General features: G+C 55.9%; 53 protein-coding genes (2 of these 53 only partly in view). 24 read left to right on the forward strand and 29 right to left on the reverse strand.

The features are described from left to right. The 7 genes from ABIE61_RS02185 to ABIE61_RS02215 all read right to left on the reverse strand — a co-directional run. Positions 1–1,095, reverse strand: the 5' portion of a protein-coding gene (locus tag ABIE61_RS02185) for a malate dehydrogenase (protein WP_354406303.1). It extends 6 nt beyond the left edge of the window; only the first 1,095 of its 1,101 coding nucleotides appear in the window; the start codon lies at positions 1,093–1,095; its stop codon lies off the left edge, out of view. Between the two features lie 238 nt (positions 1,096–1,333). Continuing rightward, positions 1,334–3,223: a propionyl-CoA synthetase gene (locus ABIE61_RS02190; RefSeq protein WP_354406305.1), complete on the reverse strand. Its 1,890-nt coding sequence runs from the start codon at positions 3,221–3,223 to the stop codon at positions 1,334–1,336. A 94-nt stretch (positions 3,224–3,317) separates the two neighbouring features. Further along, positions 3,318–4,211 carry a 3-hydroxyisobutyrate dehydrogenase gene (gene mmsB / locus ABIE61_RS02195; protein ID WP_206841304.1) on the reverse strand — a complete coding sequence of 298 codons (894 nt, stop codon included), beginning with the start codon at positions 4,209–4,211 and terminating at the stop codon, positions 3,318–3,320. A gap of 53 nt (positions 4,212–4,264) precedes the next feature. After that, positions 4,265–5,362, reverse strand: a complete 1,098-nt coding sequence (locus tag ABIE61_RS02200) for an enoyl-CoA hydratase/isomerase family protein (RefSeq protein ID WP_354406307.1) — start codon at positions 5,360–5,362, stop codon at positions 4,265–4,267. Positions 5,363–5,385: 23 nt separating this feature from the next. Beyond that, positions 5,386–6,162 carry an enoyl-CoA hydratase gene (locus ABIE61_RS02205; protein ID WP_354406309.1) on the reverse strand — a complete coding sequence of 259 codons (777 nt, stop codon included), beginning with the start codon at positions 6,160–6,162 and terminating at the stop codon, positions 5,386–5,388. A gap of 37 nt (positions 6,163–6,199) precedes the next feature. Further along, positions 6,200–7,354 carry an acyl-CoA dehydrogenase family protein gene (locus tag ABIE61_RS02210; RefSeq protein ID WP_091827020.1) on the reverse strand — a complete coding sequence of 385 codons (1,155 nt, stop codon included), beginning with the start codon at positions 7,352–7,354 and terminating at the stop codon, positions 6,200–6,202. A gap of 110 nt (positions 7,355–7,464) precedes the next feature. Next, complete coding sequence (locus ABIE61_RS02215; RefSeq protein WP_354406311.1) at positions 7,465–8,958, reverse strand: CoA-acylating methylmalonate-semialdehyde dehydrogenase; 1,494 nt, start codon at positions 8,956–8,958, stop codon at positions 7,465–7,467. A 209-nt stretch (positions 8,959–9,167) separates the two neighbouring features. Here ABIE61_RS02215 and ABIE61_RS02220 point away from each other — a divergent pair, with 209 nt between their 5' ends. Beyond that, a complete protein-coding gene (locus ABIE61_RS02220) occupies positions 9,168–10,073 on the forward strand; it encodes an AraC family transcriptional regulator (protein WP_354406313.1) in 906 nt (301 codons plus the stop codon). On the opposite strand, the gene ABIE61_RS02225 is transcribed toward ABIE61_RS02220, so the two are convergent. The 7 genes from ABIE61_RS02225 to ABIE61_RS02255 form a co-directional block, all read right to left on the reverse strand. Then, positions 10,056–11,348: a sensor domain-containing diguanylate cyclase gene (locus ABIE61_RS02225; RefSeq protein ID WP_354406315.1), complete on the reverse strand. Its 1,293-nt coding sequence runs from the start codon at positions 11,346–11,348 to the stop codon at positions 10,056–10,058. The two genes, ABIE61_RS02220 and ABIE61_RS02225, sit on opposite strands and share 18 nt — an antisense overlap. A gap of 94 nt (positions 11,349–11,442) precedes the next feature. Then, complete coding sequence (hemH, locus tag ABIE61_RS02230; protein ID WP_206841289.1) at positions 11,443–12,528, reverse strand: ferrochelatase; 1,086 nt, start codon at positions 12,526–12,528, stop codon at positions 11,443–11,445. Positions 12,529–12,709: 181 nt separating this feature from the next. Further along, a complete protein-coding gene (locus ABIE61_RS02235) occupies positions 12,710–13,636 on the reverse strand; it encodes a branched-chain amino acid ABC transporter permease (protein WP_091827039.1) in 927 nt (308 codons plus the stop codon). A 10-nt stretch (positions 13,637–13,646) separates the two neighbouring features. After that, positions 13,647–14,534, reverse strand: a complete 888-nt coding sequence (locus tag ABIE61_RS02240) for a branched-chain amino acid ABC transporter permease (RefSeq protein WP_206841287.1) — start codon at positions 14,532–14,534, stop codon at positions 13,647–13,649. 114 nt (positions 14,535–14,648) lie between these two features. Next, a complete protein-coding gene (locus ABIE61_RS02245; protein ID WP_206841284.1) occupies positions 14,649–15,848 on the reverse strand; it encodes an ABC transporter substrate-binding protein in 1,200 nt (399 codons plus the stop codon). A 48-nt stretch (positions 15,849–15,896) separates the two neighbouring features. Then, positions 15,897–16,607, reverse strand: coding sequence for an ABC transporter ATP-binding protein (locus tag ABIE61_RS02250; protein WP_206841281.1), 711 nt, complete (start codon positions 16,605–16,607; stop codon positions 15,897–15,899). After that, a complete protein-coding gene (locus ABIE61_RS02255; RefSeq protein ID WP_354406317.1) occupies positions 16,604–17,425 on the reverse strand; it encodes an ABC transporter ATP-binding protein in 822 nt (273 codons plus the stop codon). Before ABIE61_RS02255 ends, ABIE61_RS02250 begins: the two co-directional genes overlap by 4 nt. A gap of 299 nt (positions 17,426–17,724) precedes the next feature. On the opposite strand from ABIE61_RS02255, the gene ABIE61_RS02260 reads away from it, so the two are divergent. From ABIE61_RS02260 to ABIE61_RS02305, 10 genes are all read left to right on the forward strand, one after another. Next, positions 17,725–18,126: a MerR family transcriptional regulator gene (locus ABIE61_RS02260; protein WP_206841274.1), complete on the forward strand. Its 402-nt coding sequence runs from the start codon at positions 17,725–17,727 to the stop codon at positions 18,124–18,126. 34 nt (positions 18,127–18,160) lie between these two features. Further along, positions 18,161–19,327, forward strand: a complete 1,167-nt coding sequence (locus tag ABIE61_RS02265) for an isovaleryl-CoA dehydrogenase (RefSeq protein WP_091827010.1) — start codon at positions 18,161–18,163, stop codon at positions 19,325–19,327. A gap of 74 nt (positions 19,328–19,401) precedes the next feature. Further along, on the forward strand, positions 19,402–21,012 hold the full coding sequence (locus ABIE61_RS02270) for a carboxyl transferase domain-containing protein (protein ID WP_354406319.1): 1,611 nt from the start codon (positions 19,402–19,404) through the stop codon (positions 21,010–21,012). A gap of 28 nt (positions 21,013–21,040) precedes the next feature. Further along, on the forward strand, positions 21,041–21,841 hold the full coding sequence (locus ABIE61_RS02275) for an enoyl-CoA hydratase/isomerase family protein (protein ID WP_354406320.1): 801 nt from the start codon (positions 21,041–21,043) through the stop codon (positions 21,839–21,841). Positions 21,842–21,847: 6 nt separating this feature from the next. Next, positions 21,848–21,976 (forward strand): hypothetical protein, encoded by a 129-nt coding sequence (locus ABIE61_RS02280; RefSeq protein ID WP_354406322.1) that lies wholly within the window; start codon positions 21,848–21,850, stop codon positions 21,974–21,976. Continuing rightward, complete coding sequence (locus tag ABIE61_RS02285; RefSeq protein ID WP_354406324.1) at positions 21,969–23,963, forward strand: acetyl/propionyl/methylcrotonyl-CoA carboxylase subunit alpha; 1,995 nt, start codon at positions 21,969–21,971, stop codon at positions 23,961–23,963. Before ABIE61_RS02280 ends, ABIE61_RS02285 begins: the two co-directional genes overlap by 8 nt. After that, entirely contained in the window at positions 23,963–24,889 is a 927-nt protein-coding gene (locus ABIE61_RS02290) for a hydroxymethylglutaryl-CoA lyase (protein WP_354406326.1), read from the forward strand. The genes ABIE61_RS02285 and ABIE61_RS02290 overlap by 1 nt, the downstream gene beginning before the upstream one ends. A 16-nt stretch (positions 24,890–24,905) precedes the next feature. Then, a complete protein-coding gene (locus ABIE61_RS02295; RefSeq protein ID WP_354406327.1) occupies positions 24,906–25,484 on the forward strand; it encodes a peroxidase-related enzyme in 579 nt (192 codons plus the stop codon). Positions 25,485–25,537: 53 nt separating this feature from the next. Next, complete coding sequence (locus ABIE61_RS02300; protein WP_206841263.1) at positions 25,538–27,226, forward strand: AMP-binding protein; 1,689 nt, start codon at positions 25,538–25,540, stop codon at positions 27,224–27,226. Between the two features lie 52 nt (positions 27,227–27,278). Then, positions 27,279–28,094, forward strand: coding sequence for a class I SAM-dependent methyltransferase (locus tag ABIE61_RS02305; RefSeq protein WP_354406329.1), 816 nt, complete (start codon positions 27,279–27,281; stop codon positions 28,092–28,094). Between the two features lie 78 nt (positions 28,095–28,172). On the opposite strand, the gene katG is transcribed toward ABIE61_RS02305, so the two are convergent. From katG to ABIE61_RS02320, 3 genes are all read right to left on the reverse strand, one after another. After that, a complete protein-coding gene (gene katG, locus ABIE61_RS02310; RefSeq protein WP_354406331.1) occupies positions 28,173–30,359 on the reverse strand; it encodes a catalase/peroxidase HPI in 2,187 nt (728 codons plus the stop codon). A gap of 292 nt (positions 30,360–30,651) precedes the next feature. After that, the gene (gene fabV / locus ABIE61_RS02315; protein WP_206841257.1) at positions 30,652–31,848 is read right to left on the reverse strand and encodes an enoyl-ACP reductase FabV; all 1,197 of its coding nucleotides are present in this window, start codon (positions 31,846–31,848) and stop codon (positions 30,652–30,654) included. Positions 31,849–31,948: 100 nt separating this feature from the next. Next, complete coding sequence (locus ABIE61_RS02320) at positions 31,949–32,602, reverse strand: TetR/AcrR family transcriptional regulator (RefSeq protein WP_175527657.1); 654 nt, start codon at positions 32,600–32,602, stop codon at positions 31,949–31,951. A 200-nt stretch (positions 32,603–32,802) separates the two neighbouring features. On the opposite strand from ABIE61_RS02320, the gene ABIE61_RS02325 reads away from it, so the two are divergent. Continuing rightward, a complete protein-coding gene (locus tag ABIE61_RS02325) occupies positions 32,803–34,005 on the forward strand; it encodes a multidrug effflux MFS transporter (protein WP_354406334.1) in 1,203 nt (400 codons plus the stop codon). Between the two features lies 1 nt (position 34,006). Here the strand turns inward: ABIE61_RS02325 and ABIE61_RS02330 are convergent, their stop codons facing one another. Both ABIE61_RS02330 and ABIE61_RS02335 read right to left on the reverse strand, forming a co-directional pair. After that, entirely contained in the window at positions 34,007–35,215 is a 1,209-nt protein-coding gene (locus ABIE61_RS02330; RefSeq protein ID WP_206841254.1) for a YbfB/YjiJ family MFS transporter, read from the reverse strand. Positions 35,216–35,303: 88 nt separating this feature from the next. Then, positions 35,304–37,082: an acyl-CoA dehydrogenase C-terminal domain-containing protein gene (locus ABIE61_RS02335; RefSeq protein ID WP_354406335.1), complete on the reverse strand. Its 1,779-nt coding sequence runs from the start codon at positions 37,080–37,082 to the stop codon at positions 35,304–35,306. Positions 37,083–37,285: 203 nt separating this feature from the next. Here ABIE61_RS02335 and ABIE61_RS02340 point away from each other — a divergent pair, with 203 nt between their 5' ends. Then, positions 37,286–37,717, forward strand: coding sequence for a MaoC family dehydratase (locus ABIE61_RS02340; protein WP_091826986.1), 432 nt, complete (start codon positions 37,286–37,288; stop codon positions 37,715–37,717). A gap of 37 nt (positions 37,718–37,754) precedes the next feature. Here ABIE61_RS02340 and ABIE61_RS02345 read toward each other — a convergent pair whose 3' ends face one another. Next, on the reverse strand, positions 37,755–38,114 hold the full coding sequence (locus ABIE61_RS02345; RefSeq protein ID WP_091826985.1) for a hypothetical protein: 360 nt from the start codon (positions 38,112–38,114) through the stop codon (positions 37,755–37,757). Positions 38,115–38,250: 136 nt separating this feature from the next. Next, positions 38,251–39,888 (reverse strand): acyl-CoA synthetase, encoded by a 1,638-nt coding sequence (locus ABIE61_RS02350; RefSeq protein WP_354406337.1) that lies wholly within the window; start codon positions 39,886–39,888, stop codon positions 38,251–38,253. 155 nt (positions 39,889–40,043) lie between these two features. Here ABIE61_RS02350 and ABIE61_RS02355 point away from each other — a divergent pair, with 155 nt between their 5' ends. Together ABIE61_RS02355 and ABIE61_RS02360 are read left to right on the forward strand one after the other, a co-directional pair. Then, on the forward strand, positions 40,044–41,561 hold the full coding sequence (locus tag ABIE61_RS02355; protein WP_354406339.1) for a PAS domain-containing sensor histidine kinase: 1,518 nt from the start codon (positions 40,044–40,046) through the stop codon (positions 41,559–41,561). Continuing rightward, entirely contained in the window at positions 41,558–42,166 is a 609-nt protein-coding gene (locus ABIE61_RS02360; RefSeq protein ID WP_206841245.1) for a response regulator transcription factor, read from the forward strand. The genes ABIE61_RS02355 and ABIE61_RS02360 overlap by 4 nt, the downstream gene beginning before the upstream one ends. 3 nt (positions 42,167–42,169) lie before the next feature. Here ABIE61_RS02360 and ABIE61_RS02365 read toward each other — a convergent pair whose 3' ends face one another. Genes ABIE61_RS02365 through ABIE61_RS02375 form a run of 3 tightly spaced genes read right to left on the reverse strand, consistent with a single transcriptional unit; the run spans position 42,170 to position 45,058 of the window. Beyond that, positions 42,170–42,973: an alpha/beta fold hydrolase gene (locus tag ABIE61_RS02365; RefSeq protein WP_206841243.1), complete on the reverse strand. Its 804-nt coding sequence runs from the start codon at positions 42,971–42,973 to the stop codon at positions 42,170–42,172. Further along, positions 42,970–43,389: a PaaI family thioesterase gene (locus ABIE61_RS02370; protein ID WP_091826981.1), complete on the reverse strand. Its 420-nt coding sequence runs from the start codon at positions 43,387–43,389 to the stop codon at positions 42,970–42,972. Before ABIE61_RS02370 ends, ABIE61_RS02365 begins: the two co-directional genes overlap by 4 nt. A 22-nt stretch (positions 43,390–43,411) precedes the next feature. Continuing rightward, complete coding sequence (locus ABIE61_RS02375) at positions 43,412–45,058, reverse strand: AMP-binding protein (protein WP_354406342.1); 1,647 nt, start codon at positions 45,056–45,058, stop codon at positions 43,412–43,414. A 265-nt stretch (positions 45,059–45,323) separates the two neighbouring features. Here ABIE61_RS02375 and ABIE61_RS02380 point away from each other — a divergent pair, with 265 nt between their 5' ends. The 4 genes from ABIE61_RS02380 to dmeF all read left to right on the forward strand — a co-directional run bounded on the left by ABIE61_RS02380 (position 45,324) and on the right by dmeF (position 50,327). Continuing rightward, complete coding sequence (locus tag ABIE61_RS02380; protein WP_354406344.1) at positions 45,324–46,880, forward strand: methyl-accepting chemotaxis protein; 1,557 nt, start codon at positions 45,324–45,326, stop codon at positions 46,878–46,880. Positions 46,881–46,964: 84 nt separating this feature from the next. Continuing rightward, positions 46,965–47,441, forward strand: a complete 477-nt coding sequence (locus ABIE61_RS02385) for a 2-thiouracil desulfurase family protein (RefSeq protein ID WP_354406345.1) — start codon at positions 46,965–46,967, stop codon at positions 47,439–47,441. A gap of 76 nt (positions 47,442–47,517) precedes the next feature. Next, positions 47,518–49,230 carry a proline--tRNA ligase gene (locus ABIE61_RS02390; protein WP_354406347.1) on the forward strand — a complete coding sequence of 571 codons (1,713 nt, stop codon included), beginning with the start codon at positions 47,518–47,520 and terminating at the stop codon, positions 49,228–49,230. A 122-nt stretch (positions 49,231–49,352) separates the two neighbouring features. Beyond that, positions 49,353–50,327 carry a CDF family Co(II)/Ni(II) efflux transporter DmeF gene (dmeF, locus tag ABIE61_RS02395; protein ID WP_354406349.1) on the forward strand — a complete coding sequence of 325 codons (975 nt, stop codon included), beginning with the start codon at positions 49,353–49,355 and terminating at the stop codon, positions 50,325–50,327. Positions 50,328–50,379: 52 nt separating this feature from the next. On the opposite strand, the gene ABIE61_RS02400 is transcribed toward dmeF, so the two are convergent. Beyond that, positions 50,380–50,931: a TetR/AcrR family transcriptional regulator gene (locus ABIE61_RS02400; protein WP_354406350.1), complete on the reverse strand. Its 552-nt coding sequence runs from the start codon at positions 50,929–50,931 to the stop codon at positions 50,380–50,382. 114 nt (positions 50,932–51,045) lie between these two features. Between ABIE61_RS02400 and ABIE61_RS02405 the strand changes: the two genes are divergently transcribed. After that, positions 51,046–51,687 (forward strand): glutathione S-transferase family protein, encoded by a 642-nt coding sequence (locus tag ABIE61_RS02405; protein ID WP_354406352.1) that lies wholly within the window; start codon positions 51,046–51,048, stop codon positions 51,685–51,687. 69 nt (positions 51,688–51,756) lie between these two features. Here the strand turns inward: ABIE61_RS02405 and trpA are convergent, their stop codons facing one another. Continuing rightward, positions 51,757–52,584 carry a tryptophan synthase subunit alpha gene (trpA, locus tag ABIE61_RS02410; protein ID WP_354406354.1) on the reverse strand — a complete coding sequence of 276 codons (828 nt, stop codon included), beginning with the start codon at positions 52,582–52,584 and terminating at the stop codon, positions 51,757–51,759. Between the two features lie 10 nt (positions 52,585–52,594). Next, complete coding sequence (trpB, locus tag ABIE61_RS02415; protein ID WP_354406356.1) at positions 52,595–53,809, reverse strand: tryptophan synthase subunit beta; 1,215 nt, start codon at positions 53,807–53,809, stop codon at positions 52,595–52,597. Positions 53,810–53,915: 106 nt separating this feature from the next. Between trpB and ABIE61_RS02420 the strand changes: the two genes are divergently transcribed. After that, positions 53,916–54,803 (forward strand): LysR family transcriptional regulator, encoded by an 888-nt coding sequence (locus ABIE61_RS02420; RefSeq protein ID WP_354406358.1) that lies wholly within the window; start codon positions 53,916–53,918, stop codon positions 54,801–54,803. Here ABIE61_RS02420 and ABIE61_RS02425 read toward each other — a convergent pair. Together ABIE61_RS02425 and ABIE61_RS02430 are read right to left on the reverse strand one after the other, a co-directional pair. Next, on the reverse strand, positions 54,793–55,071 hold the full coding sequence (locus ABIE61_RS02425) for an acylphosphatase (RefSeq protein WP_354406360.1): 279 nt from the start codon (positions 55,069–55,071) through the stop codon (positions 54,793–54,795). The two genes, ABIE61_RS02420 and ABIE61_RS02425, sit on opposite strands and share 11 nt — an antisense overlap. Positions 55,072–55,073: 2 nt before the next feature. Further along, positions 55,074–56,315, reverse strand: a complete 1,242-nt coding sequence (locus tag ABIE61_RS02430; RefSeq protein ID WP_354406362.1) for a YihY family inner membrane protein — start codon at positions 56,313–56,315, stop codon at positions 55,074–55,076. A gap of 82 nt (positions 56,316–56,397) precedes the next feature. Between ABIE61_RS02430 and arsC the strand changes: the two genes are divergently transcribed. The 3 genes in view from arsC to ABIE61_RS02445 are tightly spaced (each overlapping or abutting the next) and all read left to right on the forward strand, a layout consistent with a single transcriptional unit that may run on beyond the window. Next, positions 56,398–56,748: an arsenate reductase (glutaredoxin) gene (gene arsC / locus ABIE61_RS02435; RefSeq protein ID WP_091826967.1), complete on the forward strand. Its 351-nt coding sequence runs from the start codon at positions 56,398–56,400 to the stop codon at positions 56,746–56,748. Continuing rightward, a complete protein-coding gene (gene wrbA / locus ABIE61_RS02440) occupies positions 56,745–57,347 on the forward strand; it encodes an NAD(P)H:quinone oxidoreductase (RefSeq protein ID WP_354406365.1) in 603 nt (200 codons plus the stop codon). Before arsC ends, wrbA begins: the two co-directional genes overlap by 4 nt. Beyond that, positions 57,347–57,671, forward strand: the 5' portion of a protein-coding gene (locus tag ABIE61_RS02445) for a DUF2069 domain-containing protein (protein ID WP_206841204.1). 62 nt of this gene lie beyond the right edge of the window; the window shows 325 of its 387 coding nt (coding positions 1–325); the start codon lies at positions 57,347–57,349; the stop codon falls past the right edge of the window. The genes wrbA and ABIE61_RS02445 overlap by 1 nt, the downstream gene beginning before the upstream one ends.

Below are 57,671 nucleotides of genomic sequence, written 5' to 3' on the forward strand. Positions count from 1 at the left end.
CACCCGATTGGTGGTCAGGTACTTGGAAGCAGCGTCCGGGCCTGTGCCATCGGCATAGAGGGTAACGCCCGAGCGCAGGCAGATCGACAGGTTTTGATGTGATGCCTCGGTTTCAGGAGGCAGCAGATGGTTGACCGCAGCCTTCTCTTCAAGCAGCTCTGCTTCCGTGACCTTCATCATCTCGCGGCTCCAGTCTGATATGTCCAGACCACGTACGATCTGATACCGCCCGTAGTCACAACGCACCGGGAAAGAGTAGAAAATGCCCTTTTCGATGCCGTAACTGCCATCGCTCAAAATCCCCATACTGACGATTTCACCCGGTTGTGTTCCCAGCATCCAGTCATGCATGTGATCCACCACCGCCTGAGCAGCGGAGGCGGCACTGGACACGCCACGGGCCGCAATAATCTCGCCACCTCGTGTCTGGATCTTGGGGATGAACACTTCGCGATACCACCGCTCGTCAATCTGCGCCATCACCGGCTCATCCAGTACAGTAGCCTGATGCAGATCAGGAAACTGGGTGGTGGAATGGTTGCCCCAGATCACCACACGGCTGATGTTGCGCGGGTTGGCACCGGTATGGTTGGCCAGTATTCCCTTGGCACGATTGTGGTCCAGTCGCGTCAGCGCCGTGAACTGGGATGGACTCAGCTTGGGCGCATTGCGACTGGCGATCAATGCATTGGTATTGGCCGGATTCCCCACGACCAGGACCTTGACGTCGCGGTTGGCATGATTATTCAACGCCTGACCCTGACGCGTGAAAATTTCTGCATTGGACTCCAGCAAGTCACTGCGCTCCATGCCTGGTCCCCTTGGACGGGCGCCGATCAGCAGTGCGTAGTGCACATTATCGAAACCGTCTTCCACGTTGTCATGCAGAGTGATGGTATGCAGCAACGGGTAGGCACAGTCCTCCAGCTCCATTGCAAGACCACGCAAGGCTTCCATACGATCAGGCATTTCAATCAGCTGGAGAATCACCGGCTGGTCCTTACCGAACATCTCGCCGCTGGCGATTTTGAATAACAAGTTGTTACTGATAGCACCGGCAGCGCCGGTAACGGCTATTCGGACAGGTCTGCGCATGATGACTCCCTCAAGTTGGTCTGCGAAGCGAAACGAATACGACTAAAGTCGTACCATTCAACGAATCGGCACACAACATGGCAAGTGAATCAGGCGGAATCAGGCAATCCCGAAATTGAACAAGCAACAAAAAAGAGGGAATCACTTCCCTCAAGCCCGAGAGACCATCCATGGCTTGGGTATGCAAGCATGGGGTCGGAGAAACAGAGTGATGGGCCCCACGACGGGGGCCCGGAGGTCAGGCAATACCTACCGCTTTGATCTTTTCTTCGATCTCCGGCAGGATGCTTTCGTCATCGATCGTCGATGGCATTTTGTACTCTTCGCTGGCCGCAATTTTGCGCAAAATGGCACGCAGGATCTTGCCTGAGCGTGTTTTCGGCAGTCGCTGCACCACGACCGCACGGCGGAAACAGGCCAGTGCACCCACCTGTTCGCGCACCATCGCAACCAACTCACTTTCTAGCTGGTCTTCATCGATTTCGACGCCAGCCTTGAGCACAATCAGCCCCACTGGAACCTGCCCTTTGAGTTCATCCGCCATGCCAATAACGGCACACTCAGCAACCGCGGCATGAGCGGAGACCACCTCTTCCATCTCACCGGTTGACAGGCGATGACCTGACACGTTGATCACATCATCTGTCCGGCCGGTGATATAAACGTAGTTATCTTCATCCTTATAGCCACCATCACCGGTGTGGTAGTAACCCGGAAATGCAGTCAGGTACGAGCTGACAAATCGATCATTGTTGTTCCAGATGCTCCAGGCAACGCCCGGCGGCAGCGGCAGCTTAATGCAGATGTTACCGGCTTCCATCGCCCCAACAGGCTCACCGTCGCCATCCAGTACCTGAATATCGTAGCCAGGAATCGGTTTGTTGGTAGATCCAAGACGGGGCTCTGAGGGGGAATCCCAACCCATCATTGGCGCGGTCACCGGCCAACCGGTTTCAGTCTGCCACCAGTGGTCAACGACCGGCACTTTTAACAGATCATCCAGCCAGTAGTAGGTTGAGGAATCCAGTTTTTCGCCGGCCACAAAGATCCAGCGCAGACTGCTCAGATCGTATTTTTTGGCCAGATCACCTTGCGCATCTTCCTTGCGCACCGCACGGAAAGCCGTTGGCGCACAAAACATGGAGTTGACCTTGTACTCTTCAATGATGCGCCAAAAGGCACCGGCATCCGGTGTCTTGATCGGCTTGCCTTCATAGAAAATCGCACTGCAGCCACCCATCAGCGGGCCGTAGACGATGAACGAGTGTCCCACCACCCAGCCAATGTCCGAAGCACCCCACCAGACATCACCGGCTTCCATGCCATAGACGTTGTTCAACGCGTAGCGCAATGCAACGGCATAGCCACCATTGTCGCGAACGATCCCCTTGGGCTGACCGGTAGTACCGGATGTATAGAGAATATAGAGCGGATCGGAACCCTTGACCGGAACGCATTCGGCCGGTTCTACACCTTCCTGCGCCTGATACCAGTCCAGATCACGACTGGGATCCATCTCGGCCTTCAGCATTGGACGCTGGCAGACCAGCGTGTGCGGAGGCCTATGGCTGGCCAGTTCAATTGCCTTATCGACTAACGGCTTGTATGCGATTTTTTTATCGAATTCAACACCGCAGGAGGCGGTCAGAATCACCTTGGGTTTGGCATCGTCAATGCGAATTGCCAGTTCATGCGGCGCAAAGCCGCCAAACACCACTGAGTGAACCGCTCCCAGACGAGCACATGCCAGCATGGCAACAGCGGCTTCAGGGATCATCGGCATGTAGATGACGACGGTATCACCCTTTTCAACACCCAAGTTTCGCAGGGTGCCAGCAAAACGACTGACACGTCCCTTCAGGTCGTTGAAGGTGATCGCTTCCTTGGTATCGGTGACAGGCGAGTCGTAGTAAAGCGCCACCTGATCCCCACGCCCCTGCTCCACTTGATGGTCAACCGCCAGATAGCAGGTGTTCAGCTCGCCATCGGCGTACCAGCTGTGCGTACCCCAGTCGGTGGTGGTCAAAGTGGTTTGCGGTGCCTTGTACCAGGCAATATTTTTGGCCTGCTCTGCCCAGTAGGCCTCGGGGTTGGCGATAGACGCGCGGTATTGTTCGTTGTAATCCATGCTCCACCTCATTTTATTCTTGTTATCGTGCGCGGCCCTTAACTTCAGAACCGAGTCAAGAGCCGCGCCGCAGACCGGAACCGGTCCGTCCGGCTTATTCGGCGTCCTGATAGAGTCGAATCAGGCTGGAGAAATCCAGCGCACCGTTACCGGCTGACTTGTGAAGGTTAAACAGTGCACGGGCTGCCGACCCCATCGGGGTAGCCGATGCACTCTGTTGACTAACTTCCATCGCCAGCCCCAAATCCTTGAACATCAAATCCACCATGAAGCCACCCTGGTAGTCACGCGAAGCTGGCACGCCATCCATCACACCCGGAACCGGGTTGTATACCTGAAGCGCCCAGTTGTTGCCGGAGCTCTGCTTCATGATGTCAGACAGCACCTTCGGATCCAGGCCGTTTTTCATGCCCATGTTCAAGGCTTCACACGTGCCGGCCATCAGAATGCCCAACAGCATGTTGTTACATACCTTGGCCACCTGGCCTGCGCCATGATCGCCGGCATGGAAGATGTTCTTGCCCATGCACTCAAGCACCGGTTTTGCCTGTGCAAACTGGGATTCGGACCCACCAACGATAAAGGTCAGCGTACCGGCCTGGGCACCGCCCACCCCACCGGAAACCGGTGCATCGATAAAGCCAATACCCTTGGCGGCACCGGCCGCGGCCACACGACGTGCCGTATCGGCATCGATGGTTGAGCTATCGATCACCAGCGTATTGCTGTCGATCAGATCAAACAGAGGTTGGTCGCCTGTTACAAAAAGCCCTTCAACATGCTTGCCGGCAGGCAGCATGGAAACGACAAAATCCACGCCTTTTACTGCGTCCTGAGCAGACCCGGCAGTCTGACAGCCCGCTTCCGCAGCCTGTGCCAGTGCCTGAGCGGACAGGTCAAACGCCTTGACGCTGTGACCCGCCTTGGCGAGATTGGCAGCCATTGGGCCGCCCATGTTACCCAGACCAATAAATGCGATTGTTGCCATAATGCTATTCCTTGTTTTTATTCTAAAAAGTCAAAGATGTGGATGATCGGTAATTACAGGTCTGCCAGTGGATGCTGCTGCCAGGGCGACTGAAACATACCCTCCAGAAACCGTGACTCAACCTCTTCAATGGAGGCAAAAGTCCAGTTGGGCTGACCGTCCTTGTCGATCAGCAGCGCACGCACGCCCTCCTGCAGTTCACGATGGCGGCAGCACTGTACGGATAGAATAAGCTCGTGCTGGAACACTTCCTTGAGTGACAGATGACGGCAGAGGTGCAGCTGCTCATGGATCATTTTGATCGAGAGCGGACTGCCGTGACTGATCGCCTTCTGTGCCCGCTTGATCCACTTGTCGTCGGACTCAAGCGCCAGCAGTGATTCAACCATCTCCTCAACGGAGTCATGGTCGGTCACTTCACGGATCAGGGCTTCATGGGCACGTATCGGCGCTGGCATCGCTTCAAAGATTTCACTGCATTCCTCTTCCAGTTCACGCAGCACTCGGCTGACAACGCCTCCGGCATCTTCACCCCAGTGCTCGCTCTGCAACCGCTCAAGCATGCCGTCACGCATATCTGCACTCAGGGCACGGTCGGCCAACCCCAGAAACAGCGCATCGGCCGCGTTGATCGGGTTGCCAGTGAGGCCGAGGAAGAGGCCAGTCCTCCCGGGCATGCGGTTGAGAAACCAGCTGCCACCGACATCCGGATAGAGACCGATGGTCACTTCCGGCATTGCCAGGTGCGAGGTTTCGGTCACGACGCGGTGACTGCAGCCGTTCATCAGGCCCATGCCCCCCCCCATGACAATGCCGCTGCCCCAGCAAATCACAGGCTTCGGGTAAGTGTGCAGGGTATAGTCAAGGCGATACTCACGGGTAAAGAACTGCTCCGGGAAGTCGGTATCCTCGGCCACCATTGCCTTGTAGAGATTGACGATATCACCGCCGGCACAGAACGCCTTGTCGCCGGCACTGTCCAGCAGCACCGCGACCACATTGGCATCATCACGCCACTCGTCAAGTTTCGGCTGGATCAGATCGATCATGTCCAGCGTCAGTGCGTTCAGTGATTTCTCCGCATTGAGGCGAATCTCTCCGATGATCTGGCCATCTTTTGTCGCGTGTTCAGTAAAGAGTACACAGCTCATACTTGGGCTCCCTTGACACCGACTCAGCGGTTTTTCCATTCGGCCTTGCGTTTTTCAAGAAACGCGTTGACCCCTTCACGTTGATCTTCGGTATGGAACAGGTCCACGAAGAGTTCACGCTCGATGATGTAGCCCTGATCCAGCGGACGACTGCGACCGGACTGAATCAGCGTCTTGCAGGCCGCTACTGCGGACGGGCTCTGCTCGCCTACCTGCTCGGCCAGCTGCAAGGCACGCTCCAGTGCCTGCCCCTGCTCGACCACCTCTTCGACCAGCCCGATCTCAAGCGCCTTGTCAGCCTTCAGTCGCTCGCCGCAGAGGATCATGCGCTTGGCCCAGCCTTCACCCACCAGCCAGGTCAGGTTTTGGGTGCCGCCAGCACAGGGCAACAGACCGACTTTTGCTTCGGGCAGAGCCATCTGGGCCTGAGTTTCGGCAATGCGAATATCACAGGCCAGCGCCACTTCCAGACCACCGCCCATGGCAAAGCCGTTGATCGCTGCGATGGATACGCCACGGAAACGGCTCAGGGTTTCAAAGGCCTCACCAAACAGTCGCGCCATATCACGAGCCACGCTGCGATCGCCATCGGCGAACAGCTTAAGATCGGCGCCAGCTGAGAAGAATTTTTCACCCTCTCCGGTCAACACCAGACTCCAGATATCACGGTCTTCATTCAGCTCGCCAACAATGCGCACTAGCGCCTGCAGACTATCGGCGGTCCAGGTATTGGCCGGCGGATTGTTCATGGTCAGCAGCGCAACATGGCCACGCTTTTCAACTCGAATCAGTTCAGACATTACCCTGTTCTCCTTATGCTGGACTTGTCAGTAGGGCTTAGAGCTCGGCAGCACCTTCCGCCAGTACGCGGCGGGAGATGATCAGACGCATCACTTCGTTAGTACCTTCCAGGATACGGTGCACACGGGTATCACGCAGATAACGCTCCAGCGGATACTCCTTGATGTAACCGTTGCCGCCATACAACTGCAGCGCTTCATCACAGATGTTGTAACACACATCCGTGGCGAAACGCTTGGCCATGGCACAATAGGTCGTAGCATCAGGATGCCCCTTATCCAGCTTACTGGCCGCCAGACGCACCATTTGACGTGCGGCGATCAGCTCGGTCTGCATATCGGCAATGCGGAACTGCAGCGCTTGAAAGTCAGCCAAACGCTTGCCAAACTGCTTGCGCTCCAGCATGTATTCGGTGGCCTTGTTCAGCGCCTGCTGAGCGGTACCGACGGAGCAGGTCGCGATGTTGATACGACCACCGTCCAGTCCCTTCATGGCGATCTTGAAGCCGTCACCTTCCTTGCTGAGCAGGTTCTCGGCCGGAACACGCACGTCTTCGAAGGTGATCATGCGGGTTGGCTGGCAATTCCAGCCCATCTTGTCTTCCTTGCGCCCGTAGCTGATACCGTCGCTTTTGGCATCAACCGCGAAAGCGGAAATACCGGAGGCACCCTCGCCTCCGGTACGCGCCATCACCACCAGCACATCCGTGCTGCCGGCACCGGAGATGAAAATTTTGCTGCCATTGAGTACATAGTGATCGCCGTCAAGGCGGGCCGTGGTTTTCAGGGACGCCGCATCGGAGCCGGCATTGGGTTCGGTCAAACAATAGGAACCCAACATCTGGCCAGTCGCCAGCCCCTCGCCCCACTGTTCGATCACGGCAGGACCACCGAAACTGGCGACCATCCAGCTCACCATGTTATGGATCGTGATGTAAGCGGTGGTGGAGGTGCACCCCATGGCCAGCTGTTCGAAAATGATACTGGCATCCAGCCGGCTAAGGCCCAGGCCACCCACCTCTTCGGGGGTATAGAGAGAGCAGAAACCCAACTCGCCAGCCTTTTGCAGCACCTCGATCGGAAAAATCGCCTCCTGATCCCACTCGGCTGCGTTGGGTTCCAGTTCATTCTGTGCGAACGCCCGCGCCATGTCGGCAAAGGCGATCTGGTCTTCATTCAGTTCAAAATCCATTCCATACCTCGGACGCACTCTGTTTATTGTTATGGTCACGGCGACCGGATCAATGATGCCTGCGCCGCCATGACTCGGTTATTGCAACAGCGTGTTCTGTTAGCCTCGCATTATTTCAACTGGATCGTCATGTTCGGGCCTGACGCGATGTCATCCTCGAACCAGCGAGCGGTCACTGTCTTGGTTTCGGTGTAGAACTTCACTGCCTGCTTGCCGTAAGCATGCTGATCACCGTAGAACGACTTGCGCCAGCCGGTGAAGGAGAACATCGGCAGCGGCACGGGTACCGGTACGTTGATGCCCACCTGACCCACCTTGATCTCGTGCTGGTACTTGCGAGCCGCCGCGCCGGACGACGTGAAGATAGAGGTGCCGTTGCCATACGGGTTTTCGTTGATCAGTGCGATCGCTTCCTCAATCGTATCCACTTCCAGTGCGATCAGTACCGGACCAAAGATCTCTTCCTGGTAGATCGACATGTCACGGCTCACGTTGCGGAACATGGTAGGACCAACCCAGTTGCCATCAGGATAGCCTTCCACCACACACTCGCTGCCATCCAGAATGCAGTCCGCGCCAGCATCCTTGCCTTCCTGAATCAGTCGCAACACACGCTCACGCGCCTGCGGATTGATCAATGGGCCATAACCGGCTTCGGGATCATTCCAGGCACCCGGGCGCACTTTTGCCAGCGCATCACGCACTTCCGGAATCCATTCACGAGCTTCACCCACGAATACCGCTACGGAGATGGCCATGCAACGCTGACCACCGGCACCGACGGACGCGCCCGCGATGTTATTGATCACCTGGTTCTTGGAGGCGTCGGGCATTACTACCATGTGGTTCTTGGCACCGGCGAAGGCCTGTACACGCTTCATGTGGTCGGTACCGGTGCGGTAGATGTGCTCACCCACGGTCACGGAGCCAACAAAGGAGATCGCCGGGGTATCCTTGTGGGTGAGAAGTTGATTCACCACATCCTTGGTACCGTGTACGATCTGCAGCAGGCCTTCAGGGGCACCCGCCTGTTGGAACAGCTCAGCAAGGCGCATCGGCGTCAGCGGGTCTTGCTCGGAAGGTTTGAGCACGAACGTGTTGCCGCAGGCGATTGCCATCGGGAACATCCACAGCGGAATCATCGCCGGGAAGTTGAACGGCGTAATGCCGACACATACGCCCAGCGGCTGGGTGATGCTGTAGCAATCGATCTTGCGAGCAACGTTTTCGACAGTCTCACCCATGCTCAGAGACGCGATGTTGCACGCGTGCTCAACTACCTCGATACCGCGCCACACATCACCCTTGGCGTCTTCAAAGGTCTTGCCGGTTTCTTGAGCCAGCAGTTCAGCCAGTTCATCGTGATGCTCTTTCAGCAGATGCTGGTAGCGCAGCATAAGACGGGCACGGTCACCAACGGAGGTTTCTTTCCAGGCCTCGAATGCAGTCTTGGCGGCTTCGATGGCGCGCTCAACCTCTTCGGGAGTCGCACAGGGAACCTGCGCCAGCACTTCCTGAGTCGCGGGATTGGTGACCGGCAGCCACTGGCTGGTTTCACTCTGGACAAATTCGCCACCGATCAGGAGTGGTACATGCTGAGTCATTCGTTTCACCTTCACTGTCAGATTTATTGTTGTTATCTGTTCAGAAAGCAGCCAAACCACCTTCTGTTTACGTTAACGTTAATTCCTTGTCCATTTTGTAACACAGCCCGAAGGTCCTCAGGATTGATAATGTTGCTCACATGATGGACTATATTGCTGTCAAGTAAGGGTTTTCACTAAAGCATATAAAACCAAAGACTAAGGATTTCATGAGTACCCCATCCAGCTGGCCTCTGCCCCCGGAAAGCATCCGTTTCGTCCTGCCCCGGCAGATGGTTTCGAAACTGGCAACACACCCACTCAGCGAGCAGCTGTATCCGCTTGGGATCGGTTACTACCAGCTCGCACGGGGACACGAAATGCGCCGTGAACAGCATGATGACTTTCTGCTGATCTACTGTCTTGAGGGCAGCGGACGCGTCGAGTACGGCACCGACCGCAAACGCCGAATCATTCGTGCCGGGGACCTGCTGGTGCTGCCACGTGGCACGCCTCATCATTACTGGACCGACCAGCGCGACCCCTGGAGTATCTACTGGATCCATTTCGATGGCGCGCTCTCCCAGGCGTTCATTGATCAACTGGCGCTGGACCCCGGCTCCCCCTTGCTGCCACTGGGGATCCATTCACGATTGGTATCGGATTTTGAAGCCTTGCTGGACACACGCCAGGCACGTCACCATCTGGCGTCTTACCTGCACAGCGCCAATCAAATGCGCCAGCTAATGACACATATTGCGCTGTTACGCCCTCTGGCGCGGCAACAGCAGGAGGAGTCGCTTGATCTGGAGAAAATTCACAGCTTGATGCAGGCGCGGCTGCATGAACAGATCGATGTAGATACCCTGGCAGCCGCCGTCAGCTTGTCCAAATATCACTTCATCAAGAAGTACAAGGCATTGACCGGTACGACTCCGATTAACCATTTCATTCAGCTCAAGATTGAACGAGCCTGCCACTTGCTGGATGTAACCAACAAGGGCATCAAAGAGATTGCATGGGCGGTAGGGTATGAAGATGCCTATTATTTCTCACGCATTTTCAGAAAAATGATGGGGATTTCTCCCAGCCAGTACCGTGCGATACGACTGGGGCGTTCATCGTACGTCAGCTGAACAGCCTTCACAGCATCGAGGGTCGTCATAAAGCACAACCTGATTCTTGCCTCCATGCTTTGCCGCGTAGAGGGCCGAGTCAGCACGAGCGACCAGGTCCACAAGACTGGTCGCATCTCGCGGATAGAGGGAGACACCAATACTGGCTGTCAGATCCAGTGTTTTCAGCGCGTCGGGCAAACTTACGCGAGCAATGCCGTGACAAAGCTTCTGCATCAGGCTTTTCATGCCATCGGCATCAGTATCAGGACACACCAGCACAAATTCCTCCCCGCCCCAGCGGAACAGAACATCCGAGCGTCGGGTAAACTCATCGATATAGGCAGCAACATGCTGGAGCACTTGATCACCGGCCAAATGCCCATGCAGATCATTGATCTGTTTGAAGTCATCCAGATCGACCAGAGCCAATCCCAGTGGCCGACGCTGACGCCGCATTAGTGCTATCTGCTGCTCGGCCAAACCTTCACCACGACGCCGATTGAACAGCCCCGTCAAGACATCGTAGTCGGCCTGCTTCTGCAGCTCCAGTTCCTGCATTTTGAGATCGGTCAGATTGAACACCATTCCGATCACACGGACAGGTTTGCCCTGCTCGTCACGCTCGCGTACCTGGCCACAGTCTCGCACCCACAAGTAGTGTCCGTTGCGGTTCTTGAGCCTGTATTCCGCCTCAAACAGATGACGCCGTCCCTGCAGGTGTTCTTCAAGAATGCTCAGCACAAGGGGGGCATCTTCCGGGTGGATGTTACTTTTCCAGCTTTCCAGCCGCGGCTGCATCTCATCCGGGCCATAGCCCAGCAAACGCTTGAGATTGGGGCTGAAATACAGCTGCCCACTGTCCACCTGCCAGTCCCACACGCCATCTGCCACATCATGCAGGCCCTGCCACACATTTTGCGGCGCCTGTTGTACCAGACAGAACTGCTGCATCCGATTGCTGATATCGCGCGCAACAGAAATAAACACTTCACGTCCATCGACCTGATCAATCGAAACACGAATTTCAACCGGCAATTCATAGCCATCAGAACAGATATGATGGCCTATAAACACAAACGAGCCATGCTCCCGTGCACTTGCAACAATCTTGTGCCAGTGATCCATACCTGTCACATCTCGCTGCAGGGTCAGTACCGAATGGCCCAGCACCTGCTCCCGGCTATAACCCAGATCAGTACAGGCCGCACGGTTGCAGCCGATGATCTCCGAGGTTTCGGAATCGACAATATAGACGGCGTCGGGAAGGTGTTCGTACAGTTGTGCCAAATCCATAAAAGGCTCCTGGCTCCGGATCATCCTCTCATACCGGAGCGGTCAATCAATCCATAATATTGAGACCATTCCTGTTGTGAAGCATTGCCTGCGCCTATCGCTCCGCCCCCTGATCCTGCGCAAGTTTCTGACACTTTTTGCCTTCATCGGCAGGTGACAAATCCCAGCCCTGCAGATGCTTCAGGATCAGTTTTTCCAATGCGTCGATGTGAGTCGGTTCTGCATTCAACGCAGGGATGTATTCATAGCGCTCGCCACCAGACTCCATGAAGTACTCCCGGTTCTCCTGTCCGATCTCTTCGATGGTTTCCAGACAATCGGCCGAGAAGCCGGGGCAGATCACCTGTACCGATTTGACTCCCTGTTGTGGAAAGCCCTTCAACGTTTCATCCGTATAGGGTTTGAGCCACTCTTCTCGACCAAAACGTGACTGAAACGTGGTCATCCAACTGCCGGGCTCCAGCCCAAGCCGCTCGGCAAGCAAACGACTGGTCTTGTGGCACTCGCAGAAGTAGGGATCGCCCTGCAGAAGATAGCGCTTGGGTATACCGTGGTAGGACATTAACAGACGGTCAGCCCGACCATGACGCTTCCAGTGCGCCTCAACCGAAGCCGCCAACGCATCGATATAGGCTGCTTCATCATGATAGTGATTCACCATCCTCAATTCCGGTAACCATCGACGGGTACGAAAATCCTCGGCAACAGCATCAAAGGTTGAAGCTGTAGTGGCACCGGAGTACTGCGGGTAAAGAGGTAACACCAGCAGACGCCTCACACCGGCCTGTTGCATGCGCTCTATCACGCTGGTAATGGAAGGATTTCCATACCGCATGGCGAATTCAATCATGACATTTTCGCCAAAACGATGGTGCATTCGTTCCTGCAGTGCTGCCGTCTGCGCCTGTGTATGCAGCAGCAGCGGAGACCCCTGGTCGGTCCAGACCTCTTTATAGGCTGCGGCCGAACGGCGCGGTCTGATGTTCAGAATGACGCCATTGAGAATACACCACCAGATCGGTCGTGGCACTTCAACCACACGAGGGTCCCAGAGAAACTCTTTCAGATATCGCCTCAAGGCCTTGGGTGTAGGCTCATCCGGTGTCCCCAGGTTGGTGACCAGCACCCCGGTCAATTCTTTCTGGTCGTGACTGAAGCCCTTTACTCCGCGATAGCCCATTACAGCTCCCTGAATAACAAAAGCCCTGATGCTTTGCGATCAGGGCAAATAGACGAGACTTGATGTCACGTGATCCTAGTTGATACGTTGCCTCACGCCAAGCGGATCACCGCTGAAGAGTGGCAACAAAAAACGCCCGCCGGGGGCATCTCCGACGGGCGAATCGCTCGACACTCTCGACTTAGCCGAAATTGCGTTTCCACATTTTCTGCAACTCGCCAACGATACCGCTGCGGAACGCCAGCACACAGATTACGAAAATGAAGCCCATGATAATATGTACATAGTTCCCCAACTCACCACCGGACAGGTAGTTCTGCATGGTCACGATCACACCGGCACCGACAACCGGACCCAGAATGGTGCCGACACCACCTACCAGCGTCATCAGTACCACCTCACCGGACATGTGCCAGTGCACATCGGTCAGTGACGCCAGCTGAAATACCAGAGTCTTGGTCGAACCGGCCAGACCGGCCAGTGCGGCTGAAATGGTAAAGGCAACCCATTTGTAGTCATTGACGTTGTAGCCCAGGGAAACAGCACGCGCTTCATTCTCACGAATCGCTTTCAGCACCTGGCCAAAAGGCGAATGGATGGTGCGATGAATCACCCAGAAACCAATCAGAAACACGGCCAGTACGAAATAATACATGTTCATGTTGTCGGACAGATCAATGAATCCGAACAGATTTCCACGCGGTACCCCCTGCATACCATCCTCGCCACCGGTAAACGGCGCCTGCAGGTAGATAAAGAAGACCAGCTGTGCCAATGCCAGTGTCACCATGGCGAAGTAGATCCCCTCACGCTTCACCGACAATTTGCCGAATACCGCCCCCAAGGCACCTGCCGCAACAGTTCCCAGGATGATCGCCAGCTCAGGCGTCATGCCGGAGTTCATCATCAGCCAGCCTGTAATATACCCCCCCGTACCCAGAAAGGCAGCATGACCGAATGACAGCAGCCCTACATACCCCAGCATCAGGTTGAACGCACAGGCAAAGAGCGCAAAACAGAGCAGCTTGGCCAGAAATACCGGGTAGAGGAAAAAGGGAGCCACTACCGCCAGCACCAGAAGTGCTACATAGAGTTTGTTTACTTTCATCATAACCCCCTCAGGCTTCCTTACCGAACAGACCGGCCGGTTTCACCAGCAATACAACCACCATGACCAGAAAGATGACGGTATTGGACGCTTCCGGGTAAAAATACTTGGTCAAGCCTTCGATGACCCCCATGCCGAGACCCGTCAGTATTGCACCACCAATGGAGCCCATACCGCCGATCACCACAATGGCGAACACCACAATCAGAATGTTGGAACCCATATCCGGTGACACGGAGTAGATCGGGGCAGCCATGACACCGGCAAGGCCGGCCAGACCCACACCGAAGCCAAAGGTCAGTGTCACAATCAAGGGAACGTTAATACCAAATGCCTGCATCAACTGCGGGTTCTCGGTACCGGCACGCAGATAGGCGCCCAGTTTGGTTTTCTCAATCATCCACCAGGTCAGGCCACAGACCACGACCGAGGCACAGATAATCCAGAGACGATAGTCCGGCAAATACATGAATGGCAGCTTGGTACCCCCACGCAATGAGTCAGGAATGGTATATGACATACCTGAGGAGCCGTAGAGATGGGTAAACAGCCCCTGCAGAATCATCGCAACCCCAAAGGTCAGCAGCAGACTGTAAAGATGATCTTCATTGGCAATGGGACGGATCAAAAACCGCTCCATCAAGATACCGACAAAGCCAACCACCAGCGGCACTATCACCAGTGCAGCCCAATAGTTGATGCCGAAGTAGTTCAGCGCCATCCAGGCAGCAAAGGCACCCAACATGTACATGGCACCCTGAGCAAAATTGATGATCTTGAGCAGACCAAAGATGATTGCCAGCCCCAGGCTGAGCAGAGCATAGAATGACCCGTTGATCAGACCGACCAGCAGCTGGCCGAAAAGACCAAAGAGATTGATACCGAGAAATGTCGCCATAGCCTTGTCCCGTTCTCACCTGCCTGATCCTGCGGCCAGAAGCAGCCGTCAGGCTGCCCTGCCGCCCGATTCAGGGCAGCAGGGCAGAGTTGTTGCAGGGTTTAACTCTTATTGTTATTTGAAGTCGCACTCAGGCAGTACCGGAGCAAAAGCCTGATCACCCGGGATCACACTGATGACCTTGAAGATATCATCGTTATCACTGCGCTCCTCAGGCTTCTTGATTTCAACATAGTACATGTCGTGAACCATGCGACCATCGCTGCGCAGCGTTGCATTGCGGGAGAAAAAGTCATCCGGCTTCATCTCTTTCATTTTCTTGATAACGGCATCGGACTCATCCGTACCGGCAGCTTCAATCGCCTTGAAGTAGTGCATCGCCATGGAGTAGGCACCAGCGTGGCCCATGGCCGGAATGGAACCATGACGCTCCTTGAAGCGCTTGCTCCAGGCACGGGTTTCATCATCGTAATCCCAGTAGAAACCGGTGGTGGTTCGCATGCCACCCGCTACAGTCGGATCCATCGCTTGGGCGTTTGGCGTAAATACCAGCAGACCGGCCACATCTACCATTTGCGTCAGACCAAATTCGGCCGCCGCTTTCAGCGAGTTCACCGTATCGTTACCTGCGTTGGCCAGCGCCACTACGTCAGCTCCGGAAGACTGCGCCTGAAGGATATAGGAAGAGAAATCAGTCGTAGACAGAGGCGCACGGGCCGACCCGACCACTTCACCGCCATTATCGGCGATAACCTTCGACGCCACCTTCTCCAGTGCATGACCGAAGGCATAGTCCGCAGTGATGAAGAACCACTTTTTCTTGCCGCTATCGACCATCGGTTTGACCGTACCGTTGGCCAGTGCCTGGACGTTATAGGTCCAGTGTACGTTGTAGGGTGAGCAGTGTGAGGTGGTGGGTGCGTTGGAGGCCGCCGTGGAGATCATGGCGATCCTCTTGGCATCAGTGGTCACTTTGGTCGCCGCGAGTACCACCGAAGAGGCCACCAGACCGCCTACGGCATCCACCTGCTCATTCTCGAGCCATTTGCGCACGATGGCAGAGCCCACATCCGGCTTGAGCTGATCATCGGCGCTGACGATTTCAATCGGCGCACCCAGAACGCTGCCACCGAAGTCCTCGGCTGCCATCTTGATCGCGGTCACACAGCCTTCGCCACAGATATCCGCATACACACCGCCCATGTCAGCCAGCACACCGATCTTGACCTTGCCATCAGAGACATTGGCCATGGCAGCTGAAGACGCAAAAGCGGCAACGGACGCAGCGAGAAGGGTCTTTTTCATCATTTTCATCGTTACTCTCCTGTCGAGCATTGTTATTTTTATTTCTCAGTTAAGGGATCAAACCCCAAGATAGGTGTTCAGGAGCTCTGTTTTGGCTTCAAGCTCATTGGCTTGAATTTCCTCAACGATATGACCGTGTTCCATAACGTAGTGACGGTCGGCGATGGGGGCAGCAAAACGGAAGTTTTGCTCCACCAGCAGGATGGTCAAGCCTCGCTCCTTAAGCTTGACCAGTACCTCACCCAGCTTCTGCACGATTACCGGGGCAAGGCCTTCGGTAATCTCATCCAGCAACAGAATATTGGCACCCGAGCGCAAAATACGCGCCAGAGCCAGCATCTGCTGCTCCCCGCCAGAAAGGCGGGTCCCCTGACTGTATCGACGTTCGTACAGATTGGGGAACATTTCGTACAACTCTTCAACACTCATGCCATCGGAGCGCACTGCCGGCGGCAGCAAAAGATTCTCTTCCACGTTAAGGCTGGAAAAGATGCCCCGCTCTTCAGGGCAATAACCCAGCCCAAGGTGTGCAATCTTGTGCGCTGGCATATTGAGGGTTTCATTCCCATTGATATTGATCGAACCGGTACGGCGTCCCACCATATTCATAATGGCACGCAAGGTGGTACTGCGTCCGGCACCGTTTCGACCCAGCAGCGTAACCAATTCGCCCTGCATGATATTCATGTCGATGCCATGCAGAATATGGGATTCACCATAAAAGGCGTGCAGGTCATCGATGCGCAATTTCTCGCCATAAGTACTCATGCCCGAGTCTCCTCTGCCGCTGCCGCATCCCTGGCTGCCTGTTCGTTGGCTCGATCCTGTTCCTCACTGGCAGCCGTACCCATATAGGCCTCTCGAACACGCGGATCAGCCGAAACAGTCGCGTAATCACCTTCCGTAAGAATGGCACCGCGCTGAAGCACCGTGATTCTGTCCGCAAGTTTGGAGACAACATGAAGGTTATGCTCAACCATCAGAATGGTTCGACCTTCAGATACTTTCTTGATGAGGTCGGCGACCAGCCCCACATCTTCATGGCCCATACCCTGAGTCGGCTCATCAAGCAACATTAACTCAGGTTCAAGCGCCAGCGTGGTAGCAATTTCCAGGGCGCGCTTGCGACCATAGGAAAGATCAACCGTTTGTGCGTCCGCAAACTCCGCCAACCCGACAGAATCAAGCAGCTCAACTGCTCGATCATTGAGCTTGTTGAGTACATTTTGGGAGCGCCAGAAATGAAAGCTATTGCCTTCCTTGCGCTGCAGCGCAATACGCACATTCTCCAGTACCGTAAGGTGTGGAAACACCGCGGATATCTGAAATGAGCGCACCACACCCGCACGAGCGATGGCAGCCGGTCTCATGGACGTGATGTCACGGCCATTGAATAGAATCTGACCCGTTGTGGGGATCAAAAACTTGGTTAGCAGGTTAAAAACTGTAGTCTTACCGGCTCCGTTGGGGCCGATAAGGGCGTGTATGTTTCCGCGTGTCACCTGAAGGTTGACGTCATCTACCGCGGTGAAACCCTTAAACTCTTTTACAAGGTTACGAGTTTCGAGAACGTAGTCTGCACTCATGTGTAAACCAAGCCTCTTTGTTGTTTTTATGCTGGCTTTCGCACTAGGCGTCGGATTCTTACTTGAACGTAAGGTATGGACGCAAACTAGCAATTTACCTTAGGGGAATACAATTACTACTTTAGTCTAAACAAGCAGTTCGAATACAGATAAAACTACAACATATATCAATATTTTCAATAGGTTAACCATAAAGCTCTGTACACATTGCGCAATAAAATTAATTTCTCGACACTTTACGTTAACGTAAACTTCATTTAGCCTGCATATACACGATAAGCAACAGGATTCAGAGCCACATGAGTAGGACCTACTCCATCAGCGAACTGGCCAGCGAATTTGATGTAACAACTCGCAGCATCCGCTTCTATGAAGACCAGAGGTTGCTGCACCCAACACGTCGTGGACAGACGCGCATTTACAGCAGTAAGGATCGGGTAAGGCTGAAACTGATTCTGCGCGGCAAGCGCCTTGGGTTCTCTCTTGCCGAGACCAGGGAGCTGTTTGATCTCTGGGATGAAACACTCAGCGGCAGCGAGAAACAGCTCAACTTGATGCTCAAGACCATCACGACCAAACGTGCGGAACTGGAGCAACAGCTGAATGACATTGCAATGGTACAGCTTGAACTGGACAGCGCAGAAACCCGCTGCCGCGAAGCACTAACCGAACTACAACAAAAAAAGATGACGACCGAGTGACTGGATCACGGCATCATAATCAAAGGTGGACATAATGATCTCTGCATATTCTGAACTGAACTTTGGACTGGGCGAAACCATCGACATGCTGCGCGAACAGATCAACAGTTTCGCCGCTCAGGAAATTGCTCCCCGTGCCGAAGCGATTGACCACGAAAACCTGTTCCCGAACGATCTCTGGCGCAAGTTTGGCGACATGGGTCTGCTTGGGATTACGGTAAAGGAAGAATGGGGTGGCGTTGAGATGGGCTACCTGGCCCATGTTATTGCCATGGAAGAGATCAGCCGTGCTTCCGCCTCCGTTGGCCTGTCTTACGGTGCTCATTCCAACCTGTGCGTCAACCAGATTCACCGCAACGGTAACGATGAGCAGCGCGCCAAATATCTACCCAAACTGATCAGCGGTGAACATATCGGGGCCCTGGCGATGTCCGAGCCCAACGCGGGTTCCGATGTGGTGTCGATGAAACTCACCGCGCGCGATGCCGGTGACCATTATGTGCTTAACGGCAACAAAATGTGGATCACCAACGGCCCCGATGCCAACGTCTATGTGATCTACGCCAAGACCGACCCGGCTGCCGGCCCCAAGGGTATCACCGCCTTTATTGTTGAGCGTGATACCGAAGGTTTCACCCAGGCACAGAAGCTGGACAAGCTGGGCATGCGCGGCTCCAACACCTGCGAGCTGGTATTCCAGGACGCCAAGGTACCCAAGGAAAACATCCTCGGTGAATTGAACGGCGGCGTTAAGGTGCTGATGAGCGGGCTGGACTACGAGCGTCTGGTACTGTCCGGTGGCCCGCTGGGCATCATGCAGGCGGCGATGGACATCGTGGTGCCTTATATCCGCGATCGCAAGCAGTTCGGTCAGGCCATCGGCGAGTTTGAGCTGGTACAGGGCAAGGTGGCTGACATGTATACCCAAATGAACGCTGCCAAATCCTACGTTTATATGGTGGCCCAGTCTGCCGACCGCGGCGAAACCACCCGCAAGGATGCCGCCGGAGCCATTCTCTACTCAGCCGAAATGGCTACCAAGGTGGCACTGGATGCCATCCAGCTGCTGGGCGGCAACGGCTACATCAATGAATTCCCGACTGGTCGTCTGCTGCGCGATGCCAAGCTGTACGAGATTGGTGCCGGCACCTCCGAGATTCGCCGCATGCTGATTGGCCGTGAGCTGTTCCTCAACAAATAAGCTTTCCTCAACCAACAAGAATAATCGACACCGTCCGGGCAGCCCGTCTGCCCGGCAAAACGGGGAGCGACCTGATGACTCAATTGCACAGTAAAGTTAACCCATGCTCGGACGAGTTCCGTGCCAATCACGACGCCATGGCGGCAGCCATCACCGACCTGCGCGACAAGGTATCCATGATTGAACAGGGAGGCGGCCCTAAAAACCAGGAACGCCACCTGTCACGCGGCAAGCTGCTGCCCCGCGAGCGTATCAACACCCTGATCGACGAAGGTTCACCCTTCCTTGAGCTGTCTCAGCTGGCCGGTTACAACGTGTATGAGGAAGAGGTACCGGCCGCCGGTATCATTACCGGTATCGGTCGCGTCAGTGGCGTTGAGTGCATGATTATCGCCAACGACGCCACGGTAAAGGGCGGCACCTACTACCCGGTCACGGTGAAAAAACACCTGCGCGCTCAGGAAATCGCCGAACAGAATCACCTGCCCTGCATCTATCTGGTTGACTCCGGTGGTGCCAACCTGCCCCGTCAGGATGACGTGTTTCCGGATCGTGATCACTTCGGTCGCATCTTCTTCAATCAGGCCCGCATGTCCTCCAAGGGCATTCCGCAAATCGCGGTAGTAATGGGCCTGTGTACCGCTGGTGGTGCCTACGTGCCGGCCATGGCGGACGAGTCGATCATCGTGCGCAACCAGGGCACCATCTTTCTGGCCGGCCCGCCACTAGTGAAAGCCGCAACCGGTGAGGTGGTCAGTGCCGAGGACCTGGGGGGCGCGGATGTGCACTGCAAGGTCTCTGGTGTCGCCGACCATTACGCCGAGAACGATCAGCACGCACTGCAGATCGCACGCGATTGCGTGAAGAATCTGAATCACCGCAAGCAATTGAATGATCTCAACCTGCGCAAGCCTGCCGCCCCGCTCTACTCCGCAGACGAGCTCTATGGCGTCGTCGGCACCGACCTGCGCAAACCCTACGATGTGCGTGAAGTCATTGCCCGCATCGTGGATGGCTCCGAATTTGATGAGTTCAAGAAATACTATGGCACAACGCTGGTGACCGGTTTTGCTCATATCCATGGCTACCCGGTTGGCATCGTCGCCAACAACGGCATTCTGTTCGGTGACTCAGCGCAGAAAGGCGCCCACTTCATCGAGCTCTGCTGCCAGCGCAAAATTCCTCTGCTGTTCCTGCAAAACATTACCGGCTTCATGGTAGGGCAGAAGGCTGAGTCCGAAGGTATCGCCAAACACGGTGCCAAGATGGTAACAGCCGTTGCCTGTGCCAATGTGCCCAAGCTCACCGTACTGATCGGTGGCAGTTTCGGTGCCGGCAACTACGGCATGTGCGGACGCGCCTACAGCCCCAACTTCCTCTGGATGTGGCCCAACGCCCGTATCTCGGTGATGGGTGGCGAGCAGGCCGCCGGTGTGCTGGCAACCGTTAAGCGTGACGGCATGGAACGCAGCGGCGAAACCTGGTCAGCGGATGAAGAGAAGGCATTCAAGCAGCCGATCATCGACACCTATGAGCACCAGGGCCATCCCTATTACGCCAGTGCCCGCCTCTGGGATGACGGCGTCATCGATCCGGCCCAGACGCGTGACGTGATCGGCATGGGACTTTCAGCAGCATTGAACAAGCCGATTGACGACACCCGCTTCGGCGTCTTCCGCATGTAACCGGTCGAGACATAATAAGGAAAGCGCTATGGACAATAACAATAACGCCGTATTGCTGCAGATCTCCGACCAGGGGGTTGCAACCCTGACGCTGAACCGGCCAGAGGTACACAACGCCTTTGACGACAGCATCATTGCGGCCCTGATCGAGGCACTGGAATCCACTGACCGGAATCCCGAGGTACGGGTACTGGTACTGCGATCCAATGGCCGCAATTTTTCCGCCGGTGCAGATCTGGGCTGGATGAAACGGATGGCGCAGAACAGCCATCAGGAAAACCTTGAAGATGCCGGTCAGCTGGCCCGACTGATGGAGGTACTGAACAATCACAGCAAACCCACCATCGGACTGGTACAGGGTGCCGCTTACGGCGGTGCCGTTGGGCTTGCCGCCTGCTGCGATATCGTCATCGCCACCGAGCAGAGCTCGTTCTGCCTCAGCGAGGTCAAGATCGGCCTGATTCCGGCCGTGATCAGCCCCTATGTGGTGCGGGCATTGGGTGAGCGACTGTCACGCCGCTATTTCCTTACCGCTGAGCCCTTCAGCGCCAGGGTCGCGGCTGAAGCCGGGCTGGTACACCAGGTTGTGCCCCATGCTGACCTGCTGGATGAAGCCTGCAGCCGTTTTATCGCTCAACTGCGCCGCAACAGCCCTCAGGCGATGCATGCCGCAAAAGAACTGATCTTTGCCGTCAGCCAGAAAACCATAGACCAGTCGGTCATCGATGACACGGCCTGCCGCATTGCCGATATCCGTGTCAGCGCAGAGGGTCAGGAAGGGCTTAGCGCCTTCCTCGACAAACGCACACCGAACTGGATCGAGGATTAATTTGCCATGTTTAACAAGATTCTGATTGCCAATCGCGGTGACCAGTTGCGCAAGCAACTGGCGGCGAAGCCAAATCGCATGCCGATGTGCGCAGCACATGCAGGCGATCTCGACACGGAGGCACATTATGTTTAATAAGATTCTTATCGCAAACCGTGGCGAGATCGCCTGCCGAGTGATTCAGACCGCCCACCGCCTCGGCATCCGTTGTGTTGCCGTCTATTCGGAAGCGGACCGTCATGCGCGCCATGTTGCCATGGCGGACGAAGCCTTCCTCCTGGGCCCGGCCGCGAGCAGTGAAAGCTATCTGCGTGCCGACAAAATCATCGACATCGCCAAATCCAGCGGTGCTCAGGCCATTCATCCGGGTTACGGTTTTCTGTCCGAGAACACCGACTTCGCCAAGGCCTGTGAAGCCAATGATATCGTCTTTATCGGTCCGCCCGCCTCTGCCATCGCTGCCATGGGCTCCAAGTCTGCCGCCAAGGCGATAATGCAGGATGCCGGTGTTCCTCTGGTACCGGGTTACCACGGCGACGACCAGTCTCCGGAGCTTCTGCGTGTCGAAGCCGAGAAATGCGGCTTCCCGCTGCTGTTGAAAGCGGTCGCCGGTGGTGGCGGCAAAGGCATGCGCGTGGTTGAGGCAATGAGCGAATTCGACGATGCCTTGGCCGCTGCCCAGCGCGAAGCGAAAAACGCGTTTGGCAACCCCGATATGTTGATTGAGAAATACCTGACCCAGCCCCGCCACGTCGAGATTCAGGTGTTCTGTGACAGTAAAGGCAACGGTGTGTACCTTGCCGAACGTGACTGCTCTGTTCAGCGCCGTCACCAGAAGGTACTGGAAGAGGCACCCGCTCCGGGACTCAGCCCCGAGACCCGCAAGGCAATGGGTGAAGCCGCCGTACGCGCCGCCCAAGCGATCGACTACGTGGGTGCCGGTACTGTCGAGTTCCTGTATGACGTGGATGGCTCCTTCTACTTTATGGAGATGAATACGCGTCTGCAGGTCGAACATCCTGTCACCGAGATGATAACCGCTCAGGACCTGGTGGAATGGCAGCTGCGTGTTGCCAATGGCGAGCCGCTGCCGTTGCAGCAGGATCAGATAAAACTGCGGGGTCATGCCCTGGAAGCCCGTATCTACGCCGAAGACCCGGACCATGACTTCCTGCCGGCCACCGGTACCCTGCGTTACTTGCGCACTCCGGATGAAAATGCCCACGTGCGTGTGGATACCGGTGTGGTCGAGGGTGACGAGGTCAGCATCCACTACGACCCGATGATTGCCAAACTGATCGTATGGGATGACAGTCGCGAACGCGCCATCAACCGTATGGTGCAGGCGCTGGAGGAGTATCGGATCGGCGGCGTCAAGACCAACATCCGCTTCCTGCATGCACTGGCCGACTCGGCGCCCTTCCGCAACGAAGAGCTGGATACCGGCTTTATCGGCAAGCATGAAGCCCTACTGTTCCCGCCTGCACGTCTGGACGAGAACCTGGGACTGGTACTGAGTGCCTGCTTCTTCCTGTTGCGCAACAAGGCCGAACAGACCCTGCCCGCGGACCCCTTCTCACCCTTTGCGCGTCAGAACAGCTGGCGTTTGAATTCACGCTATGCACGACCAATGACCCTGCTCAGCGATGATGTTCAGTACAGTCTGAGCATTCTGGAACAGGACGATCATTACGAAATCCGCATTGGTGACAGCTGCTACGACGTCCGCGCCAGCCTTGACGATGATCGCCTGCAGGCGACCGTAAACGGTCATCGCTTCAGCATCTGTGGCGATCTGCATCAGGATCAGCTGGTGCTGTTCCATGAAGGTGAAACCTTCCACTGTGCGTTGCACCGTGAGCAGTTCGGTCTCGAAGATCAGGCCAGTGAAGGCGGACTTCAGGCACCCATGAACGGCTCGGTGGTTGCGGTGATGGTGAAGGCCGGTGATCGCGTCAAATCGGGCCAGACACTGGTGATCATGGAGGCAATGAAGATGGAACACGCAATCAAGGCGCCGGCTGATGGCAGCGTCAGTGAGGTGTTCTTTGCCGAGGGTGATCTGGTTTCGGAAGGTGCAGAGCTGATCGCACTTGAACTCGACTCAGAGGAGGCTGCCTGATGGCATTCCCGCAACAGGTCCGCATCGTCGAGATGGCACCACGGGACGGCCTGCAGAATGAGCCGGGACCAGTGATCGCCACCGAGATCAAGGTTGAATTGATCAACCTGCTCAGTGCAACCGGCCTGATCCATATCGAAGCCGCCAGTTTTGTCTCTCCCAAGTGGGTACCACAGATGGGTGATGCCAGCGCGGTCATGGCGGGCATTCAGCGCAAGCCCGGTGTCACCTATTCGGCCCTGGCCCCCAACTTGAAGGGGCTGGAAGGCGCCATCGCCGCCGGCGTTGAGGAGGTTGCGGTATTCAGCGCAGCCTCCGAGGCCTTTACGCAGAAGAACATCAACTGCTCCATCGCCGAAAGTCTTGAGCGCTTTGCCCCGTTGATTGAACAGGCGCGGAGCGAAGGAATTCGCGTGCGTGGCTATGTTTCAACCGTACTGGGCTGCCCCTATCAGGGCGATATTGACCCGGTCCAGGTGGCCCGGGTCAGCCGTGACCTGATCGACATGGGCTGCTACGAGATTTCGCTGGGTGACACCATCGGTACGGGCACGCCACTCAAGGCCAAGCGGATGCTGGAAGCGGTCACAAAAGTTGTCCCGATCAGCCAGTTGGCCGCGCATTTCCACGATACCTACGGTCAGGCACTGGCCAATCTGTATGCGGTGCTGGAAGAAGGCATCGCCGTGATCGACAGCTCCACTGCAGGCCTCGGAGGATGCCCCTACGCCAGAGGCGCATCCGGCAATGTGGCAACCGAAGATGTGCTCTATCTGCTGCAGGGGTTGGGCATTGATACTGGCGTAGACCTTCAGGCTGTGGTCAATACCGGTCACTGGATTACACAGCAGTTGGGACGTCACAACGGTTCCAAGGTTGCACAAGCGATGGGCGACTGCACCCCAAGGTCAGCCGCATCACAATAACAGGAGGATAAACAGGATGTCTCAGCCCGATCATATTACCGCGCTCGAACTGCCGATCCCCGAGCGACACCAACTGCCGGAAGACGTACAGAAATACTTTGGCAAGTGTGATGAAAAACTGGGATTGATACCTAATGTTTTACAGGCCTACAGCCAAAACATGGCTCAGTTTGATGTTTTCACTCGCTTTTATAACGAGCTGATGTTTGGTGAAAGTGAGCTCAGCCCACTGGAACGAGAAATGATCGCCGTCGTCGTCTCATCACATAATGGCTGCTTTTACTGCATGACAGCCCACGGTGCCGCAGTACGTGAATACTCGGGTAACCCGACCCTGGGTGAATTGATGGTGATGAACTATCGCGTTGCCGACCTTGAGCCACGTCAGCGTGCCATGCTCGACTTTGCCCATAAACTGACCGTAACCCCTGCCGAGATCCTGGAATCGGATCGACAAGCACTGCGTGATGTGGGTTTTAGCGAGCGTGGCATTTGGGATATTGCCAATATTGCCGGTTTCTACAACATGACCAACCGCGTTGCGAGCGCGGTGGACATGCAGCCAAACCCTGAATACCACGGACGATTCCGCTAAGCGGTTACACCTATTCATCTGTCCGGATAACAACAAAAATCGGAGTCATAGCGATGAGCAAACCACTACCAAGCTATACCAGCAGCACCGCTGAAAAACCGCTGATCGGCATGACCATCGGTGACAAATTCGATGAGATTGCCAATACTTACCCGGATAACGACGCGCTGATTGTGCTGCACCAAAATGTGCACTGGAGCTACCGCGAGTTGCAGCAGCGCGCCAATCAGTGCGCCCGTGCACTCCTGTCCATGGGAGTCCGCAAGGGGGATCGAGTCGGCGTCTGGTCGCCGAACTGCTCCGAGTGGACGGTCAGCCAGATCGCCACGGCCAAAATCGGTGCGATCCTCGTCAACGTCAACCCGGCCTACCGTACCCATGAGCTGGAATATGCCCTCAACCAGTCAGGCGCTCGCTTCCTGATCACCGCTGACAGCTTCAAAACTTCTGACTATCGCGGCATGCTGTACGAGCTGGCACCTGAGCTTAAAGCCTGTGCCGATGGCAAACTGAAGTCACAGAAACTGCCTGATCTGGAGTGCATCATCAACCTGTCAGACGAGAAACACCCTGGCATGTGGCGCTGGGCCGACATGCTGGAACTGGCGGATCATGTCAGTGAAGACGAGCTGGCCGACCTGCAGGCCACACTGCAGTTTGATGATCCGATCAACATCCAGTACACATCAGGCACCACCGGTTTCCCCAAGGGTGCCACCCTGTCGCACCACAATATTCTGAACAATGGCTTTTTCGTTGCTGAAAGCATGGGCTTCACCAGCGAAGACCGACTGGTGATTCCAGTACCGCTGTACCACTGTTTTGGCATGGTGATGGGTAACCTGGGTTGCATCACCCACGGTGCGACCATGATCTATCCAGACGAAGGGTTCGATCCGACTTCGGTGCTCAAGGCAGTCCACTCACAAAAAGCCACCGCTCTTTACGGCGTGCCAACCATGTTCATTGCCGAGCTGGATCACCCCGAATTCGACAGCTTTGACCTGTCGACACTGCGTACCGGCATCATGGCGGGTTCCATCTGTCCCACCGAGGTGATGAAGCAGGTGATCAGCAAAATGAACATGAAGGAAGTTCAGATCGCCTACGGCATGACCGAAACCAGCCCGGTATCAACCCAGACCGGTGCCAAGGACAGCATTGAAAAGCGCGTATCAACTGTAGGACGGACTCAGCCGCATCTGGAGAGCAAAATTGTAGACCCGGGTAACGGACAGATCGTACCTCGCGGGGAAATCGGTGAGCTTTGCACCCGTGGCTACAGCGTCATGCTGAAATACTGGAACAACGAAAAGGCCACTGCCGAAGCCATTGATGAAGCCGGCTGGATGCACACCGGTGACCTGGCCACCATGGATGACGAGGGCTATATACAGATCGTTGGCCGTATCAAGGATATGGTGATTCGCGGCGGTGAGAACGTTTATCCGAAAGAGATCGAAGAGTTCCTCTACACCCACCCGGCCGTGTCGGAAGTCCAGGTTACGGGCGTACCGGATAAGAAGTACGGTGAGGAGCTGATCGCATGGGTCAAGCTTCACCCGCATGCCGATGACGTCACAGCCGAGGAGCTGCGTGAGTTCTGCAAAGGCAAAATCACTCACTTCAAGATTCCGCGTTACTTCAAGTTTGTCGATGCCTTCCCGATGACGGTCACCGGCAAGATACAGAAGTTCAAGATGCGCGAAATGTCCATTGCCGAGCTGGGTCTGGATGACTGATTCAGCTACCTGAAGGAGACCCAACGCCGGCCACTGGCCGGCGTTTTCAGTTATGAGTATCGACAAGCACTACGATCAGTCACTTGATCCTTCATGGATACTGGGGCAGGTTCATTCAGCGTACCCCGCGGGAGCGGATCTGTTTCAACTGGCACCACTGGATCAATTGCACATCGGTGGCATCAAGGCCTCAGAACGCCTGCTGCGTCATCTTGATCTGGCCAGGCACCATCACATTCTTGATATCGGTTCCGGCGCCGGTGGGCTGATGCGTCAGGCGTCCGCCATGGGTTTCAGCATGATCGGGCTGGATATCACCCACCGCTTCAACCAACTGAATCTTGGCCTGAATGACTGTTTCTCCGTTCCGGTCAGCAATCCGATTATCACCGGGGATGCTCACCACCTGCCTTTTGCCGATCAAAGTCTGGATTTGATTCTGTTTCAGCACAGCTTTCTCAACATGCCGGACAACTCCAGGGTTCTGAGCGAATGTTGGCGTGTATTGAAGCCCGGCGGGACACTGCTGATGCACGAAGTGGTCTGCGGCCCACAGCCCGAGCAGATGCGCTACCCGGTCCCCTGGGCCGAGGATGCGGTACATTCACATCTGGTAACTTCACAGACATTGCAGCAGCAACTGCAGCAAGCCGGTTTTGCCAATATCAGGCTCGATGACTGGAGCGATGAAGCGTTGGCATGGCGACAACGTCAGTTGCAAAAAGAGGATGCTGGGCATGTGGGCCGAGCGGCGCTTTCGCCTGCATTGATATTGGGTTCACGGTTCGCAGATATGGGCAAAAACCTGGTATTGAATCTTAAAGCGGGTGCCATTCGGGTGATTGAGCTGGTTGCGGCGCGCAGTTGAGTGCCGCCACAAAAAAACCACGGGCAGTATGACTGACCGTGGCTTTGGCACTTGATCCGGCCCTGGCGGGCCAGACAATTATTTCAGATCAAAGCGATCCGCGTTCATCACTTTGGTCCAGGCATTGACGAAGTCCTTGACGAACTTCTCCTTGTTGTCATCCTGAGCGTACACCTCGGCGTAGGCGCGCAAAATGGAGTTTGAACCGAACACCAGATCCACTCGGGTCGCTGTCCATTTCGTCTGACCGGTGTTGCGGTCAACGATGTCATAACTGTTCTTGCCGGTCGGTTTCCAACTGTTGCTCATGTCGGTCAGGTTGACGAAGAAATCGTTCGTCAGTACACCCTCACGATCCGTGAACACGCCATGCTTGCTGCCACCGTGGTTGGTACCCAGTACACGCATGCCACCGACCAGTACGGTCATCTCAGGAGCTGTGAGCCCCATCAACTGGGTACGATCCAGCATCATCTCCTCGGGAGAAACCACATAATCCTTCTTCAGCCAGTTGCGATAGGCATCATGCAGGGGCTCAAGCACGTCAAACGCATCCCCGTCAGTCATCTCCGGCGTGGCGTCACCACGGCCCGGCGCGAACGGCACTGTTACATTTACACCGGCATCCCGGGCTGCCTTTTCAACCGCTGCGGTACCGCCAAGAACAATCAGGTCAGCCATGCTGACCGGCTTGCCAAGATCTGACTGAATGCCTTCCAGCACCTTGAGCACCTTCTGCAGCCGCTCCGGCTCATTGCCCTCCCAGTCCTTTTGCGGTGCCAGACGAATGCGTGCACCGTTGGCACCGCCGCGGTAGTCGGAACCACGGAAGGTACGAGCGCTGTCCCATGCGGTGGCAACCAGTTCGGATACACTCAGGCCGCTGGCCAGAATTTTCGCTTTCAGATCGGTAACTTCGGCATCGTCCAGGGTGTAATCCACGCTTGGGACCGGGTCCTGCCAGATCAAATCCTCGGCCGGTACATCCGGCCCCAGGTAACGGCTCTTCGGCCCCAGATCACGATGGGTCAGCTTGAACCAGGCACGAGCAAAAACCTCGTCGAAGTATGCCGGGTCCTTCTGGAATCGCTCGGAGATCTTGCGGTATTCCGGGTCCATCTTCATCGCCATATCGGCATCGGTCATCATCGGCATGCAGCGGATGGAAGAATCTTCTACATCCACCGGCATGTCCTCTTCCTTGATGTCCACCGGCTTCCACTGCCAGGCACCGGCCGGGCTTTTGGTCAGTTCCCACTCATGGTTGAGCAACATGTCGAAGTAGCCGTAGTCCCACTTGGTCGGCTCGCTGGTCCAGGCCCCTTCGATACCGCTGGTGACTGAATCACGACCAACACCGCGGGTTTTGTGGTTCATCCAGCCAAAACCCTGTTCCTCAATTCCGGCTGCTTCTGGTTCGGGACCCAGATTGGCGGCATCGCCATTACCATGTGCCTTACCCACGGTATGACCACCGGCGGTCAGGGCAACGGTTTCCTCGTCGTTCATCGCCATGCGCTCGAAGGTAACCCGTACGTCATGTGCAGTTTTCAGCGGATCAGGCTTGCCATCAACGCCTTCCGGGTTAACGTAGATCAGACCCATCATTACAGCTGCCAGCGGGTTTTCCAGATCACGCTGACCGGAGTAACGGCTGCCCTCACTGCCGGAGGGTGCCAGCCACTCTTTCTCAGAGCCCCAGTAGGTATCCTTCTCAGGATGCCAGATATCCTCACGACCACCGGCAAAACCGAAGGTCTTGAATCCCATGGACTCGTAGGCCATGTTACCGGCCAGGATTATCAGGTCGGCCCAGGAGAGCTTGTTGCCGTATTTTTTCTTGATTGGCCAAAGCAGACGACGCGCCTTGTCCAGGTTGCCGTTGTCCGGCCAGGAGTTGATCGGTGCAAAACGCTGGTTGCCAGTACCTGCACCACCACGGCCATCGGCGATACGGTAAGTACCGGCCGAGTGCCAGGCCATACGGATCATCAAGCCGCCGTAGTGGCCCCAGTCAGCCGGCCACCAGTCCTGACTGTCAGTCATCAAAGCCTTGAGATCGTTTTTAACCGCTTCCAGGTCCAGCTTTTTGAATTCTTCGCGGTAATTGAATTCTTCACCAAGAGGGTTGGTCTTGCGGTCATGCTGGTGCAGGATGTCGAGATTCAGTGATTTGGGCCACCACTCCATGACGCTGTCAGACGCTCCCGTGTTGGCACCATGCATCACCGGACATTTGCCGGTGGAATTATTATTCTGGCTCATATCAGTCTTCCCTTTGGATTTGATGTTGAGTGTTGCCTTGATATTGTCTGTCTTACAACTTAGCAGCCTAAACCGACTCTGTACGGTTGATTATCTTTATGTTCACCATAGCAGGCGCCTATAACAGCCGTATTGAATATAGGGTTTACGCTCGATAGCCTGATTCAAGCTGGCCTTTACCGGCCTGCCCCTCCATGTACGCCAGACATTGCAGAGCGCAAAAACAAAAACCCCGCTGTGATCACTCACAGCGGGGCTTGAAAAGTCTGTTACCGACACAAGGGTATTGAAATCAGATATCGTCCACGTCGAACTGTACATCCGGGTTCACATCAGCATCGTAGTCTATGCCATCAATGCCAAAACCAAACAGCTTCAAGAATTCATCCTTGTACAGCTGATAGTCAGTCACATCAAACAGATTCTCGGAGGTAACCTGTGGCCAAAGATCACGGCACGCCTGCTGCACATCTTCACGTAGCTCCCAATCATCCATGCGGAAACGGTTGCCTTCATCAATCTGGGCAGTGTCACCGTACAGGCCGGTATTGAACAGGCGATGCACTTGCTCCATGCAGCCTTCATGCACACCCTGCTCACGCATCACTTTGAACACCATGGACAGATAAAGCGGCATGACCGGGATTGCAGAACTGGCCTGGGTAACCACCGACTTCAACACAGCCACGTTGGCCTGCCCCTGATGCGCCGAAGAAAGCTGGCTGTTCAGTTCGGTAGCGGCGCGGTCCAGATCCTGCTTGGCTTTGCCAAGGGCGCCGTGCCAGTAAATCGGCCAGGTAATATCGGTGCCGATATAACTGTAGGCAACGGTCTTGCAGCCTTCGGCCAACACACCGGCCTCTTCCAGAGCTTTGATCCAGAGTTCCCAGTCTTCGCCGCCCATCACCTTGACGGTGTTATCGACTTCTTCCTGGGTAGCCGGCTCAATCTCGGCCTCGGTAATCACGTCCTTGTTGGTATCGATGGCGGTCGAGCGGTAAGGCTCACCGATCGGCTTCAGTGCAGAGCGAATCACCTCACCGGTATCCGGCAATTTACGCACCGGTGACGCCAGCGAGTACACCACCAGATCAATCTGACCCAGATCCTGTTTAATCAGGTCGATCACTTTCTGTTTGGCTTCGTGTGAGAAGGCATCACCGTTGAGGCTCTTGGCATAGAGTCCGGCTTCCTTGGCCAACTTGTCAAAAGCGGCTGCGTTATACCAGCCGGCCGTGCCAGTCTTGCGTTCGCTGCCCGGCTTTTCAAAAAACACCCCGATGGTTGCGGCGTCACTGCCAAAGGCCGCTGCGATGCGAGATGACAGGCCGTAGCCACTGGAAGAGCCGATGATCAGCGCACGCTTGGGGCCGCTCTCAATCTTGCCCTGTGCCTGAGTGTATGCGATCTGTTCACGTACATTGGCCTCACAGCCGACAGGATGGGTAGTAGTGCAGATAAAGCCACGGATTTTCGGTTTGATAATCATATGCGGATTCAGTGTCCATCTGTGTTCGGGTACAAATTGCGCCTAAGATACCCTATTCGAGGTTTTGGCAACAGCATCAGGGCGGGCCTGTGCGAAAGGATCAGCGCGGAGTAGTTCCGCGCAGAAATATATCCACTGCCTGCTCTACAGCTGCATCGAGTTCGCCATCGGTTATCGTCATGCCCAGCATCGCTCTCAACTGGAACTGGCCCTTCACCATGTCTACAAACTGAAAGGCAGCCAGTTCCGGATTATTAATCTGCAGCACACCCTGCTCAACCTGAACACGCAGGTAGCCGGCGAGCTTCTCGTTGATACGCTTGGGGCCCTGGGCATAGAAAAGCTGCTGTATCTGCTCTCGCTCGCTACTGCAGTCGGTGGTGATCAGACGATATAGGCCGACAGCCTCAGGTGAGAGAACACGCTCCAGCAGCAGTCGCGCATAACGCTTGAGTGCCTGCTCGGGAGTTTCCTGCCGTTTGATTGAGCATTCAAATGCCTGAAAGGCAGCAAACACCTGGTTTGAAGTCTGTTCCATCATAGCTTCAAACAACCCCAGTTTGCTGCCAAACAGCCTGTAGAGCGTACTCAACGAACCACCGGCCCGACACATGATGTCGTTGATGCTGGCATTGTCGTATCCCTGCTCCAGAAACACTTCCCGAGCGGCGTCGAGAATGCGCTTCTGTCGCTCCAGCCCTTTTGGGGTCAGCCCGCACGCCGTTGTTTTTTCATCCTGCTGCATTTTGTTCATGGCAAATTCTGCGTCTGAATGTGGGGCCATTATATCAGGCCTGCTGCCCTGTCAGCACGACCGAACGCAATGGACAGGTCAATATTATGTAATGTATATTACACTTTCCGAGTACACACGGATTGCTTCCCTTGCACGGTTTCACATCTCACTAAGACCCATGTGCAAACACGCCGCTATTGCAGTTATGAGGATCTTCAATGACACCCAAGACCACCCATATTCCGGGTTTGATATTGATGCTTGCTGGACTGACTGCGCTCGCCCCGCTGTCAACGGATGCCTATCTGCCCGCCATTCCTGCGATTGCAAGTGATCTTGGCGTCATTGTTCATGATATCGAACTGACCGTCGGTCTTTTCCTGGCAGGATTTGCCGTTGGTCAGCTCTTCGGCGGCCCCTACTCTGACCGTTTCGGCAGACGCACAGCGGTCTTTACCGGCCTGAGTATTTTTATGCTGGGCGCCTTCTGGGCCATGCTGGCAGATTCCGCGCATGCACTCTGGCTGGCCAGGGTTCTTCAGGGCTTTGGCGGCGGCATCAGCGTGGTCAACTCAATGGCAATCATTCGGGATCGCCATTCCGGCCGCGAAAGCGCTCAGGCGATGAGCCGCATGGCCAGCATCATCATGGCGGCACCATTGCTGGCGCCCGTGATAGGGGCGCTGATTCTCAAGATCAGCGACTGGCGCAGTATTTTCATGTTTTTGTTTGGTTATGGACTGATTCTCTCCGTGGCACTGTTCATGCGCCTGCCTGAAACATTGGCACCCCGCGAAGGCCCATTGTCAAACCCGTTGCGCAACTATCTGAGTGTGCTGCAAAACCGAAATGCACTGGGCTACCTGTGTTCGGTTGCGGCCAGTTACGCTGGCATGTTTGCCTTTATCACGGCCTCACCCGGGATGTATATCGGCTACTACGGCATATCACCCAGCGTGTATCCAATTCTGTTTGGAGCGAATATCGTCACTCTGCTGCTGTGCAATCGCATCAATATTCGCTTGCTGCACCGCTTTAGCCCTCAACAGTTGCTGCAAGGTGCACAAAAGGTTCAACTGTTGGCAGCGACCGCTCTGTTGCTGGGGTATCTGTTGACACCCGCCCCCGTCTGGATGGTGTTGGTCCTGGTGATGCTCTTTATCGGCATGCAGGGATTTGTGATGTCGAATGCGATGGCGGGTACCAGTGAGTTTTTCCCCCACACGGCTGCAACCGCTACGGCTCTGATCGGGGCCTGCGGTTTCGCGACCGGCGCGGTTGGCGGGATTCTGACCGGGTTGCTGGGGGACGGCACTCCCCTGCCCATGGTGTCCATCATGTTTGCCGGCGCCGTCAGCGGCTTTGTGCTCGGCCGCTGGCTGCTGCCGCGGCAGTCAGCCTGCGACAGCACAAGCGCCTGAATCAGCCACGGACCAAGCGGTTGCTCTGATCCAGCTCAGCGGCAGTACGGTCGGTGAAACGCAACAGCAGTATCAGCACGGCACCCAGTGTTACGAACCCACCGGCCAACCAAAGGCCGGTGTTGTAATCCCCGCTCTGCGCGGCCAGCATACCGGTCAGCGCCGGAGCGATAATCTGGGCTGCGCCGTAGGACAGGGTCATCTTGCCCATTAACTTGGCCGGCTTCGATGGGTATAACCGGCCCGCCATGGTCAATACCAGGCTGACACAACCGATGAAGGTTCCTCCATAAAGCACTGCGCTCAGCAAAATAGCAGCCAGACTCTCACTCAGAGCCGGTATGACAATGCCCACAACCTGAATCAGGTAGGCCAGCAACAGCGCCCCCAGATAGCCCATTCGGCGCGCAATCAGGTCCCACACCATTACGGCAGGGGCCGCAGCCAGTCCCACCACCAGAAATACCAGCTGCCCCATGCCGGCCAGTGCGGGCTCTCGCTCAACAATGGTGACGATAAAGGTCGCACTGATCACATAACCGTAACCGGCACAGAAGTAGGCCATCATCATCAGCCACATGAAGCGTTTACCCGGCGGCTGATCCAGCATTGATGGGCCACTGCCGCCCAGGCCAAGGGGTTCAGGTCTTGGCATCCAGTGCCAGGCCGGAGCAGCCAGCACTACCCCAAGCACTGCAAACCAGAGCCACTGTTCATCCCATCCCAGAGACAGCCTGAGCATGATCTCCACTACTATGGCAGCGAACATGATACCCAGACCAATACCGGCAAAGTGAATACCCAGCTCGCTGCGATGGTTATTGCGAATCAGCCAGTTCAGAATCAGGCCGGATGCGATCAGCATGGAGCCGGCACTGCTGAGACCGGAAAGAAAACGCAGCAAGGACCAGAGCAGCATGTTTTCTGTCAATGCCATGGCTGCCGTAGTCACAACGGCCATGACAAGGCCAATGCGGTAAAGTCTGTCCTTGAGCTGAAGGTCGCTCAATGAAGCCGCAATCAAGGCACCGCACATGTAGCCGGCGTAGTTGATGGCAGCCATCCAGCCACCTTCGGCATCGCCGATCCAGGTCTGCTCCTGCATCACGGGCAACAGTGGGGTATAGGAGAATCGGGCAATCCCGATACAGAGGATCTGACTGAAAATTCCGGCAAACAGAACCTTCAGACGTTGGGCCTGATGAGACATCGTGGTTCCTTATCGTTATATCCACAAGTGTCAGATTGTGCCCTGCAGCAAGAGGCAGATCCAGCCGGATCTGCCTGCAGGATGAAATTTATTCCCAGGCGCTGGCGAACAGCTCCTCAGACAATGCCATGATGGAACGACTGCCGTCAGCCACCATGTCGGCATGCCCTTTCCAGCGTGGCAGCACCTGTGCCATGTAGAAACGGACACTCTCCAGTTTTGCCTGCAGATAGGGGTCATCTTCACCTTCAGCCATCAGGCGAACCACAGCGTTCCCTTGACGCAGAAGCTGCCAACCACCGCAGACGTAGCCTGCCAGCATCATGAAGTTGTACGCCACGGCACCGGCCCACTGCTCGTCATCCACCGAACCCTTGAGCAGTTGTTCACGGGCACGATCAAGCCCCGTGATCGCTTCTTCAAGCTGTTTTGCCTGAGGTGTCAGAGACGGGTCGCATGCGGCCACGCTACTGCGCATCTCCTGTAACAGTGCTGACAGTGCCTCGCCCTTGTCCATCAAGGTTTTTCGACCCACCAAGTCCAGTGCCTGGATACCGTTGGTTCCCTCATAGATCGGCAAGATACGGGCATCGCGGAAGTGCTGTGCGGCGCCGGTTTCTTCCACATATCCCATCCCACCATGTACCTGTACACCCAGCGAGGTCACCTCCTGAGCCACTTCGGTACACCAGCCTTTGACGATGGGCGTGAGCAGAGCGGCACGAGCCTTTTCAAGCGCCTTCTGCTCTTCGGTATCCGCCTTGAGCGCGAAATCAAGACTGCCGCAGGCATCGTAGGCAATGGCTCGACCAGCTTCGGTCAGGGTCTTCATGGTCAGGAGCATGCGTCGCACATCAGCATGCCGAATGATCGGGCCAGGTTCTTTCGTCCCGACGGCCGGTCCCTGTATGCGCTCAAATGCATACTGCAATGCCTGTTGGTAGGCGCGCTCCGAGATGGAAACACCCTGCAACCCCACGCTCAAACGCGCGTTGTTCATCATGGTAAACATGCAGGCCAGACCTCGGTTCGGCTCACCAACCAGATAGCCAACGGCATTATCAAAACCCATGACACAAGTCGGCGAGGCATGAATGCCCAACTTGTGCTCGAGAGACAGAGGGCCAGCCGTATTCAATCCCCCGAGGGAGCCATCTTCATTGACCAGATACTTGGGCACCAAAAACAGCGAAATACCGCGCACGCCAGCGGGAGCATCAGGCAATCGCGCCAGCACCAGGTGGATGATGTTTTCAGCCATCTGGTGGTCGCCCCAAGTGATGAAAATCTTCTCCCCGCTGACGCGATAATGATCACCCTCGGGTTCCGCCTTGGCACGAACAACCGACAGGTCAGAGCCCGCATTGGACTCGGTCAGGTTCATGGTACCTGTCCATTCACCGCTAACCAGTTTGGGCAGGTACTTTTCCTTGAGTTCATCACTGCCGTTCAGGTCCAGACACTCAACCGCCCCCTGACTCAGCATCGGACACAGGCCCCACGCCATGTTGGCAGAGTGCCACATTTCCATCACCGGAATAGACAGAAGAAACGGCAAGCCCTGACCGCCGTATTCCGGGTCAAATTGGAGTGATCCCCAGCCCCCCTCGGCATATTGCTGATAGGCCTCCTTGAACGATTCCGGGCAGACGACACTTCCATCCTTCAGCTGCACACCCTGTTGGTCTCCTTCCCAGTTACTCGGAGCCACAACATCCCGTGCCACACGAGCAGCCTCATCCAGAATTGCATCGACCATATCGGCCGATGCATCTTCAAAGCCCGGTTTCTGCGCCAGCTCAGGCATACGCGCAACATGGTCAAGCGTCAGCTTCATATCTTTCAGTGGTGCGTTGTAATCAGCCATTGGATACCTTCTCGTTAATCGTTTGAAGCAGCCATACCGGTTTGTGCCTCACAGGCAGTGGCACCGGTCCTTATAAGGGAATACACTTATTCTAGCATGTAGCACGGGTTTGATAAGCAGGAAAACTTTCATATGGTCCTTTTATACTGTCAACCCGGGTTTACAATCAGCCTCACTCCAAAAGCCAACAAGAGAATCATGAGATGCAGGAATTGCACGGTTACTATCTGGAAGACCTCGAAGTGGGTATGAGCGCCTCCTATGCCAAGACCATCACCGATGCGGATGTGATTTTGTTTGCCGGTATTTCCGGTGATAACAACCCGATTCACATCAATGATGAATACGCTAAAACCACACCGTTCAAGCAGCGTATCGTACACGGCATGTTCAGTGCAGCACTGATCTCCACCGTAGCAGGCACACGACTGCCAGGGCCAGGGGCGATCTACGTGGATCAACAGTTGAAGTTTAAGGCGCCGGTCCATATCGGTGACACGGCGCGTGCAAGCCTGACTGTAACCGAAATTGATGAACGTCGTCGTCGTGTCAAGTGCAGAACTGACGTGCATGTAGGCGAAACACTGGTTGCCACGGGCGAAGGCACCTTCATGGTCGATCGCCGGGAAAGCTGAAAACATGAGGGCGCTTGATCAGAGTCAGGCGCCCTCATTAAACAGTGAAACGGTAGGTTTGCTCGGTTTCATAGTCATACAGATTGATCAGACGGCCGTGCACTTGGCCATTAAATGCGGTTTCGGTTGCGAGGTCATAACCGAGTATCTTGCTTCCGACCAATTTCAAATGCACATGAGCCTTCGCCTCGTAGTCATAAAAATTCATCGAATGGCTGCTCATGCCCTTGAAATGGTGCTCCGAGTGGCAATCAAACCCATCAACACGTCCATGGCGCATCAGGGCGCGAATGCGATAAACAGTCCCCTCATCCAAGTCAGTCACCTTGAGTACTTGGGTATTGAGAGTGGCGGCGGCAACGGTTGCCGCAACCTTAGCTCGGGTTCTTTCCTTCATTTGGCACTCCCAAAATCCCTTTTCTAATCGCCATATTGGACCTTACCGAGCACGGCGGGTTCAGGGAAGGGCCAACATTATCAGAAAAGCCGCCAAAAGGCGGCTTCAATCTGCTACAGCTTTTTGATCCTGCTCATTATTTTTGATTTGCTTGTGAACGCAAAACAAATTTCTGGATCTTGCCGGTTGAGGTTTTTGGCAGTTCGCAGAACACCACGCGTTTGGGTGCCTTGAAGTGCGCCATATTGTCACGGCAGAACTGAATGAGTTCTGCTTCAGAAAGCTCACCAGCATTTGCTTTAAGAGTGACGAAGGCACAGGGAATTTCACCCCATTTCTCGTCTTGCTGCGCCACGACAGCCGCCTCCATCACTGCAGGATGACGGTAGAGTACATCCTCGATCTCAATGCTGGAGATGTTTTCCCCGCCCGAAATGATAATGTCCTTGGAGCGATCCTTGATCTCGACATAGCCGTCGGCATGCCAGACAGCCAGGTCCCCGGAGTGGAACCAGCCACCTTCGAACGCCTTATCAGTGGTTGTCGGATTTTTCAGATAGCCCTTCATCACCAGGTTGCCGCGCATGAAAATTTCGCCGATGGTTTCACCATCCTGCGGCACAGGCTCAAGGGTATCGGGGTTGGCGACCATTAACCCTTCAAGCATCGGTGCCTTCACGCCCTGACGGGATTTCAATCGGGCACGTTCGTTAACCGTTTTTTCATTCCACTCATCATGCCAGGCACATACCACACAGGGGCCATAGGTTTCGGTCAAACCGTACACATGAGTCACACTGAAACCCATGTTTTCCATACCTTCGATAACCGAGGCAGGCGGCGCTGCACCTGCCGTCATCACTTTCACCTGATGCTCAATACCGGATTTGAGCTCATCAGAGGCATTGTTCAGCATGTTCAATATGATGGGGGCGCCGCAGAAGTGGTCCACCTTTTCTGTCTTGAGAAGGTGGTAGATATCATCTGCCCGTACATGACGCAGGCAGACACTGACACCGGCAGCCGCAGCAATGGACCAGGGGAAACACCAGCCATTGCAGTGAAACATCGGCAGGGTCCAGAGATAGATGGGCTGGTCGCCCATGTTCCATGACACCACGTTGCTGATCGCATTGAGGTAGGCGCCACGGTGGTGATAGACCACGCCCTTGGGGTCGCCGGTGGTGCCAGAGGTATAGTTCAGCGTGATGGCATCCCACTCATCGGCGGGCAATTGCCATTCATACTCGGCGTCACCTGTGCCAATGAAAGCCTCATAATCGCATTCGCCGATCAACTCGCCACCCTCGTAGGAAGGATCATCGATATCGATCAGGATCGGATTGATGCGTGCGATTTTGATGGCTTTGGCAATGACGTCCGAGAACTCACGGTCCACGATGATCACCTTGGCTTCACCGTGCTGCAAAATGAACGCGATCGCTTCAGCATCAAGACGAACATTCAGTGCGTTCAGCACTGCGCCACACATGGGCACTCCGAAGTGAGCTTCAAACACCTCCGGGAGATTGGGTGCCATGACGGCAACCGTATCACCCTTGCTGATGCCGCGCTGGCTCAGTGCGCTGGCGAGACGGCGACAGCGGCTGTAAGTCTCGGCCCAGTTGCGGCGCACTTTATGATGCACCACAGCGGTTCGGTTTGGATACACCGCAGCAGTGCGAGCAATGAAGCTCAGCGGGCTGAGTGTGGCGTAGTTGGCCGGGTTTTGATCCAGTCCCAGCGCGTAAGGATTATGGTTATTCATTGTCATTATAGGTTCCTCTCCACCAGTGCTTTGGGGAGCCATCCTCGGTTGATTTGATTCCATCCAGTCATCTCATGATACGTATTTTCCCTTATTACACAATAGGACCTAAAATCATAAGATTGTGCCGGCCAAGATGCGCAAAATGATAAGGAAAATGCATGCAACCACTTGAGCAGGAACTGCAGCGCTGTCTGCAGGAAGCGGACCGTTATCGTCTGCTGGCCGAACAGTCCACCGACATGATTTCGCGCCATACACCCACGCCCGAGTGGACCTTCATCGATGTTAATCCTGCCATCGAGCGCATGCTGGGCTATCGTGCGGACGAAATCATCGGCACCTCGGGTTATGACCTGTTTCACCCGGACGATGCCGACAACCTGAAGAAACGAGCCGATTCAGTTCGCTATCGCCGCGGCATGTATACCAATGTATACCGCTTTCAGCACCGGGACGGCCACTACATCTGGCTGGAAACCACCAGTCGCACCATTCGTGATGAGCTTGGACACCCTGTCGAGATTATCTGCGTATCCCGCGATGTCACCGAGCGTGAGTTGGCACAGCAAGCGACCCGACGACTGGCGCGAGTCGTGGAAGCATCCTCGGACATTATCCTGTTCTGCAACCACCGCACGCTGCAGCTTACCTACATGAATGAAACGGCCTACCGCACCTTCGGTGCCGAACGCGAAAATCTGGCGGTGTTCTACCTTAACCAGCTGTTCCCGCAGGATGTGCTGCACACACTGGTAGAGCCTGCGCTGCAACATGCTGCCCTGTACGGGACCTGGTACGGCAGCATCCCGCTTTACCCGGCCGGCAACCCCGGTCGCATCGCTGAAATTCGTGAAATCATTGCCCACCGCAACCGTGCCGAAAACATGCAGGTGGAGTACTACTCCATCATTGCCCGCGACATTACGCTCAAGCGCAAGGCGGAAGAAAAGGCAAAGCGCCAGCAGCTGGAAATGGCTCACATGTCACGCCTGCTGTCGGTCGGTGAAATGGCCACCGAGCTGGCTCACGAGATCAACCAGCCGCTGGCGACCATTATCAATTACTGCAACGGCACCTTCCGCAGGCTCGAAGAAGGCCAGATCACAGAGCTGACTCAGGTTACTCGCTCCATGGAACTGATATCGGCCCAGGCCAGGCGCGCTTCCGAAATCATCAAGCGCATGCGTCGATTTGTCCGTCGCACCGAGTTCCAGCGTGTCAGCTTCCCAGTCAATGAGACCTGCATCGAGGTAACTCGATTCCTCAATCAGGAAGCGCTCGACAACAGCATCCGCTTCGACTTCGACCTCGACCCCGACAACCCCATACTTGAAGCCGACCGCCTTCAGATCGAGCAGGTTTTGCTCAATCTGGTTCGCAACGCGATCGAAGCCTACAGCGACTCTGACATCAGCCCCAAGCCGGTTACCATTCGGACCCGAGTCGAAGGCAAACGTATTACGGTCAGCGTCATCGACCAGGGGCCAGGCATCGACCCGGCCCAGTTGGACAACCTGTTTGAGCCGTTTATCACCTCGAAGGAAAACGGGCTTGGCATGGGGCTGTCCATTTCACATACCATTATCGAAAGCCACTGTGGCCGGCTCTGGGTTGAGAGCGATGGTCAAAGTGGCACCCGGTTTCACTTTCAACTCCCGCTCAAGGGGCAGGCATGACCAACTCACAGGCAACCGTTTTTATCATCGATGACGATGCGGACTTCAGAGATTCCATGCAGTGGCTGCTGGAGTCCACCCCATACAACGTCGAGAGCTTCGCGTCGGCGCAACTCTTTCTTGACCAGTACGACGGCCGCTCCGGCTGCATGCTGCTGGATGTTCGCATGCCGGAAATCAACGGTCTGGCATTGCAGCAACTGATGCTGGAGCGTGACATTCGTCTGCCGGTCATCATCATTACCGGCCACGGTGATGTACCCATGGCCGTCAACGCCATGAAAAACGGCGCTCTCGACTTTCTTGAGAAACCATTCGATGACGAGGTGCTGCTACGCCTGGTCGACAAGGCGATGGCCGAAGCCGGCAAGCGTTTCAGCGAACAGAACGAACAGCGAGAGCTGCAGGAGCTGTATGAAACGCTGAGCCGGCGCGAGCGTGAGGTGATGGAGCTGGTGGTGACCGGTAACTCCAACCGTGAGATTGCCGAAACCCTCGGAATCAGCCCGAAAACAGTGGAAGTTCACCGCTCCCGTGTAATGAGCAAGATGAGGGCAGAAAGTCTGGCACAGCTGGTGCAGATGCACAGCCGACTGGCGCTCTAGGGCTCAGACCAATCCAGCTTCAGCCAGAAAGACGCGCGTGCGATCGATCACCGCCTGAGGGTGCTCCAAGTGGGGCACATGGCCGCAGTCAGCAATGAACGCAGCTTCGGCCTGCGGGCCAATGGCCGCACAGCTGTCAGTCACCTGCTCTGGCACACCATACTCATCCCGATCGCCCTGCATAATCAGTGACGGGCAGCGGATCTCGGCCAGCTGCGGTCGAAGATTCAAGGCCTGATAACAGGACGGGCGCTGCCAGGTTTCGCACCATGCGCGGAAAATAAGATCTGTCCGATCACCATGATAGCGCGCCAGGCGCTCCGGCAGATCGGTGCCATGGTAACGCTTCACCGCTTCTTTTATTCCGGCCAGCGTCAGGTGATCCACATAGATATGAGCCGCCAGCGTAACCACTGCCTTTACCTGCTCGGGACAGCTGGCAGCACCAATCATGGCAATGGAGCCGCCATCACTGTGGCCAAACAGAATCACCTGATCAAGCCCAAGCCGGTCCAATAGTTGCGGCAGCCATTTTTGTCCTTCCTGCAGCAGATAATCATCCGGGCGCGGCAACGTAATGGGTGTTGAGCGGCCATACCCCCGACGCTCAAAAACCAGCAGATCCAGCCCCGTCGCTTCAGCCAACTGCTGTGGAAACCGTTTCCACATGTCGATACAACCCAGCGCCTCATGCAGCAGCACAAGTACAGGCCTTCCTTTACCGGATGGCTGGCGTCCCCAACGCAGCTGCAGCTTCACACCTTCACTCAGCTCGACCTGCTCATCGTGCCATTGAATTGAACTCATGCCCCCTCCGGAATCGAGTAGGTAATGGTCGCGTGGGCCACCGGGTCATCTTCACCGGCGGAGCGGATATAAACTTCACCCACCCCCAGCCGCTTGCCCACCTTCAGCATTTCGGCACGGGCCAACAGATCCACATTGGCTTTGGGCTTGCGCAGAAAATTGATGTTGAGATTGATGGTCACAGCCAGGGCGACCGGGCCAATTCGGCTGAGCAGTGCCGCATACAACGCCACATCCGCCAATCCCATCATGGTAGGGCCTGAAACCGTACCACCGGGTCGCAAATGATCATCACCCACTGCCAGTCTCATTTCGGCCCAACCATCGCCCAAAGAATCCAACCGACCATACTGCTCCCCCTGCGGAAAATGGTCACGCAGGAACAGCTGCATCTCATCAAAATCCATGACCTGCATCGGGTCACTCCTTATCATATTCTTATTGATCAGCCTCTTCCCGCGCCTGGTTACGCAGAATAAAGCGCTGTATTTTGCCACTGGGCGTTTTCGGCAGCTCCTGCACAAACTCTATTTCACGCGGGAAGGCATGGGTCGACAGCCGATTTCGTACCAGCTCCTTGAGTTCATCGGCCAGTGTCTCATCGGGGTCGTACTGCGGCTTAATCACCACATAGGCCTTGATCACGGACCCGCGAGAACTGTCTGGCTTGCCTACCACGCCGGACTCCGCCACCGCTGGGTGTTCCAGCAAGGTACTCTCCACATCCGCCGGCCCCACACGGTAGCCAGCCGTCGTGATGATGTCATCGTCACGCCCGGTAAAGGAGTAACTGCCATCGCCGAGGCTGATCACCACATCACCAGTCAGATAGTAACGACCATGGAAAGGATCCTTCTCGCCCCAGGTGTAGCCCTGGAAGAAAAACAGCGGGGAGTGCTCAACATCAACGGCCAGCTGACCGGTTTCATCCTGCCCCACCTCTTCATACTCACCGTTGAGTGCAACCACGCGATGGCCTGCCAATGAATAGCCCATGGACCCTACCCGTACCGGGTGCTCCAAGGCATGATGGTTACAACAGGTCATCCCGGTTTCAGTCTGGCCATAATGATCCATTACCGGGCAACCCAGACGGCGCCCCACCCAACTAATCACTTCGGGGTTAAGTGGCTCACCTGCACTGCTGGCCACCCTGAGTCCCAGCTGCTCATCTTTGGCCAGGACATGATCGTTCGCCATTAACATACGATAGGCCGTTGGAGCGGCCGCGAGATTTGTGATGCCGTACTCACGGATCATGCGATAGGTGGTCTCGGGGGTGAAACCATTCTCATTGAAGTGCGTGGTCGCGCCCAACAGTAGTGGGCCGATTACCGCGTAATAGAGCCCATAGGCCCAACCCGGGTCAGCAACATTCCAGTACTGATCCTCAGGTTTCAGATCAATCGCCCAGGTCATATAGACATGAAATGAAAGCAGCGCACGCGCCGGCACAGCAACCCCCTTGGACTTGCCAACCGTACCGGAGGTAAACATCTGCAGCATCGGATCGTCGGCGCCCACCAGCACAGGCTCAAACTGCTCCGACTGGGCCGCCAGGCTGCCGTGATAGTCAATATCCTGATGACTGTCTGGCCCGGTAGCTGTTACGCGCACAATGGGCGGGCAGTTTTTAACGTCATCAAGCTTGAAACGGTTCTGGTCATCGGTTACGACCAGACGGGTTGAGGCCTTGTCCAGACGGTATTCGATGGCACCGGGGCCAAAGGCTGTAAACAACGGCTGATATACCGCTCCTGCCTTGAGCGTGCCCAGAATCACCACCAGCAGCTCCGGCGTACGCGGTAACAGCGCGGCCACTCGGTCTCCCTTGCCAACACCCTGTTGCGACAACAGGTTGGCAAAACGGGCCGATTCAGCCTTCAGCCTGGCAAAGCTCCAGCTTTCGGGGGGGCGCTCTACACCCTGGTAGTTCAGCGCAATTCGGTCGGGATCAGACGCCCATTTGTCGCAGATTTCGACACAGACATTGATCCCCTGGGTCAGGTCGCCCTGAAGAATCCGGGCGGCCAGCTGTTGGGCATCAAACTGGTCATAGAATGGCTTGTAAGCCTGGTTACTCATGGGTATTCCCCTCTTTTTATCTTTATTATCGGAGCCGGGAAGCAGCAGTTTCCCTTAAGGGATATCCCGAATATATAACTGCTTGTCGTTGACGTAAACCTTCCTGACCAAATTGATCAAATCATCACTATGCAACTGCATGAAGTGACCAAATGCTGCACTGAATGGCTATTTTTCGTTGCAATCAAGGGTCAAAATCGATCTTCAGGGTGGCCTGTAATTTGCAGGGTCCGTACCCCAATCGACCAGCCAACAGCGGATCAATATGGAACAGAATAATAAGACCCAGCCCCAGGATAATAACCTGATTCTCGTCATCGGCCCCGAGGGTGAAATTCGTGAAGCCAGCCACGCCTTTATCGAATACAGTGGCCATGAGCGCCCGTCATTAACAGGGCAGATGCTCCAATCCCTGCGCCACAATGAAATGCCCGAAGGACCGATCAAGGACCTTTGGAGTACCGTTGGCAAAGGCAAGCCCTGGATGGGAATGCTGCAACTGGCCCGCCGTGATGGCTCCCCTCTCTGGCTCGACGCCTATGTCATCCCGGTCATAGAGCAGGGGCGCATTATCGAGTGCCAATGCATTTTCCGTATTCCACCCAGAATCGCGACCGAACGGGCTGCCACCATCTATCGCCTGCGCCGCCAGGGCAAAATGCCGCTTGCACTGCGCTGGCCCCTGCCGGATCTGCGCGGACGGCTTTGGATGGCACAAAGTCTCTGCCTGTTGCCCATGTTACTGCTTGGGCTTTGGCAGTATATGTCCGAGCCTCTCTACTGGGCTGCAGTCGCCACTACCCTGCTGCTGCTCTTTATCAGCACAACCTGGCTATGCAAGCCGCTGCGCTCCCTGGTGCAACAGAGTCGCACACTGGTCAACCACCCCATCAAGCAGATGATCTATACCGGCACCCATGACGATATTGGTCAGCTGGGTCTGAGCCTGCAGATGCTGCAGTCTCAGCTGGATTCGGTTTTGATGCGGATGCAAAACGCTTCGGGAGAAGTCCTCAGTGGGGCGCATCAAAGCATCGATGTGATGAGCCGCACCTGCAATGAAATCGAGGAGCAGCAATCTTCACTTATTCAACTGGCAACCGCCATGAATCAGATCAGCTCCACGATTCAAGAGATGACCACCAGCACCGCCAACACCGCCGATCAGACCCAGGCTGCACAGTCCAGCGCCCGCCAGGGGCAACAGGTCGTAGATGCAGCGGTCTCCGGCATCCGCAGCCTGGCTGACTCGATTGCGGACACAACCCATTCTGTAGCGGCCCTGCAGCAGCAGAGCCAAGGGATCGGCTCCATCATCAATGTGATTCGTGATATTGCCGAACAGACCAACCTTCTGGCCCTGAATGCCGCGATTGAGGCCGCACGCGCTGGTGAGAACGGCCGTGGTTTTGCCGTTGTGGCCGATGAAGTTCGCCAGCTGGCACAGCGTACCCAGCAGGCAACCGGGGAAATTCAAAAAATGATAGGCGCTTTGCAACAACAAACAGGCGCCATTGTCTCCGCCATGGATGCAAAGCGCACCCTATCGGAACAGAGTGTTGAACAGATCGAGGGGACCGGTGCTGTATTGGCAAAAATTCTTGGGGCGATAGAGCTGATCAGTGATATGGCCACTCGCATTGCCGGTGCCAGCGAAGAGCAAAGCAGTGTCGTGCGTGAGGTTAGCCAACAGATCGAGCTTATCAGTGAAGGCGCTCAGCGTACGGTGGCTGACGCCGCGCTAACACTGAAACTGAACAACGATGCGGTCAGACTTGCGGAGCGACAGCGCTACCTGGTGGACTGCATCATGCAGTCCTGACTTTGGTGGTATTGGCCCTGACTGCAACAGAGCGGTAAAATACGCGCGCTAAAATAACAATAAACACGATTGTGCAGAGTATTTATGAGTAAAGTTTTGATCAGCGCCTGCCTGCTCGGGGCCAAGGTGCGCTATGACGGCCGCGACAATCTGCTTGACCACCCGATCCTCAAGCGCTGGCAACAGCAGGGAAAACTGGTAACCGTCTGCCCAGAAACCCTTGGTGGCCTGCCAACTCCCCGGCCCCCGGCTGAGACCCAGACCCGCTTTCCCATCCTGATCACAACCAGCACCGGGGACGATGTAACTCCTGAGTTTCTCAGCGGGGCCGAGAAAACGCTTGAACTTGCACACAAACATGACTGTTGCTGCGCCTTGATGAAAGCCCGCAGCCCTTCCTGCGGCAACCAGGAAATTTACGATGGCAGCTTCACGGGCAAGCTCACAAACGCCCCCGGTGTGGCGGCCGATGAGCTGATTCGCAACGGCTTGCCGGTGTTTAACGAACACCAGCTTGACGCTCTTATCCAGTTTGTCGAACAACACTGTCAGGCAGCCTGACACCGGAACACTTGTTAGCCTGCGCCCGGCCCCCTAAAATGGGGGCCATTTTCATTCTGAAACGGACTGCATATCGATGCGAGCTAGCCAATACCTGATTGCAACCCTGAAAGAGACTCCCTCTGACGCCGAGGTGATCAGCCACCAGCTGATGCTGCGTGCCGGGCTGATTCGCAAAGTCGCCTCCGGCCTTTACAGCTGGCTGCCGCTGGGCCTGCGCACCCTGCGCAAGGTGGAGCGCATTGTGCGTGAAGAGATGGACGCTGCCGGTGCTCAGGAAGTGCTGATGCCCGCCATTCAACCTGCTGAGCTATGGCAGGAGTCAGGCCGCTGGGAACAGTATGGCCCCGAACTACTGCGTCTGCGTGACCGTCATGACCGCGAGTTCTGTGTCGGCCCGACACACGAAGAGGTGATTACCGACCTGATTCGCCGCGAAATCAAAAGCTACAAACAGCTGCCAACGAACTTCTATCAGATCCAGACCAAATTCCGTGATGAAATCCGTCCTCGCTTCGGTGTCATGCGTTCGCGTGAGTTCATCATGAAGGATGCCTACTCCTTCCACGCCGATATGGATTCATTGGTCGATACCTACAAAATCATGCATCAGGCGTACACCAACATTTTCACCCGCCTGGGGCTGGACTTCCGCCCCGTGCTGGCCGACAACGGCTCTATTGGCGGTGATTCGTCACACGAATTCCATGTTCTGGCTCAGTCCGGAGAAGACGACATCGCCTTCTCCGACAGCAGTGATTATGCCGCCAACATCGAAATGGCTGAAGCACTGGCACTGGGCCAGCGTCAGGCCCCGACGCAAGAGATGCAGCTGGTCGATACACCCAACGCCAAAACCATTGCTCAGCTGGTAGAGCAGTTCAACCTACCGATTGAGAAGACGGTCAAGACACTGATCGTGGCGGCAAGCGATGAGATTGATGCTGACTTTGTCGCACTGCTGGTGCGAGGTGATCACGAGCTGAACGAAGTGAAAGCCGAAAAACTGCACGGCGTTGAGGCTCCCCTGCGTTTCGCCACAGATGACGAGATTCGTGGCGTCATTGGTGCCGGGCCCGGCTCACTTGGACCGGTCAACCTGCCGATTCCCTGCATCATCGACCGCAGCGTTGAAACACTGTCTGACTTTGGCGCCGGCGCCAATGTTGACGACAAACATTACTTCGGCATCAACTGGGAACGTGACCTGCCCACCCCGCAGGTGGCTGACATCCGTAACGTGGTCGAAGGTGACCCAAGCCCATGTGGCCAGGGCCGCATCCAGATCCGTCGCGGTATCGAAGTTGGACACATTTTCCAGCTAGGGCGCAAATACTCCGAAGCGATGAGCGCAACCGTGCTGGATGAAAACGGCAAGGCCACGGTGATGAGCATGGGCTGCTACGGCATCGGCGTAACACGCGTGGTGGCTGCTGCTATCGAGCAGAATCATGACGATAACGGCATTATCTGGCCAGAGGCATTAGCGCCCTTTAGGGTGGCACTGGTTCCGCTGAACTACGACAAGTCGGAAGAGGTGCGCGCCAAGTCGGATGAGCTCTACGATGCGCTGCGCAAGGCGGGTGTTGATGTACTACTGGATGACCGCAAGGAGCGCCCAGGCGTCAAATTTGCCGATATGGAGCTGATGGGACTGCCTCACCGACTGGTAATCTCCGATCGTGGCCTGAAAAACGGCACACTGGAATACAAGGGTCGCCGTGACGCCGAGTCTCAGGATATTGCGGCCGATACCGCGCTGGAGTTTCTGCTCAGCCGCATGAGCTGATTCCTTGGGTGCCCGAATTGCGTTCGGGCACCCGATTTCCCCTCCTGCTACCGCCTCTCGCTTTACCCGAATCCTTGATACACTCGTGAGCTTCACCTGTGTAATCGACTTTCGGAGTTGTCATGTCCAAACAGCCCCCCTCCTCCCTGGAATGTCAGACGGCAGATCAACTTCAGTATCCGCACGACTTCGGTCAAGGACACAAGCGCAAGGCCGAACAGCGCGCCACTCTGGTCACTCTGCTAACACTGGTCACCATGCTGGCAGAAGTGATCGCCGGTCTTGTTACCGGCTCCATGGCACTGCTTGCTGACGGTATTCACATGGCCGGGCATGCAATGGCATTAGGCCTGGCCGCACTCGCGTACTATCTATCGCGCCGCCACGCTCACGATCGCCGTCTGAGTCTGGGCAGCGGCAAGATTGCCGATCTGGCCGCCTATACCAGTGCTTTGCTACTGGGTGTCTCAACACTCTGGCTGATTTACGAGTCGATTCATCGGCTGCTGACACCAACCGAACTCATGCCCCAGGAAGCGATGATCGTGGCGATCATTGGTTTGGCAGTAAACCTGCTCTCTATCTGGCTGCTGTCCGGCCAGCACGAGCACCATCACGGCCACAGCCACAGTGAACATGCACACGAACATCATGAGGACTCGAATCTGCGTGCAGCTCTGGTACACATCATGGCCGATGTCCTCACCTCCGTCGCCGCCATTGCGGGCTTGGCCGCTGCCTGGCTGTGGGAGTGGACCTGGCTGGACCCGGCAATTGCATTGATCGCGTCGTTGATCATTCTGCGTTGGTCCTGGGGGCTGCTGCGCCAGACTTCCGGCGTGTTGCTGGATCGGGAAGGCCCCGATACGATCCGCCATGCAGCACTCGAACAACTACGCAAACACGACGATACCACCATCGTCGACCTGCATGTCTGGTCGGTCGGACAGGGAGCATGGACACTGGTTGCCGCCGTGGTGACCCATGGCAATACGACGCCGGAAGAATACCGTGCCAACTTGTACGCGATTGAAGACCTGTACCACCCCATTATCGAGGTCAACTACTGCCGGAACTGTGTCCACGCAGTAGACTGACCCCACATTCGCCCGGGTCGAAGCCCTTCGGGAGCCAGCCGGGGACACCATTTTAGATCGGCACGGACGCCGTCTCCGACAAGGCACCCTCACGACAGGCTGCCAGCACCCTCTCCACCAGTATCGGATCGTTCAGCGCCCGCGCAACCGCCACACCACCCACCATCAGCACCAAAGCCCTCAACGCAGCTGCATCGGGCTCCGCATCAGGTACGCCAGAAACCTTGGTAGCCAATGCACTGAATACTTTTGTGTAGCTGTCCCGTACCGGCTGATCGCGCTGACCAATATCCGACACCAGAAACGCCAACGGACAGCTTCCTTTCTTCTGCCCAAGATGCTCGGGGCTCAGATAACCCCGAATCAGCGTCTCGACATCGGTCGGATGCTGAGCGCCCATACGCCATGCCGCCGAGAGAATCGCTTCGGAATACAGCTCCTGCTTGGAACGAAAGTGGGCGTAAAAGGCACCTCGGGTCATACCTGCATTCTGCATCACCTGGTCGATGCTGACCTGGTCAAAGCCGGATTGGGTGAACAACCTTTCGGCACTGAATAATATCCGATCACGACTCTCGGCACGGCGCGTGCTAGACCATGGCATGTCAATTCTCCTGCTGGACTCCGATACAGCATGTCACAAGACAACAATATGTTCTTTAACATATTTTGACTTCGTACCAGACTGCAGTCTTTCACAACACGAAGGAGACACCCAATGGAAAGCAGCGTCTACATCTTTGCCCCAACATTCAGCAGCTTTGCACGTTCAGTCATGCTTTGCTGCGAGGAAAAAGGTATCCACTATACCTGCGGCATGGCTCCCGCCGGCACGGAGATCCGTTCCAAGAGCCCCGAGCATTTCGCAATCCATCCCTACGGCAAGCTGCCGGCTTTGCTGCATGACGGTCAGATACTGATAGAAACCAGCACCATCTGTCGATACCTGGATGCACGCTTTGATGGCCCTGCACTGCAGCCTGCCGACCTTTTTGAACGCGCACGTGTAGATGAACGCAGTGCCGAAATTGCACTTTATATTGACCAGGCGCTGTTACGCGATATCGTGCTGGAATTCGCATTTCCCAAGGGGGCAGACGGCCAGGTTCGTCTGGATAAGGTACAGGAAAGATTGCCGGCCGCCCGCTCCGCGCTTAAACGTGTACGCGAGCTGCTGGCAGACAACCCGTTTATCTGCGGTCGGCACTACAGCATGGCCGATGCACTGCTGACGCCGATTCTGGACTATGTCGCCAGGCTGCCGCTGGGTGACGAACTGATCGGGAACGGAGCAGTAAAGGAGTATCTGGAACGGATGCGTCAGCGCCCCTCGGGACAGAAGGTGCTGAATATGGCGTGAGCAAACACAAAAATCCCGGACCGGCAGCTCTTGACTGCAGGTCCGGGATTGAAGATCCGTTAAACCGTTTTACTGTCGAGCTATGCGCACGGCGGTAGACAGCTCACGTGTCAGCGCAAGCACGGCCTGAGTACCCGCTTCCGGCGTTTCGGCCTGCGCGATGCAGTCAACCAGTGCCGAGCCCACCACTACACCATCAGCGAAACCCGCGATCCGCGCAGCCTGCTCCGGTGTACGGATACCGAACCCCACAGCCACAGGAATTCCGGTATGTGCCTTGATTGCTTCCACCTCTTTCTGCACCTTCTCGGGTGTAGGAGCGGCGGCACCGGTTACACCGGTACTGGAAACGTAATACAGGAAGCCGGAGGTATTGTTCAGTACACCCGGCAGGCGCTTGGCATCGGTGGTCGGTGTTGCCAGACGAATGAAGTGGATACCCACTTCACGGGCAGGAATACAAAGCTCATCATCATGCTCCGGCGGCAGATCGACCACAATCAGTCCATCCACACCGGCTTGAGCCGCCTCCTGCAGGAATTTTTCCACGCCGTAGCGGTAGACCGGGTTGTAATACCCCATCAACACCACCGGCGTATCCTGATCCTGCTTGCGCAGTTCGCGTACCATCTGCAGGGTCTTGACCATGTTCTGGCCACCGGCCAGCGCACGCTGGCTGCCCAACTGAATGGCCGCACCGTCTGCCATTGGATCGGTAAACGGCATGCCCAGCTCAATAATATCCGCACCGGCGCCCGGCAGTCCGAGCAGCGTTTTGAGGCTATTGTCATAGTCAGGGTCACCACCGGTAACAAAGGTGACCAGTGCAGCACGGTTTTCCTGTTTCAGCGCGGCAAAGCGGCGCTCCATGCGACTGACGGTATTGCTTGCTGTCATTCTATACCCCTTACTGCGCCAGCTCGGCTGCCAGATGTTCGGTTACGGTTGCCATGTCCTTGTCACCACGGCCACTGAGATTGATAACGATGATATGGTCCTTCGGCAGCGTTGGTGCCAGTTTGGTGACATAGGCGATGGCATGGGATGACTCCAGCGCCGGGATGATACCCTCGTACTTGCACAGTGCCTTGAACCCTTCCAGCGCTTCCTGGTCGGTGATGGCCACATATTCAACACGCTTGATGTCATGCAACCATGCATGTTCAGGACCGATGCCCGGGTAATCCAGACCGGCCGAGATCGAGTGTGCATCCTGAATCTGGCCGTCTTCGGACTGCAAGAGGAAGGTACGGTTGCCGTGCAGCACACCCGGCTCACCGCCCTTGAGGCTGGCCGCATGACGCTTGTCGAGCCCTTCACCACCGGCTTCCACGCCGATCATCTTGACCGATGCGTCATCCAGGAACGGGTGAAACAGCCCCATGGCGTTGGAGCCACCGCCAATACAAGCGATCAAGGTATCCGGCAGACGACCTTCCTTCTCCATGATCTGACGACGGGTTTCCTCACCGATGACAGCCTGGAAATCGCGTACCATAGCCGGATAGGGGTGCGGACCCGCTACCGTGCCGATGATATAAAAAGTGCTGTCGACATTGGTCACCCAGTCACGCAGCGCTTCGTTCATCGCATCTTTCAACGTGCCGGTACCACTGGTCACGGGAATGACCTTGGCGCCCAGCAGTTTCATCCGCTGCACGTTGGGCTGCTGACGATGAATGTCAGTGCTGCCCATGTAGATCACGCACTCCATGCCGAAACGAGCTGCAACGGTTGCGGTGGCCACACCGTGCATGCCGGCACCAGTCTCGGCAATGATGCGCTTTTTGCCCATGCGACGGGCGAGCAAAATTTGCCCCAGGCAGTTATTGATCTTGTGTGCGCCGGTATGGTTAAGGTCTTCGCGTTTGAGGTAAATTTTGGCTCCACCCAACTCCTCGGTCAGGCGCTCGGCAAGGTAAAGCGGGCTTTCGCGACCGACATAATCCTTCTGCAAATTCTCCAGCTCGGCGTGAAAGGCCGGGTCCTGCTTGGCACGCTCATACTCCGCCTGCAATTCGAGTATCAGCGGCATCAGGGTTTCGGCTACAAAACGACCACCAAAACGGCCAAAAAAGCCGCTGGCGTCGGGACCCTGCCTGAGAGTGTTGTCTGTGCTCATGTGTGTTACTCCAAAAAGCCTGGATTTGACGGCAAGTCTAGTACATGCAATGACGATTAAAAAACGATAAGATCACACATATTTGTGAGAAAAAGTAACAGATAAAATGACACGAGTCCTGCATTCCCTGCCTTCGCTCAACGCCTTGCGTGCCTTCGATGCGGCTGCACGCGAGTTGAGTATCACACGCGCCGCTGAGTGTCTGCACGTCACCCATGGTGCGGTCAGCCGTCAAATCCGGCAACTTGAAGAGCAACTCGGTGTACAGCTGTTTCGGCGCGTTGGCCGCGGCATTGAACTGACCGACAGTGGACGCCGCCTCTACCGTACAACGCAGGAGTCATTCTCACAGCTTGAACGCGCCTGCAATGCGCTGCAACGTGAGGCCGCCGGCGCTCCACTGGTACTCAGCTGCAGCGGCAGTTTTCTCGCCCGCTGGTTCATCCCACGCCTTGATCAGCTCAAACAGGACTGCCCTGAGCTTGAGCTGCATCTGACCGCCAGTGAAGAAGAGCAGACTCTGAGGCCCGGGATAGATGCAGCGCTGAGATTTGCCAGCCCGCCCTGGCCGCCCGATCAGTTGGTGATTGATCTTGCTCCGGAACGAATCGGTCCGGTGATGCACCCCAAACTGGTACCATCAACCTCACAGCCGGACCCAGCTGCCCTGCTGCAGCTGCCACTGCTGCAAACCCTGTCGCGGCCACAGGCGTGGCCGCTGTGGTGCCATGCGCAAAATCTGGCCGTATCTGAATTGACCATTGGGCAATCATTCGAGCATCTCAACTACATGCTAGAGGCCGCACTGGTGGGGTTGGGCGTTGCGATTGCACCTGAATATCTGGTGGAAGAGGATCTGCGAACCGGCCGGCTAGCAGCCCCATGGGGCTTTATTGAGACCGATGCCAGGCTTAGCCTGTGGCTGCCCGGCGAGACCGCATCGCCACGGGCACTCCAGCTGGCACAATGGCTCAAGAAAACGCTCAGTCGATAATCTCGAACCCCTGCAGGCTGTCATCGAAAAACTGATCATCAGAGCTGACATCCGCTACATTGGCCAATTCCGGCCCAGTGTTGAGCCAGGCCTCTACGTGGCGTACCGCCTTTTCCTCACCACACAGCAGTGCCTCGACACACCCGTCCGGCAGATTGCGGACCCAACCGGTCAGACCGTTTGCTTCCGCCTGTTCGCGGGTAAAATGACGGAACCATACACCCTGTACCCGGCCGGTTATCCGCGCATGCACACAGATTTTTGCCATCATCACTCCCGTGTTTCCAGTTCGTGTTGTCTGTCATTGTCACGAAACAGTGACTGCAGGCTAAGGTTAAGCGCTTCGCCCCGCTGCACCTGCAACTGACGCAACCTTAGCTGAAGTTCTCGCTGCCAGTGCTCACCCTCTTCGGGCAACGGGTCCGGCAGTGGCCAGGGCAGCTCCTGCTGCAATTGCAACAGGGTATAACTGCCAAGATCACGACTGAGCAGATACTGCCCACCCTCTGTACGCCGAATCAGTCCGGCGCCACTGAGCAACTGTACGTAATCATCCCAGCGCCCTTGATCAAGCCCGGGAACCTCTTTGAGCAACACCCGATCAGGTACGGGCTCACCTTCCTGCTGCGCGCGCCAGAGGCGCTGCAGCACGGCCAAAATAGTATACAGGTGAGGCTCATTGGTCCGGTACTTATTGACCTGACTCACCGTCAGCAACCGTGTAAGTTCAGCCCCCAGCAGAATGATTCCCCAACTGATATAGATCCAGACCAGAAACAGAGGCACTGCCGCAAAAGCACCATAAATAAGCTGATAGGACGGCGATAGAGTGACGAACTGGACAAAGCCACGCTTGGCGATTTCGAACAGGATAGCCGCAAAAAGACCACCAAGAGCCGCATTTCGCAACGGTACGCGACAATTGGGTACTGCCGCATACAGCAGCATGAACGCCAGCGCTGAGAATATCGGAGGTAAGACTGACAGCAGTCGTGCCCGGCCAACCACTTCGGTGGCACTGGTGATAATGGACAGGCTGGCAATATAGGAGGTCAGCAGCAGTCCCAGACCAATCAGGACAGGCCCCAGGCTCAGCACGGCCCAGTAGAGCAGAAAGCTCGACAGCCCCTTGCGCGGCTCGGCCACTCGCCAGATCCGGTTGAAGGCCGCCTCGATGTTTTTCATCATCATGATTGAGGTAATGACCAGAAACACGATGCCGATTACGGTCAGACTTTGTGCTTGTGAGGCAAAGGTACCCAGATAGTTCTGCACCACTTCACCGGTAGCAGGCACAAAATTGGCGAAGATCCAGGCTTGAACCTGCTCACCAACCCCTTTGAAGTTCGGTACAGCTGCCAGCATCGAGTAGGACACCGTCATCAAGGGCACAACGGCAAACAGCGTGGTATAAGTCAGTGCCGCCGCATTCAGGATGCCCTGATTGGCCTGAAACTGACGTGCCAGTGAACGAATGAATACCAAAACCACTGGCAGGGATCCCTTCTGCATACACTCTCTCTTAACTAAACAAGGTTATGCCCTATACAATAGGGCCCCAGAGACTGTATTGAAAGCCTGAAACGGAGCCCTTATGTCGATTAGCATCTATCACAATCCACGCTGTTCCAAGTCACGCCAGACCCTTCAACTTCTGCAGGAACAGGGTATCGAGCCTGAGGTGCGGGAATATTTGAAGGATGTCCCAACGGCTGACGAATTGAAACAAGTACTGGCAGCATTGAACATAAGCCCGCGGGAGCTGCTACGCGTAAAAGAGGCCGAGTACAAAGAGGCCGGTCTGGACAACCCGGAGCTGGATGATGCCGCCATTATCAAGGCGATGACCCAGCACCCCAAACTGATTGAGCGCCCGATCGTCATCAACGGCGATCGCGCCCGCATCGGTCGCCCGCCGGAAGCGGTACTGGAGATTTTGGCGTGAGTCAGCCATACGTTCTGGTGCTATATTACAGCCGCAGTGGCGCGACCCGCGCCCTGGCTCATCAGATAGCCCACGGTATTGAAGCGGCCGGGATGGAAGCAAGGCTGCGCACGGTCCCTCCTGTATCGACCATATGTGAGGCGACTGCATCCGACATCCCCGACAGTGGCGACATCTACTGTACCGAGGCCGACCTCGCCCACTGTTCAGGCCTTGCGCTGGGCAGCCCCACCCGCTTTGGCAATATGGCAGCGCCACTCAAGTACTTTATCGACTCCACCAGCAGCCTTTGGCTCTCCGGTGCCCTGATCGACAAGCCAGCCTGCGTTTTCAGCTCCAGTGCCAGCCTGCATGGTGGACAGGAAACCACATTGATCAGCATGATGCTGCCTCTTTTGCATCACGGCATGGTGCTCGCTGGGCTGCCCTACAGCGCAACCGAGCTGCTGGAAACTCAGACTGGCGGCACACCCTACGGGGCAACCCACGTCAGTGGTCAGAGTGAGCGCTCTGAACTGGATGAACATGAAAAGGCGCTGGCGGCCAAGCAGGGCCGACGCCTGGCTCAGCTGGCACTCAAACTGCATCGGGAGGTCTGATGAGCACCTTGGAACTGAAAACCCGCATCAGCCGCATACTGGTTCTACTGAGCTATTTCGGCCTGCTGTTGCTGTTCACTCTCTGGTATCTCTGGCTGTCACCTTCAAAGGGCGACAATCCATGGGTTATCTGGCTGGTGCACTTTCTGCCGCTTGCAGCCTTTGCACCGGTTGTGATTTCAGGAAAGCCGCGTGGTCATGCCTGGCTATGCTTTGTGCTTCTGCTCTACTTCCTTGAAGCCGTAATTGCCGCATTGGTGCCACCCACTCGCTGGCTCGGCATCATCGACTGTGTACTGCTGGTAACGCTGTTTAACGCGGCCA

This window comes from Marinobacterium sp. MBR-111, from assembly GCF_040547585.1.
Taxonomy (GTDB): domain Bacteria; phylum Pseudomonadota; class Gammaproteobacteria; order Pseudomonadales; family Balneatricaceae; genus Marinobacterium; species Marinobacterium iners.

Bases quoted from the DNA above. Each gene is read 5' to 3' on its own strand.
- ABIE61_RS02210 (WP_091827020.1), bottom strand. From the start codon at position 7,354: ATGGATTTTGAACTGAATGAAGACCAGATCGCCTTTGCCGACATGGCG.
- ABIE61_RS02205 (WP_354406309.1), bottom strand. From the start codon at position 6,162: ATGTCTGAACTGATTCGAGTTGAAAAGCGTGGCCATGTTGCGCTGCTG.
- arsC (WP_091826967.1), top strand. From the start codon at position 56,398: ATGTCGATTAGCATCTATCACAATCCACGCTGTTCCAAGTCACGCCAG.
- ABIE61_RS02370 (WP_091826981.1), bottom strand. From the start codon at position 43,389: ATGCAGGTCATGGATTTTGATGAGATGCAGCTGTTCCTGCGTGACCAT.
- trpA (WP_354406354.1), bottom strand. From the start codon at position 52,584: ATGACAGCAAGCAATACCGTCAGTCGCATGGAGCGCCGCTTTGCCGCG.
- ABIE61_RS02320 (WP_175527657.1), bottom strand. From the start codon at position 32,602: ATGAACAAAATGCAGCAGGATGAAAAAACAACGGCGTGCGGGCTGACC.
- ABIE61_RS02345 (WP_091826985.1), bottom strand. From the start codon at position 38,114: ATGAAGGAAAGAACCCGAGCTAAGGTTGCGGCAACCGTTGCCGCCGCC.
- ABIE61_RS02350 (WP_354406337.1), bottom strand. From the start codon at position 39,888: ATGACAATGAATAACCATAATCCTTACGCGCTGGGACTGGATCAAAAC.
- trpB (WP_354406356.1), bottom strand. From the start codon at position 53,809: ATGAGCACAGACAACACTCTCAGGCAGGGTCCCGACGCCAGCGGCTTT.
- ABIE61_RS02215 (WP_354406311.1), bottom strand. From the start codon at position 8,958: ATGACTCAGCATGTACCACTCCTGATCGGTGGCGAATTTGTCCAGAGT.
- ABIE61_RS02330 (WP_206841254.1), bottom strand. From the start codon at position 35,215: ATGTCTCATCAGGCCCAACGTCTGAAGGTTCTGTTTGCCGGAATTTTC.
- ABIE61_RS02260 (WP_206841274.1), top strand. From the start codon at position 17,725: ATGAGTAGGACCTACTCCATCAGCGAACTGGCCAGCGAATTTGATGTA.
- ABIE61_RS02220 (WP_354406313.1), top strand. From the start codon at position 9,168: ATGAGTACCCCATCCAGCTGGCCTCTGCCCCCGGAAAGCATCCGTTTC.
- fabV (WP_206841257.1), bottom strand. From the start codon at position 31,848: ATGATTATCAAACCGAAAATCCGTGGCTTTATCTGCACTACTACCCAT.
- ABIE61_RS02425 (WP_354406360.1), bottom strand. From the start codon at position 55,071: ATGGCAAAAATCTGTGTGCATGCGCGGATAACCGGCCGGGTACAGGGT.
- mmsB (WP_206841304.1), bottom strand. From the start codon at position 4,211: ATGGCAACAATCGCATTTATTGGTCTGGGTAACATGGGCGGCCCAATG.
- ABIE61_RS02360 (WP_206841245.1), top strand. From the start codon at position 41,558: ATGACCAACTCACAGGCAACCGTTTTTATCATCGATGACGATGCGGAC.
- ABIE61_RS02295 (WP_354406327.1), top strand. From the start codon at position 24,906: ATGTCTCAGCCCGATCATATTACCGCGCTCGAACTGCCGATCCCCGAG.
- ABIE61_RS02420 (WP_354406358.1), top strand. From the start codon at position 53,916: ATGACACGAGTCCTGCATTCCCTGCCTTCGCTCAACGCCTTGCGTGCC.
- dmeF (WP_354406349.1), top strand. From the start codon at position 49,353: ATGTCCAAACAGCCCCCCTCCTCCCTGGAATGTCAGACGGCAGATCAA.
- ABIE61_RS02385 (WP_354406345.1), top strand. From the start codon at position 46,965: ATGAGTAAAGTTTTGATCAGCGCCTGCCTGCTCGGGGCCAAGGTGCGC.
- ABIE61_RS02270 (WP_354406319.1), top strand. From the start codon at position 19,402: ATGACTCAATTGCACAGTAAAGTTAACCCATGCTCGGACGAGTTCCGT.
- ABIE61_RS02255 (WP_354406317.1), bottom strand. From the start codon at position 17,425: ATGAGTGCAGACTACGTTCTCGAAACTCGTAACCTTGTAAAAGAGTTT.
- ABIE61_RS02305 (WP_354406329.1), top strand. From the start codon at position 27,279: ATGAGTATCGACAAGCACTACGATCAGTCACTTGATCCTTCATGGATA.
- ABIE61_RS02245 (WP_206841284.1), bottom strand. From the start codon at position 15,848: ATGAAAATGATGAAAAAGACCCTTCTCGCTGCGTCCGTTGCCGCTTTT.
- ABIE61_RS02325 (WP_354406334.1), top strand. From the start codon at position 32,803: ATGACACCCAAGACCACCCATATTCCGGGTTTGATATTGATGCTTGCT.
- ABIE61_RS02265 (WP_091827010.1), top strand. From the start codon at position 18,161: ATGATCTCTGCATATTCTGAACTGAACTTTGGACTGGGCGAAACCATC.
- hemH (WP_206841289.1), bottom strand. From the start codon at position 12,528: ATGGGCTATCGCGGAGTAAAGGGCTTCAGTCACGACCAGAAAGAATTG.
- ABIE61_RS02235 (WP_091827039.1), bottom strand. From the start codon at position 13,636: ATGAAAGTAAACAAACTCTATGTAGCACTTCTGGTGCTGGCGGTAGTG.
- ABIE61_RS02250 (WP_206841281.1), bottom strand. From the start codon at position 16,607: ATGAGTACTTATGGCGAGAAATTGCGCATCGATGACCTGCACGCCTTT.
- ABIE61_RS02335 (WP_354406335.1), bottom strand. From the start codon at position 37,082: ATGGCTGATTACAACGCACCACTGAAAGATATGAAGCTGACGCTTGAC.
- ABIE61_RS02405 (WP_354406352.1), top strand. From the start codon at position 51,046: ATGGAAAGCAGCGTCTACATCTTTGCCCCAACATTCAGCAGCTTTGCA.
- ABIE61_RS02280 (WP_354406322.1), top strand. From the start codon at position 21,848: ATGTTTAACAAGATTCTGATTGCCAATCGCGGTGACCAGTTGCGCAAG.
- ABIE61_RS02275 (WP_354406320.1), top strand. From the start codon at position 21,041: ATGGACAATAACAATAACGCCGTATTGCTGCAGATCTCCGACCAGGGG.
- ABIE61_RS02375 (WP_354406342.1), bottom strand. From the start codon at position 45,058: ATGAGTAACCAGGCTTACAAGCCATTCTATGACCAGTTTGATGCCCAA.
- ABIE61_RS02340 (WP_091826986.1), top strand. From the start codon at position 37,286: ATGCAGGAATTGCACGGTTACTATCTGGAAGACCTCGAAGTGGGTATG.
- ABIE61_RS02240 (WP_206841287.1), bottom strand. From the start codon at position 14,534: ATGGCGACATTTCTCGGTATCAATCTCTTTGGTCTTTTCGGCCAGCTG.
- katG (WP_354406331.1), bottom strand. From the start codon at position 30,359: ATGAGCCAGAATAATAATTCCACCGGCAAATGTCCGGTGATGCATGGT.
- ABIE61_RS02285 (WP_354406324.1), top strand. From the start codon at position 21,969: ATGTTTAATAAGATTCTTATCGCAAACCGTGGCGAGATCGCCTGCCGA.
- ABIE61_RS02290 (WP_354406326.1), top strand. From the start codon at position 23,963: ATGGCATTCCCGCAACAGGTCCGCATCGTCGAGATGGCACCACGGGAC.
- ABIE61_RS02365 (WP_206841243.1), bottom strand. From the start codon at position 42,973: ATGAGTTCAATTCAATGGCACGATGAGCAGGTCGAGCTGAGTGAAGGT.
- ABIE61_RS02400 (WP_354406350.1), bottom strand. From the start codon at position 50,931: ATGCCATGGTCTAGCACGCGCCGTGCCGAGAGTCGTGATCGGATATTA.
- ABIE61_RS02190 (WP_354406305.1), bottom strand. From the start codon at position 3,223: ATGGATTACAACGAACAATACCGCGCGTCTATCGCCAACCCCGAGGCC.
- ABIE61_RS02430 (WP_354406362.1), bottom strand. From the start codon at position 56,315: ATGCAGAAGGGATCCCTGCCAGTGGTTTTGGTATTCATTCGTTCACTG.
- ABIE61_RS02390 (WP_354406347.1), top strand. From the start codon at position 47,518: ATGCGAGCTAGCCAATACCTGATTGCAACCCTGAAAGAGACTCCCTCT.
- ABIE61_RS02200 (WP_354406307.1), bottom strand. From the start codon at position 5,362: ATGAGCTGTGTACTCTTTACTGAACACGCGACAAAAGATGGCCAGATC.
- ABIE61_RS02300 (WP_206841263.1), top strand. From the start codon at position 25,538: ATGAGCAAACCACTACCAAGCTATACCAGCAGCACCGCTGAAAAACCG.
- ABIE61_RS02380 (WP_354406344.1), top strand. From the start codon at position 45,324: ATGGAACAGAATAATAAGACCCAGCCCCAGGATAATAACCTGATTCTC.
- ABIE61_RS02225 (WP_354406315.1), bottom strand. From the start codon at position 11,348: ATGGATTTGGCACAACTGTACGAACACCTTCCCGACGCCGTCTATATT.
- ABIE61_RS02355 (WP_354406339.1), top strand. From the start codon at position 40,044: ATGCAACCACTTGAGCAGGAACTGCAGCGCTGTCTGCAGGAAGCGGAC.